Origin of the sequence: Maribellus luteus, from assembly GCF_003576475.1 — a bacterium.
Taxonomy (GTDB): domain Bacteria; phylum Bacteroidota; class Bacteroidia; order Bacteroidales; family Prolixibacteraceae; genus Draconibacterium; species Draconibacterium luteum.
The window spans coordinates 1-57671 of record NZ_QWGR01000011.1; the positions used below are offsets into that span (position 1 = coordinate 1).

Genomic DNA, 57671 nt, shown 5'->3' on the forward strand with positions numbered 1-57671 from the left:
AGATTCAGCACAAAGGCATTCTGAATGTTTCGTGCTTTTCCGAAATACTGTTCTGCAAGCCCCAAAACATGGGTATCATTATCAACATAAACCGGGAAGTCAAACTTGTCCGAAAAAAAATCGACCAAAGACCCATCAAGGAAGTTGAAATAGTTGTAGGAATAGCCGGTGCGCGCATTAACACGTCCTGTAATTCCGATGCCCATTCCAAGAATCCGTTTGGGTTCAATTTTTGAATTGTCGACTGCCTGCCGAATAATGCCAACCACATTTTCGAGACACGCAATCGAATTCTCCAACACGAAGTTCTCATCTGAGTTTGAGTAAACCTCGTTCATCTCCATGTTGTATATGGAAATGGATATTCCTTTTAACTGAATAACGAGGCCAATTGAATAGGCGTATTCGGGATTCACTTTGTACAAAACCGGTCGGCGCCCGTTGTCGGTTTCCTTCTTGCCTGAATCGATAATAATTTTATCGCAGATGAGCTCGTTGATGAGTTTGGTACCCGTAGGAACACTTAGTTTCACCTTCTTACAGATCCCGGGGATCGTAAGTTCCTTCTCAGACCGGTTCAGCAAGGCAACAATCTTACGTTTTTGCGCCAGCTGACGGTTTTGGTTATTGATGTCGTCAATATTTCTTGAGAACAGATCCACGGCTTGATTACAGTTTATTTTTATTTGATGCTGGCAAGTTTGTAAATATTATTATTAAATACAAATGAAAAAATCAATATTTTGATTTAATGTATCATCTTAGTAATTGTATTTAACGGAAGTGCCGGTGGAACAAGGTGTTCTGCGGCATTTTTAAAAAACGTGTGTTTTTTTGATTGAAGTATCCACTACATGGGAAGGAAGCTTTTGTTCAGAATTTGTGGGGTTGACCGCGTGATTTCTTTCATGCAACTGTTTTCTGATGTGTTGGAGGATCTGCTTCGTCGGAGGATTTTGTGTATTCTTTTCAAACAGATTGTAAAAATTATCTAATTTCAGACCTTATTTTTACCGGCATGGATATAGACAGCATTTCATTGGCAAACATTTATAAGAAGCGAAAAACGGATCGCGATATATTTCAGGAATTAATGCCCACCAAAGTGAAGGAGGTATTGTTGGTGGCCACGTTGTACGATTCGTACTCGATAGTACGCGAGGGACAGTTCAGCGATAAAATTTTTGGAGAGTACCTTCAGCTGAATTTATATGCGGCTCCACGTTTTACCAGTGTGCATACCATGGAAGATGCCCTGCTTACACTGGAGCATCGCGATTTCGATCTGATTATTGTCATGGCCGGGGTAGATAAGGATTCGCCGGTAGCAGCTGCCCGTGCGATCCGAAAAATAAGGCCCTTGATTCCTTTGTTGTTGCTGGTGAATAACAATGCCGATCTGCGCTATTTTCAGGAAGAAAGACGAAAGCTCGACTTTGTAGATCGCATTTTTGTGTGGAATGGAAACTCCAATGTTTTCATGGCCATGATTAAATACATTGAGGACATAAAGAACGTAGCACGCGACACGCAGAACGGGAATGTGAGGGTGATTTTGCTGGTGGAGGACAGCATTCAGTATTATTCGCGCTATTTGCCCATGTTGTACACCACGGTTATGACCCAAACGCAGGCCCTGCTAAAAGACGATGCGAGGGATGAGTTGCACAAAATTCTGCGCATGAGGGCACGACCCAAAGTGATACTGGTTGATAATTACGAAGAAGCCGTAAGGTTTATCAACAGTTACCGGCGTTATATTTTGTGTGTGATTTCGGATGTTCGGTTCGAAATGGGTGGGGTTGAAAACGAAGATGCCGGGATTGAGCTACTAAAATATGTGAAAAATACTTTCAGGTATCCGTTGCCATTGTTGCTTCAGTCGCATGATACAGGCAACGCACAACGCGCACGCGAGGTAGGGGCCGATTTCATTAATAAAAACTCGGAAAGTCTTTCGATGGACATCCTGAATTTTTTATACCGACGGCTTGGTTTTGGTCATTTCGTATTTAAAGATAGTAACGGTCTTCCTATTACCGAAGCCCGAAACCTGACCGAGTTTCAGGAGAAACTGAGAGATGTGCCGGCAGATGCTTTGCAATACCACGGAAGCCGGAACTCCTTTTCAACCTGGCTGATGGCGCGTGGGGAAATTAACATGGCTGAACGGTTGCGGCCGATGCAGATGACCGATTTTCAGTCGGCAGAAGAATTGAGACAGTTTTGTCTCGAAGTGTTTAAAACCGTTCGCTTTGAGCGCCTGCGGGGGACCATTGTTAATTTTGACCCGGAATTTCTGAATGCCAGCCATTTTATTGTACGAATGGCAAAAGGCTCGCTGGGTGGGAAGGGCAGAGGTATTGCTTTCATTTGCAACTTTATCGAAAACATTGATTTTCGTAAGATGATCCCTGATCTGAATATCCGGATTCCGTCAACTGCGGTGATCGGGGCATTGCAATTTGATAAGTTTGTGGAGATGAACAATCTCTACGACGACATTTATTCCCTGAATGACTATGAGGCCATCCGGCAGCATTTTCTTGATTCGGAGTTTGACGAGCGGATCCGTCACCGCCTGATGGATTACCTGAAGGAAGTAAAACGGCCCCTGGCTGTGCGTTCTTCCGGTTTGTTTGAAGATTCCCTTTTGCAGCCTTTCTCGGGAGTTTATGCCACCTACCTGATTCCGAACAACCACGAAGATCTGGCGGTGCGGTATCAGCAGCTCGAAACAGCGATCAAACTGGTTTATTCGAGTATTTTCACCGATGCTGCGCAGGCTTATTTTGAAGCGGTGAACTATAAAATTGAAGAAGAGAAAATGGCCGTGGTGATCCAGGAAGTGGTGGGCCACGAGTACAACGATAAGTTTTATCCAACTCTTTCGGGAGTGGCTCAGTCGTACAATTATTATCCTATTTCCTACATGCAGCCCGAAGATGGTTTTTCGGTGGCAGCGGTTGGCTTGGGAATGTACGTGGTGGGGGGCGAAAACTCGTTCCGTTTTTGTCCGAAATATCCGCAGCTGAATGCTTCGGCTTTAGGCGACCAGTTGCGTGATACTCAAAAAGAATTTTATGCCATTGATCTTACTAAAAAAGAGTTTAACCTGGTAACCAATGGCGAAGATGCAGCCATAAAAAAATACCGGATTCGGGAAGCCGAAATGGATGGAACCCTGGAACATTCGGCATCAACCTATTCGATGGAAAACGACGATCTGATTCCCGGTGTTTACGGGAACGGACCCAAAGTGATCGATTTTGCCAACATTCTAAAATACAGCCATCTGCCATTGTCAGAGGCTTTGCAGCTTTTGTTAAAGTTGTTCAAGGAAGCCATGGGATCGCCGGTGGAAATTGAATATGCCCTCGATATTGAACCGGCCGAAAACGGTTTGCCAACGCTTTACCTGTTGCAGATCAAGCCATTGATTCGTATTGAAGACCAGGTGGAAGTAGATATTAAGACCGTGGACGAAGACCGGATATTTATGTATGCCGAACGCGGTATGGGCAACGGTATCATCGAGGAAATTCGCGATGTGGTGTATGTTGATCCCGAGAAGTTTGACCGGATGAAAACCCGCGAAATGGCGCGGGAAATTAGTAAGTTAAACGAGTTTTTCGAAGAACAGAAACGGGAGTACATCCTTATCGGTCCGGGGCGATGGGGATCACGCGACCCCTACACCGGAATTCCGGTGCTTTGGGCAAATATTTCGAAGGCAAAGATTATCGTGGAAATGGGATTACCCGATTTTCCGCTCGATGCTTCGCTGGGTTCTCACTTCTTTCACAACGTAACTTCCATGAATGTGGGGTATTTTTCAGTGTCTCACAATTCCTGGAACTCGAAACTGAAAATGGAGGCCCTAAAACAACAAACCCTGGTGCACGAAACCGAGTTTGTTAGGCATGTTCATTTTGACAAACCGCTAACGATTTTAATGAACGGCCGGGAACGAAAAGCGTTGATTCATTGTTAGACGGGATAGCTTGTACCTTTTTAAGAACAGATTGCAGGAAGGTGTCGGAAAGCAGGGGCGTAGCTGGTTTTAACCGTAATTGGAAATATCGAGTAGTCGGGAAGAATCCAGAATTTTCACCTTTTTTCCTGTACTTTCCACAATGCCTTCGTTTCTGAAATGGGCCAGGTTTTTCAGTACACTCTCTTTTGAGAAGCCAATAACGCGTGCTATATCGCTTCGGTTAAGCGGCAGTTCAAAGCTGCTTTGTCCGTAGCTTTTTTCAAATTCACACAATAAAAAAGCAAGAGCCCCCGCCGAGTTCTTCTGTGAGAGTTTCATATGCCAGTCGAGAAAACGTTCGTTTACCAACGAAATGTAGCGGATAAAGGCCATCGAAAATTCTGTGTTCTGCTTCAGATAGGCAGAAAAAGTATGGTAGTTTATTATCAAAACTACGCAGTCGGTCAGTGCCCTGGCCGAAAAGCGGTAATTCATCGTGGAATAGGCACAGTTCACCCCGATAATTTCTCCCTGAAACAACAACATTAACGACTGCCTGGGGCGCTGCTCATCCATTAACAGTTCAACGGTGCCTTTTTGTAGCAAATAAAGATCATTAACCGAGGTGCCTTTTTTCACCACAAGTTCTCCGGCCTTAAAATTCAGGCTTCTGGCTGAAGCAAGCAGCTCTGTCCTTTCCTCGTCCCGAAGTGCTCTTATGCAGGTATTGTTGCTTGTATTGATTGAATTCATTCTGCTTCTCTCTGATTTCAGGGGTGTAAAATTACACCCTTTGAGGTTTTGCAATACACAGCCTTTTCTCGTTTTGGCGAAAGGCTTCGTATTAGCTTTGTAAAATTACAATTTTAAAACACTTTAAATGGAAACAAAGGACATTCAAAAAATAGAGTTTGGTGTTGAGTCGGCTACCAAATCGGCTTCGCAGGCAGAGATTTCAGTGCGTAATTTTAAAGTGCTGGTTGACGAGCCCGAACTTCTGGGCGGAACAGATCAAGCGCCTAATCCGGTTGAGTATATTTTATGCGGCCTTACCGGTTGCATGCATATTCTGGCTTTTAATACAGCCAGGGAACTCAACATGGAGCTTTCCGATATGAAAATTAAAGTAAGCGGTGAACTGGATCCTTCCAAAATGTTTGGAATGCCTACCGACGAGAGAGCCGGGTATCAGAAAATAGCCATTGAATTGCATCCCGAAACCACCGCCGACCAGGAAACGCTTAATAAATGGAAATCAATAATGGCAGAACGCAGCCCGGTGCTGGATAATCTTTTTAACCAAACTCCGGTTGAAATAAAACTGGGCTAAATACAAAGTTCCGGCTTGTTATATAGTCTCATAGCAACATTTATATACCGGGCCGGAACTACTGTTTTTGTGCGAGCTTAAAACCAATAACCCTCTTGCTGGGCATAAATGCTTTGGGCAATTTTGTATTTCGATTATTTCATTGGTTTCGGAAAATATAATAATCCAAAAGTTTGTACGGTGTTCCCCCACTGGTTGATAGATTCTGTTCATGTTGTCATCTTCTAAAGTTTTTATGGTCGGACACACCTGCTTCGGTGTGTTTAAATTCCTCGCAGTACCCGTTAGCCGGAAAGGAAATTTTGGTAAATTTAGAGTCCTCGTTAGAAGGAGATTGGGGGGGCGGTCGGTTAAAGCAAGGAATGTAGAAACTCAATCTCTCTTGAGCAATTAATGCCTGAAGCGTTGTTGAAGTGAATCCTAACTGAAGTCAACTTAATATTTACGACCATGAAAAAATTGCACCTTTTTGTTTGTCTGGTTTTATCCGTTGCTGTTTCTTTTCATTCTTATTCGCAACAGGCAAAGGTCTCGGAAGCAATGGTACTTTTTAAAACGTATCCTTATTCCGATCCCGATCCGGTAGCCAAAATCACGCATTTTTACCCGTATTACCGTTTCGACGGATTTACCAATACACCCTTTGAACAAGAGTGGAAAATTGTTACGCTTGAAAATCCTTACATAAAAGTGTTGGTTGCTCCCGAAATGGGCGGGAAAGTATTGGGTGCCATTGACAAAGCTTCGGGAGAAGAATTTATTTACTACAACAAGGTGGTAAAATTCAGGGATATTGCCATGCGAGGCGCCTGGACTTCAGGAGGCATCGAATTTAATTTTGGGTCGATCGGTCATGCGCCAACCACGGCTTCTCCGGTAAATTACCTGCTGCGGAATAATCCCGATGGAAGTGTAAGTTGCATTGTGGGGGCTCCGGACATTACCTCGCGCACCGAGTGGCGGGTGGAAATTCGCCTGCAACCCGACAAATCATATTTCGAAACCAGGGCGATCTGGTACAATCCTTCCGATTTGAACACTTCGCTTTATAACTGGTCAACCGCCTCGCTTGATGTGTCAGACGATTTGGAGTATTATTTCCCGGGCGATACCGAAATCGGGCATGTTGGCGAAACCGGGGCCTGGCCGGTAAACAATAATGGGGTTGATGTTTCGAAATATCCAAACAATAATTTTGGCGGGCCAAAATCGTATCATGTTTTGGGTGAATATGCCGATTATTTCCTGTGTTATTTTCGGGATAAAAAATTTGGTCTTGGCCATTGGGCGCCGTACGACGAAAAACCCGGAAAGAAAATCTGGATGTGGGCACTCTCGCGTGAAGGCGAAATCTGGAAAGATCTTTTAACCGATCCGGGGAACAAGCAATACACCGAAATACAAACCGGCTTGCTGTTTAATCAGGCTTCGCCTAACAGTACGTTAACGCCCTATAAACACCAGTTTTTTTACGCGGGCTCGGAGCACAAATTTACGGAGCTGTGGTTTCCGGTAAAAGACATTGGCGGAATGGTAAAGGCCAATCGTTTTGGTTCGCTGAATGTGGAGCAGAAAAACGGTCAACTAATGGTTGGATTTTGTGCCAATCAGCCGGTGAGCAAAAAACTTTCAATTCTTTCTGAGGGGAAAGTGATTGTGAGTAAGGATATTAATCTGCAACCCACCGAAACTTTTGTTGATTCTTTTGACATCGCTGATGAGAACGTGGAAGTTCGTATTGGAAACCTGATGTCCTATTCCACTTCAGAGAAAAAGGAGAGACTTAGTGAAAAGCCTCGCGAGTTAAGCTCTGAATACGATTGGACCAAACCCGATGCACTTTTTATTTCGGGTGTGGAAAAAGAGCGCCAGAGAGATTATGCCGGTGCTGCAGAGATTTATGCCCGGGTACTGGAAGAAAATCCTTTCTATGCGGATGCGCTGGTAAAAATGGGCGGACTTCGGTTACGGGCAATGGATGATGAGGAAGCCAAAACTTACCTGATGAAAGCGCTGTCAGTGAATACGTATCATCCGGAAGCCAATTATTTGCTTGGCTTGATTTATCAGCAGCAAAAGAAATATTTTAAAGCGTTGGAAGCTTACAGTCTGGCGGCACGTTCGGTAGTTTTTAAAACCCTGGCCTATACAAAAATGGCAGGCATTCATTTTCTTCAAAAAGAGTTTGACCAAAGTTTGAGGTATTCGAAACAGGCCCTTGATTACGATCGGAATAACATCAACGCCCTGAAACTGCAAGCACTGGCGTACGAACGATTGGGAGAGGCTCAACAGCGGGAATCGGCCCTTGATGCAATTTTAGCGATTGATCCGCTGAATACTTTTGCCCGTTTTGAAAAACAGGATGATTTCGCTTCTGTCTTAAACTATGAAATGCCGCAGCAGATTTGTCTGGAGCAAGCCATTGCCTATCACGATTTAGGCTGCGACGACAAGGCTGTAAAAATATTACAGGTTGTTGAACCGGGGCCTATCGGAAATTACTGGCTGGCCTTTCTTACCAACGATAATGCTTACCTCGACAAAGCGCTTTCCGGATCGCCTTGCCTTGTTTATCCTTCGCGAAACGAAACCTACGAGCTATTGAAAGGAGCAGAAGAAAAAGTGCCGTCGTGGAAAACAAAATATTACCTGGCCCTGCTTACCTGGTCGAAAGGAAATAAGGAGGAAGCCGGACTGTATTTAAAAGCATGCAACTCTGAGCCGGATTTCGATGCTTTTTATCTTACCCGCTATCACTTTATGAAAGGAAATAAAGCGTACGACGGGGAACCTGACTTACTAAAAGCCCTGGAGTTAAACGCTCACAATTGGCGGACATACGTGGCCTTGTCAGGTCATTTTCATGATAAGCAACAGTTTACGGAGGCCTTAAGCTGGGCTGCAAAAGGAGCTGAGTTATTCCCCGATAATTATGTGCTGGCCTATCAGAAAGCAAAAGAGTTATTGATAAACGGACAACACAGCGGAGCTTTCAACCTGTTAGAGAAAACACTTATTTTGCCCAACGAAGGGGCACGGGCCGGGCGAATTGTCTGGCGGCAGGCGGCGGTTATGTCGGCACTTGAGAATTTAAAGTCAGGCAAATCTTCGAAGGCATTCAAGCAAATTCAACGGGCCCGCGAATGGCCCGAAAACCTTGGTGTTGGGAAACCGTACATCACCGACGAGCGGATTGAAGATGCGCTGGAAAGTTTGTACTGGACTCAAAAAGGGAACATTCAAAAAGCAAACGAACTGAAACAACAGGTTATCGATTACCCGAATTATAACAAGCGGTTTTCGGCAGGCACGTTTCTGACGGCCTTGTTTATGAAACAGGCCGGTAACGTTGATGGAGCCAGGAATTTACTGAAAGACTGGCAATCAGATCAAAACAAAAACCTGCTTGCGGCGTGGTCGTACGAAACACTTTTGGGTTCGGAAACCGAAGCTGCTGCTTTGCAAAGCCGGATTGAAGCCGAAAGCGGAGGCAGCTTGTTAAATCCCGAATCAGGAAATGCCGATTTTGGTCTGGCGCTGGCAGTTTTTCAGGCATTAAATCAGTGAGACTCTGATTTCAGGAGCGATAGTGAACTGAAATTATGAAGTCGAACTGATCCCGATGCACAGCAATCGGGATCTAATGGGGTCTATTTTCCGCCCCTTGGGACGAAATAAGAAATATCATGCCTTTGATACCCCGTCTGCTCTGCGGCGGGGTAGTTCATTAAATGATCTGAAATTCATACTTGATTAAACTACCACCCCTTTTTGTGTGGATCTTGTTGGTGTGCCTGTGTGCCTTATTGCTCTATTTCAGGTTGCAAGGCCACAAAACTTTGCGTTAAGGTATCGGGAGTAACCTGCCAAAGCCTGAATCCGAAAGGCCTTTTGTCAAAATTTACGCTGGTTGTTTCACCGCTAAGCAATTGGATGTTTTCGTACTGATTAACAGTTAACTGGTGCGTGTGTCCCGAAAGGTAAGCACGAACGTTGTTTTGCTGAAACAAGTCAAGTAACTCCTGTCTTTTGGCCAATGGCAGATTAAAATAAGCCTCCTCTTCATCGGGAGTTTTGGAGTACAGCGGATAATGTCCGATAACAACCACGGGTTGCTTTTTAAGCCCCTGGTTTTTCAGCGTTTCTTTAAACCAGAGGTCGTGCTTTTCTGATTCATTTTCCACATTTGCTTTCCATAATTGCGAATTGGTCACAATAAATGAATAGCCCTTGTTTTCAAATTCAAAATAATCTTTTCCGATCGTTTCGCGGTAATAACTCAGACTTGTGCTGTTGGGTGTATTTTGAACGTCATGGTTTCCCGGGGCAACATAGCAGGGCATTGTGAGGCCCGCCATAACCTCTTTAAAGTCCGAAAACGAACTGTCGTTGGGTATATTCACAAGGTCGCCACATATCACCACAAAATCAGGATTGAGTTCATTGATTTGCTTCACCGCCTGTTTGAATTTTTCTACATCCTGTTCATAGCCTTCAGGGTAAAATCCCAGCTGGGTGTCGCTTAGCTGAACAAACGAAAAGGGCTGCTGCTTTTTTTCTGCACAGGAAACAACAACGACAAATAGGGCAAGTAGCAGATAGTTATAGAATCGTGAAATCATGGTGCTTCTTTTATGTTTATAACCAAGTGGCAAAGAACGCCTATTTTATGGTTTCATCCACTGTTTTCAATCAAAAAAGCAGACCATTCATGGTTATTTTTATTCGAAGAACCATTTAATCAGCTTCATTTTTTTCGCCGAGTAAGGAGCATATTTTATTCCGGGTTCAAGCCAGAATGGTTTATCCAGTATACTTTTGTAATGAGTAAATGTGTCAAATCCTGCTTTTCCGTGATAGCTTCCAATGCCGCTTAATCCAACTCCTCCGAATGGAAGCTTACTGTTGGTCAATTGCATTAAACTGTCGTTTATTGCACCACCGCCAAAAGAGATTTCTTTTAGTAACTTATTAATCGTTTTTCTGTTTTTTGAGTAGATGTAGCAAGCCAAAGGTTTGGGCCTTTCTTTTACCCGATTTATTGCTTCGTCAAGGTCTGTATAGGATATTACTGGAAGGATTGGCCCAAAAATTTCATCTTGCATTATTTCGTCCTTAAACGTGACGTTTTGCAAAATTGTGGGGCTGATAAATCTCTCTTGCCTGTTCGTTTTTCCACCGAAGAATACTTTATTATTGTCGATTAGCTTTGTAAGCCTGTCGAAATTGTTGGTATTGATTATCTGGGTATAATTCTCGGTTATTTCAGTTTCGTTGCTTTTATGGTATCGTTCAATTTCATTTTTCAATGCCTCCAGAAACTTTTGTTCTATCGATTTGTCAACTAAAATATAATCGGGTGCAACACAAGTTTGACCGGCGTTATAAAATTTTGCCCAGGCAATTCTTTGGGCTGTAATTTTAATATCTGTATCAGCAAGTACAAAAGTTGGACTCTTCCCCCCAAGTTCAAGTGTAACAGGAGTTAAATGTTTCGCTGCGGCCTGGTAAATTATTTTGCCAACAGGAATACTGCCGGTAAAGAATATTTTATCAAATCGGTATTCCAACAGCTCAGTTGTTTGTTTTACGCCTCCTTCAATTACACAGAAATAATCGCTTGAAAAATTATCATTGATGATTTTAGCCATTGCTTCTGATGTTTTGGAAGGAAGTTCGCTTGGTTTTAATAGTACTGTATTTCCTGCTGCAAGCGATGTTATTGCCGGCATTAACGAAAGTTGATACGGATAGTTCCAGGCACCGATAACCAATGTTGTTCCTAAAGGCTCCGGAATGATGTAACTTTTAGCAGGGAAATTGGCCAGCCCGGTTGATACTTTTTTCCGTTTGCTCCACTTTTTTATGTTTTTCACAAAAGTGTTTATTTCGTGATACAGCAATGACAGTTCAGAGCCATACGTTTCAAATTCTGACTTTCGGAAATCTTCGTAAATAGCGTTATAAAGTAGATCTTCGTTTTCTTTTAAAATGCTTTTAATCTTTTTTAATTGCTCAATTCTAAAATCTAAACGCTTTGTTTGGTTTGAATTAAAAAAATCGTTTTGTCTGGCAATTATTTCGTTTATTTCCATGTCTGGTTTTTGTCTTGGTTTATTAGCTGCAGCAGTTTTTATTTTTTAGGTGCGCGTTTGGTTGCAGTTTCCTTATCTGGCTTGAATTTCGTTTATTAATTCCAAATCCCATTCATTTTTGTCAAAATTATAGGTTTTTTATCTGTTACCACAATGGTATGTTCATGCTGCGCCATATATCCACCTCTGTCACCAACCATTGTCCAGCCGTCATTCAAGGTATCAGCATAAGTAGATGTTGTTGCAATAAATGTTTCTATCGCAATTACTGAGTTTTTCCTAAATCTTCTTTGGTCAAACCTGTTTCTGTAATTAAGCAATTCATCTGGTTGTTCGTGAAGACTTCTGCCAATTCCATGTCCTCCCAGGTTTTTAATCACTTTGTAACCTCTTTTTCTTGCTTCGCTTTCCATTAAGTGTCCGATGTCCGAAATTCGCACGCCACTTTTTATGTTGTCAATAGCCGCTTTTAAAATATGTTTGGACGCATTCACTAATCCCTGGTGTTGATTGATGTCTTCTCCCAAAACGAATGAACTTCCGTTGTCTGCCCAGAATCCATTTAACTCAGCAGAAACATCAATGTTTATTAAATCGCCTGTTTTCAAACTTCTCCTGTCAGATGGGATCCCGTGGCAAAACTCCTTATTAATGCTAATACAATTATACCCCGGAAAACCATAAGTAAGTTTAGGTGCTGATTTGGCTCCAAACCGGGAAAGTATCTTTGCCCCCTGTTCATCAAGTTCTTTCGTTGTCATGCCCGGTTCAGCAAATTTTATCATTTCTTTTAATGTGTAAGCAACCGCTTCGCTTGCTTTTTGCATTCCAGCCAATTCTTTTTTTGTTGTTATGGTCATATGTACTTATGTTTTTTAGCTAAACATTTTTACAGCGTGGGTGGTTCTTGCCCTGACGGTTTGATGTATGGAAAGTAACGGATTTTTTGACACTACCTGTCCGATTGATACTGGTCTTAAATTTATAAAATTCACTTTCGTTAAAACATGAAAGCACTACTTTTTATAACCGTAGTTGTGTTTTCGTACTTATTTCACGATGTAATTTGTGGGCGTTTTTCCAAAGTGTTTTTTAAAAGTAGCTATAAAGGAACTGACGTTTTCATAGCCTAACTCAAATGCAATTTCTTTAACACTCTTCTTTTCTCCTAATTGCTTAACGGCTTCCATTAATTTCAAACGCATCTTCCAATCTCCAAAACTCATCCCTAGTTCTTTATGAAATAACCTTGAAAGCGTTCTTGGACTTACGAATGCTTTACCTGCATAGTAATCAATCGTGTGTTTCCCCGACAAATCATTCATTAGGGCATCCAGTACGATCTTTATTCTTTTGTCTTGGCTGGTTGGGAGAAAAGTTTTGCTGGGTGTCAAAGTAGAGAGTTCATCCAGAAAGACCTCTATAATTCTACTATGTTGTTGAGTAAGAATGTTAGGATTGGAAAAGGATATTATTTTTTCTAAAAGGCTGGTTAAAAAGCCCGAAGGTTCAAAGGCGAAACTATTCTTTGGTAAGTTATGCAGTTTCGACTCATCTATAAATGCGGTAACTACTTTTACATTGTTGGGGAAATAAACCTGATGTTCTTCGTTGCTGGCAATCCAAACGCCTTGTAATGAATTAACTATCCAAATATTATTTTTTGTCACAACCTCCATAATACCGGAACTGCATGATATGATTTGAGCTCTCGGGTGTGCATGCGAATTTGCACATTTAGCATTCTGTATCTCTTCCGAATAGGTGGCAACTGGTCGTAATGCGTTTATCTCAAAACCATGGTCTATTTCAAGATCTGTCTTATAATCAGTATTCATTGTCCAAATATAGCAATTAGGACTTTGGCGGAAGTTCTGAAATTTGTTGAAAATTAAAATATTGGATTATGAACACTCAAAATCACCACAAAAACATTGTAGAGCAATTCACAAAACAAGCAAGCGGATACTCGTCGATACGCTCGCATAGCGATTCTTTAGAGAAGCTGATAGCACTATCTTCCGCATCCAGGAAAGATGATGTTTTGGATATTGCATGCGGGTCGGGCATTGTTTCTTGCGAGTTTGCGAAATACACCAGGCATGTAACAGGCATTGATATGACTCAGGGAATGCTTGATGAAGCAAAGAAATTACAGTTGAAACAGAATATTAAAAATATTACCTGGCAAATGGGGGATGTGGAAAACTTACCCTATGATGACGGGAGCTTTTCAATTGTTGTTTCAAGATTCGGCTTCCATCATTTTTTAAATCCTTTCAAAGTTTTGTCTGAAATGAAAAGGGTCTGTAAACCTGGCGGGATAGTTATAGTTGTTGATGTGTCTTTACCAGATTCCAAAATTAAAAAGTATAATGAAATGGAAAAGAACAGGGATTGTTCTCACGTAGCTGCCCTTTCGCTGACCGAATTTACTGTTCTTTTTGAAAAGGTGGGTTTCAAAAACCTGAATACCGATTTCTATTCTATGCGAATTGGACTCAAAGAACAACTTGAGGCTTCGTTTCCAAGTGACTCAGAGGCTTTGAAAGGCATGATTATCGCTGATGCTGGTGTAAATGACTTAGGGATAAATGTTACAAAGACAAACGATGAGTATAGTTTACATTATCCAATTCATATCTTCTCGGCAAACAATTGATACATCCTTAATGCCCTTTAAATTGAAGGGCATTTTTCGGCATGAAGCACGATGGTCGCTTGTATGTGGCGGGTGATAGTCCGCCATATTGCAAATTGTTGTGTGCAGTTTTGTTCTACCGGCAGGAAAAAGAGAGCTAGGAGTTTTTGATTTTTTGCCCTAACTTAATTGGAAACAATACATTGAAAGAAAATGCTCGATCTTCATTCATTTATCCGGAATAACAATTTCTACAAAAAGCTGATCATCGACGACCTCTTGTTTGTCGAGTACAAATGCATGGCCGAAGAAACGAAGGCGGGTATTTGGTCGGATACCAATTATTTTGTGTTTGTAACCAGTGGTAAAAAAATGTGGCGCAGCATTTACAACGATTATGTGGTGCAAACCGGCGATTCGTTGTTTGTGCGAAAAGGCGCCAACTTGGTGCATCAGTATTTCGAAGAGCAGTACTGCGCGTTAATGGTGTTTATCCCCGACGATTTCATCACAAAATTCACCAGCCGTTTTTCCAGTGCTATCCGAAGCTTACCGCAGCAGGTAGCTGAACCCGACTCGGTAATCCGTGTTCAGCTCGACGAATACCTGGAAGCCTACGTAAATTCGCTGGCCACTTTTTTGGGTGCCCAGTTGCTTCCCGATAAGAATCTGCTGATCCATAAATTCGAGGAATTGCTGTTGAATATTTTTACGCGTCCCTTGCACACCGAGGTGGCCCGTTACCTGAATTCACTCAATAAAGACCAAAGCACACAACTTCGGCAGGTAATGGAAGAGAATTTTGCCTACAACCTGAAACTGGAACAGTTTGCAACGCTTTGCAACATGAGCCTGAGTTCGTTTAAACGGGTGTTTAACTCGGTTTACGGCACATCGCCGGGGAAGTGGCTCACCCAAAAAAGGCTCGACTTTGCAGCGCATCTGCTGCTAACTTCGGACAAATCGGTTGGGCAAATTTCGTTCGACTGTGGATTTGAAGAGCCTTCAAGTTTTATCCGTGTATTCAAACAAAAATTTAACTGCACCCCGCTTCAGTACCGTTCGGTAAAAGCGTGATGACCATTTTTTTCTTCCGTTTTTTGCTAAAAAACAATCGTGAAATACGGTAAAAAGTACATTTGGACTTTTCTGCCGATTTTGTGAACCGCTGTGCCTACCTGCTGCCTGTTGTCGCAACCTATCTTTGCATTGTACTTAATTATTAACCATAAAAACAAATAAAAATGGAAACAGCAGTAAAAACAGTAAACGGATTCAGCACTGAAGGAATCATGAACACAGTAGCAGCCATTCAGGGGAATCCTGAAGTATCAAAATTTGAATTGCGTGCCACCAACACCTGGATTTCGGGCGGACACAACCGAAGTTTTGTGCAGGGATTTTACGGCGCCTGCCAGGAAGACACTTCGCGGGAAACTCCGTTTGTTTTCGACAACGACGAACCACCGGTTTTGCTGGGAGAGAACAAAGGTGCCAATCCCGGCGAAATATTACTACACGGTTTGCTTGCGTGCATGACCACGGCAATGGTTTTGCTGGCAGCAGGAAAAGGAATTGAAGTTGCAGCGGTTTCTTCCAGCATCGAAGGCGATGTGGATGTGCAGGGATTTTTGGGAATGAACCCCGAAATTCCAAAGGAATTCAGCCAAATTCGCGTGAAGTTCAACATTGAAGGTGCTTCCGAAGAAGAAAAAGAACAGCTACTCAGCTTTGCCAAACAGTCGCCGGTGTTTAACACGCTGATCAACCCAACCGATGTTCAGGTTGCAGTGAGCTAAAACTTCATGGTTATAAAGAATGATGCATTCTTGGATGGATGAAAAACCTCGCAGTAAAATGCGGGGTTTTTTGTTGCATTCAGGTCTTTTTTTTCGGAAGATAATGGTCCCGGAAAGTTGATTTATTAACGCTGCCAAAAACTGAATCTTGGAAGACCGTATTATTCGTTGTAAAAACACAGGCATTTGTTTCAAAAAACAGCAAACTTTCACTAACTTTTTTACAGAATAAAAGACCCGAAAGTATTGTTAATTTATACTGAATCAGGAAGAAACAGTAGGTGCAAAGCTTTAGCAATTCAATCTAAGATTTATCTTTGTCTTAGGAACCGGAGGAAAGAAACTGACCACTGCCCGTCGAAAAACAGGGTGGTTGCAATCATATAATATTACATTGAAATCTAAACCGTAACAGTGTTACACTAAAAATTTATCATCTTATGAACAGTATTTTTATTCTAGTACCCATCGCCTCCATTCTGGCGCTGGTGTTTGCCTGGATTTTCTTCAAATCGATGATGAAGAATTCGGAAGGTACCGACCGGATGAAAGAAATTGCCCAGTACGTTCGCGACGGTGCAATGGCTTACCTGAAGCGTCAGTACAAAGTAGTGGGAATCGTATTTGTGGTTCTGTTCATACTACTTTCCATTATGGCTTTTTTCAAAGTCCAAAACCCGTTTGTCCCGATTGCATTTATTACCGGGGGTTTCTTCTCGGGCCTTTGTGGTTTCCTGGGTATGAAAACCGCTACGTTTGCATCGGCACGTACTGCTCACGGAGCTTCGCAGTCGCTCAATAAAGGCTTGCAGGTAGCTTTCCGAAGTGGCGCCGTTATGGGACTTGTGGTAGTGGGTTTTGCGCTTCTCGATATTGCAGCCTGGTATTTATTTTTAAGTGAGATCGTTTTTACCCCGGAGCATATGACCAGTGGTCTGCACTTTTTGGGGCTTGAATTTGTTCATGCCGGAACTACCGAACATCAGAAACTGGTGGAGATTACAACTACCATGCTTACCTTCGGAATGGGTGCTTCTACCCAGGCCTTGTTTGCACGTGTAGGCGGTGGTATTTACACCAAAGCGGCTGATGTGGGCGCCGACCTCGTGGGGAAAGTGGAAGCCGGTATTCCGGAAGACGACCCGCGTAACCCTGCTACCATTGCCGATAACGTGGGTGATAACGTGGGTGATGTGGCCGGTATGGGGGCCGACCTTTACGAATCGTATGCCGGTTCTATCCTGGCAACTGCCGCATTGGGTGCCGCACTTCCTGCCATTGCGCTCGAGAAAACAGGCATAACCGCCATCCAGGCAGTTACTGCTCCAATGATTGTGGCTGCAATGGGTATCATCCTTTCCATTGTCGGAATTTACATGGTACGTACCAAAGAATCGGCTACCCAGAAAAACCTGTTGAACGCCTTGTTGCTGGGAACCGGTGGTAGTTCGGTGCTTATTTTGCTGGCCATGGTGGGCTTGGCTTACACAGGCTGGATTACCTGGGGTGTTTTTGGCGCGGTGGTAATTGGTTTGGCTGCCGGTGTTATCATTGGTCAGGCTACCGAATATTATACATCAGATGAATACGGCCCGACAAAGGGTATTGCTAAACAAGCGCAGCAGGGACCTGCCACTACCATTATTGATGGGATTGCTGTGGGAATGGGCTCTACCTGGATTCCGGTGGTAACCATCGTGCTTGGAATTATGGGGGCTTTCTGGGCTGCCGGAGGTGGCAGTGAGTTTGCAATGGGCGTTTACGGAATTGGTTTTGCCGCTGTAGGTATGCTTTCTACGCTGGGAATTACTTTGGCAACCGATGCTTTTGGCCCGATTGCTGACAACGCTGGAGGTAATGCCGAAATGTCTGAACTGCCGAAAGAAGTTCGTGAACGCACCGACGCTCTCGATATGCTGGGTAACACAACCGCTGCAACCGGTAAAGGTTTTGCCATTGGTTCGGCTGCATTGACTGCCATGGCGCTGATTTCTGCTTACATGGAAGAAGTGCGTTTGTGGTTTGGAAAAATTGCCAAAGCAGGTGAAGGCTTTATTACAAAAGGTGAATACATTTTCTACAACGATGTGGCACCGGCCGTTCACGACGGAATGAAAGCGGTGAAAATATCGGCTGCCTCGGTAAAAGATTTCTCGGCAGCTTACGACATCACGCTGTTTAACCCCTTGTTTCTGGGCGGGCTTTTTCTTGGATCGATGATGGCCTTCCTGTTTAGTGCCATGACCATGAAAGCCGTTGGCCGGGCTGCCGGTGCAATGGTGGAAGAAGTACGTCGCCAGTTCCGTGAGATCAAAGGTATCCTGGATGGAACAGGAACTCCGGAATATGCAAAGTGTGTGGAAATTTCGACCAAAGGTGCACAGCGCGAAATGTTGGTGCCTTCGCTGGTGGCCATAATCGTGCCGGTAATTGTAGGTGCTGCCATGGGCGTAGCCGGTGTTATTGGTTTGCTGGCCGGTGGTCTTACAGCTGGTTTCACACTGGCCGTATTTATGAACAATGCCGGTGGTGCGTGGGATAATGCCAAGAAATTCATCGAAAAAGGAAACTACGGCGGTAAAGGCAGCGAAGCACACAAAGCGGGTGTTGTAGGTGATACTGTTGGTGATCCTTTTAAAGATACTTCAGGTCCTTCATTGAACATCCTGATCAAATTAATGACAATGGTTTCAGTAGTAATGGCCGGGTTAACGGTAACATTAAGTTTGCTGTAAAAGCATTTTAAATAACGATAGCAGGAGCCGCTGGTCAAACGATTAGCGGCTCTTTGTTTTTATGGCTGATTGTGAATGTGTTTCAGCACAGTGATTGCGAAGAAAGGGGGCCTTTGGACGGGATGGATTGCTTATTTTTCAAAACGGGAGTTAATTTTCGTGTAATTCATGAACAAAATATTTGTAATTTAAGTTCCTCTATCAAAAAAGAGTTAAATCAATAAAAACGATACATTATGGCAGATCTATCAACAACCTACATGGGTATTCAGTTAAAAAACCCACTTATTCTCGGAGCATGTAACCTGGTAACAAAACCTGAAGTGATCAAGCAGATTGAAGAAGCCGGAATTGGAGCCATTGTTTACCGCTCGCTTTTTGAAGAGCAGATTCAGCTGGAAGGCCTTCAGATGGACGAGTTGCTTTCGGAATATGAAAACCGCAATGCCGAAATGACAAGTCTTTTCCCGGGGCTCGAACATGCCGGACCCAAAGAACACCTCTACAATTTGGAGAAACTGGTAAAAAGCGTGAACGTTCCGGTTTTTGCCAGCTTAAATGCCATTTACGAACCCACCTGGGTAGAATATGCCAAAGAGCTGGAGAAAACAGGCGTGGCCGGGTTGGAACTTAACCTGTATGCCGTTCCCGGTTATTTTGAAGTTACCGGCGAATCGATCGAAGACAAACAGGTGCAAATTGTAAAGGCCGTAAAAGAAGCGGTGAGCATCCCGGTAAGTGTGAAAATGAGTATGTTCTACACCAATCCGTTGAACTTTATCAAAAAAGTGGATGAGGCGGGCGCCGATGCTTATGTTTTATTCAACCGCTTTTTCCAGCCGGAAGTGGATATCGACAAAGAAGAATATTTCTATCCGTGGGAACTGAGCAACCCAAAAGACCACATGGTGGGGCTGCGTTTTGCCGGTTTGCTGCATGGTAACCTGGAAGGCAGTATTTGTATCAACCGGGGGATTTACGACGCGAACGATGTGATAAAAATGATTCTGGCCGGTGCCGATGTGGTACAAATGGTAAGCACCATCTACCGGAATTCGCCTTCAGTGGTGTCTGACATTCTGATGGACATCAACCGCTGGATGGATGACAAAGGCTATAAATCGCTGGCTGATTTCCGCGGAAAACTGGCCCGCAAGAATATGAAAGATCCATTTACCTATCAACGTGCGCAATATGTGGATATCCTGATGCGCTCAGAAGCGATCTTCAAAAAATACCCAATGGTATAACAGAACTTACACTATAAAAAAAAGCTGCCGCAACATCGTTGTTGGCAGCTTTTTTTTGCCCCCTTATCCGGAATGTTAGGAAAAGGGGGCATTGCAAACTTGTCATAAACAGTGTGTTGTGTTTTAAGTTGGAAACTCCTGCCCGGGTATTCTCTTTTTATCAAAATAATATTATAGTTTTGTCCCAACATTGGTGCCATCGTTTGTATGGCTAAGAGGGAATCAGGTGAAAATCCTGAACAGGCCCGCTGCTGTAAGCTCAGTAAAGGTCTTGTACTGGAAAAACCACTGTTCGTCGCTTGACGAATGGGAAGGTGTACAAGATGAGCAAGTCAGAAAACCTGCCAGTGAAAACATAATTTTTAAACTTTCGGGGACTAAAGTTTAGAGAAAGAAAGGTTCTTCTTCGGAACTGCTTTTCTGTTCTGTATTGGTCATTTCCTGGAAGTAGTAATATTCAGGAATTAGACAATGAACAGAAAATTCTCTTTAATATTGCTGCTTTATTTATTCTTGCCTTTTTGTCTGATTGCGCAAAGCAAATTGGATAGTGTGCAGCACATTGACGAGGTGAGGATAACAGCCGCAAAAACTTCTGCCAAAGCCATTATCCCGGCGCAGCAGCTCGAAGGGGCGCAACTTAAAGCACTTAACAGTTTCTCGGTGGCCGACGCCATCCGCTATTTTGCCGGTGTGCAGCTGAAAGACTACGGCGGCGTAGGAGGTTTGAAAACGGTGGATATTCGTAGCATGGGAACCAACCACATGGGGGTTTTCTACGACGGGATTCAATTGGGGAATGCGCAAAACGGGCAAATCGACCTGGGGAAATTTTCGTTGGATAACATCGAAAGTATTTCGCTCTACAACGGGCAAAAAAGCGACATCTTTCAACCGGCCAGGGACTACGGATCTTCCGGTTCTGTTTACTTAAGGTTCCGTCGTCCGCATTTTAGCCAACAGGAAAAGCAGCATCTGAAAGCCACGTTTCGCACCGGTTCATTTGATTTGGTCAATCCTTCTTTTTTATACGAACGCAAGCTCAGTGAGACAGTAAGCGCTTCGGTGAATACCGAGTATATTTATTCTTCGGGGAAATACAAATTTCGCTACAAACGGGTATTGCCCGGCAGCAACGAGGTGGCTTACGACACAACTGCCATCCGGAAAAACGGGGACATTTACGCCTTTCGGGCCGAAGCTGGTTTATATGGCAGGATAAACGAAGGAAACTGGGAGCTGAAAGCCTATTTCTACGATTCGGAACGGGGAATTCCCGGAGCCATTGTCAATAACCGCTGGATGAACGCCCAGCGCCAGTGGGACACCAACTTTTTTGTTCAGGGAGGAGCGCGGAAAGTGCTTACCGATAAATACGATGTGATGCTGAAGTTTAAGTTTGCCAGCGACCGCATGCGTTACCTGAACCCCGACACCACATTGATGTACATTGACAACACCTTCCGGCAAGGCGAGGCCTATGTTTCGCTGGCACAAAAGTACGCTATAACCGGGTTTTGGGATGTTTCACTTTCTACCGACTTTCAGCTAAACTTGCTGGAATCCGATCTGGATGACATGGTCTACCCAACACGTAACTCTACATTAATAGCACTTGCAACTGCCATCGATCTTGGAAAAATAAAAGCGCAGGCCAGTATCTTGGCGACCCTGATCAACGAAAAAATTACCTCCGGCAAAAACACTGCAAATCAGGCCGGTTCTGCTCCCAATAAAGAAGAGTTTACTCCGGCGGTGTTCTTTTCGTATGCGCCTTTTGCGGCTCAAAACCTAAGCTTCCGGGCTTTTTACAAGCATATTTTTCGGATGCCGACTTTTAACGACTTGTATTACACCGATATCGGAAACATTCAGTTGCAACCCGAATTCACCCATCAGTACAACCTTGGTCTAAAGTATTCAAAAAGCTATGAGCAGCAAACGTTGGCTCACTGGGAGTTACAGCTCGACGGATATTACAACGAGGTCAGAAATAAAATTGTGGCTGTTCCGAAGGGAAGTGGAATGTATCGCTGGATGATGATGAACCTTGGCAAGGTTGAAATTCGCGGTCTCGATGTTTCTTCAAAAGCTGTTTTTCATTTGCCCCGCAACGTGCTGTTTCATGTAAAAGGCACTTATACTTATCAAAAGGCACAGGACTTTACGCGCCGCAAAAACCCGGAACTGGAAAAGATTACGTGGGGCGGGCAAATACCCTACATTCCCTGGCACAGCGGTTCGCTCATTGTATCGGGAAGCTACCAAAACTGGCAACTTAATTACAGCTTTATTTATGTGGGCGAGCGTTACCACAATTCTGCCAATATCCGCGAAAATTATGAGCAACCCTGGTACACGAATGATATGTCGCTTCTGAAAAATTTCAGTCTAAAGGAATCCAACCTGAAAGTAGCCCTCGAAGTGAGTAACCTGCTAAGCCAGGATTACGAGGTGGTGCTAAACTACCCCATGCCCAAACGCAATTACAAAATCACTCTCACATTTGAATTATGAGCAAATTATTTCTACGAATGATCGGTTTGTTGTCGGTCTTGATCCTGTTTTCGTGCCGCGACGATGTGGAACTTTTTACTGCAGACAACATCGATGTTGATACGGGAGAAACAGGTGAATACCGCGGATTTTACCTGTTGAACGAAGGGAATATGGGAAGCAATAAATCGACCCTCGATTTTTACGACTTCGAAACGGGTACCTACAAACGTAACATTTATGCAGAGGTGAATCCCAATGTCCCAAAAGAACTGGGTGATGTGGGCAACGACCTCCAGGTGTACGGCTCGAAACTCTATGCGGTCATCAACGTGTCGAACAAGGTAGAGGTGCTGGATGCACAAACTGCGGTTCGCATCGGACAAATTGAAATTCCCAACTGCCGTTACATCCGTTTTCACGGAAAATATGCGTATGTAACTTCCTATGCCGGTCCGGTGGAGATCAATCCCGATTATACCCAGCTTGGCTTTGTGGCTAAAGTTGATACAGCTACGTTGCAGGTGGTCGGTAAATGCCTGGTAGGGTTTCAGCCCGACGAGCTCGCGATTGCAAACGGGAAAATTTACGTGGCCAATTCGGGCGGATACATGGGATCCGGCAGTACGGAGAATTACGAACGTACGGTTTCGGTTATCGATCTCGAAAGCTTTACGGAAGAAAAGCGCATTGATGTTGACTACAACCTGCATCGCATAAGGGCTGATAAACGGGGAAATCTGTGGGTAAGTTCACGTGGCGACTACAAAGAACTGCCGTCGCGTTTGTTCTTTATCGATGCAGAAAAACAGGTAGTGACCGATACCATTGATGTGCCGGTTAGCAGCTGGTGGCAGCACGGTGATTCGCTGTACGTATGCAGTGTTTCCTGGAGTTACATTACTTTTTCGAACGAGATCACTTACGCCGTTGTAAACACCCAAACCCGAGAAGTTGTCACCCGGAATTTCATAAGCGATGGCTCTGAACAGCAAATTGAGATTCCCTACGGAGTGATGGTTCACCCTGAAAAAGGCGATATTTTTCTTGCCGATGCCGGAAACTATGTAACTCCGGGTATGCTGTACTGTTTCGACCGGGACGGAACCCGGAAATGGAGTGTTCGTACGGGCGACATCCCCGCCCATTTTGCCTTGATAAAAACAAATGATTAACATAAATACATAAAAAATGAGAAAGACCAATCGATTTCTGAGCTGGCTTTTTGCCGCAGTTGCTGCCTCGGGTATGGTAGCTTGTTCCGATGAGGTTGAAGTGAATGAAATTTCGTTAAGCGAAAGGCACACCATTACCCGTTCAACGGTGTTGAACATTAAACCCGAAATAACCGGTTTTGACAATGCAAGTTTTGAATGGCGCCTGATCGAAACGCCGGATGGTGCGAAAGATTCGGTAATACATGATGAGGCAGAACTTGAGTTTATTGTGATCCCAACCGGGGAGTACGGGCTAAGACTTCTGGTTAGCGATAAAACGGGGAAGGATACTTTGGATACCCGCGTTAGGGTTGAGCCGGAAGCAGAGCCGTTTAGTCCTTACCTGTCGCAGGTTCATGATTATTTGCCGGGTATCGGGCAATTTGTAAACAAGCTTCCCAAATACGACGAAGGGGATACAAAGGAAACTATGATTGCGAAAGTCAACGAGCTTTTGGCGGGTGAAGACGCAAGCATGATTACGCTCGGTGGTTTTGGGGGCTACGTGGTTTTTGGCTTCGACCACACCGTGGTCAATATTCCGGGGAAGCGCGATTTCCGCGTAAAAGGCAATGCCTTTGGGGCAGCATCCAATCCGCGCCCCGATGCTCCGTTTGGCGGAAGTTGCGAACCGGGAGTAATTATGGTGGCTTATGACAGGAATAAGAATAATGAGCCCGATGCGGATGAATGGTATGAAATAGCCGGTAGCGCACACAACCCGGAAACTAGCGAACCTTGGTATCCGATGGCCGAAGAAGCTGGCAATAACATCGAATTGATCCGCGAATACAAGATCACGTATTTCAGGCCTGAAGAAGAGACCGAAGGGGCGATCGCGGAATACATCCGCTGGGAAGATAACCGCGGAAATTCGGGCTACAAAGTAAAAAATGCCTTTCACCGGCAGCCTTATTTTCCAGGGTGGATTGATGGCGATTCTTATACGCTGGAAGGTACACTCTTACCTCAAAATGGTATTGACGAAAGCGGTCAGGGGAACTACTTTGTTTTGTACGCTTTTGACTTTGGTTATGCCGACAACTATCCAAACGGCCATGAAAAATCAGGCATCGACATCGACTGGGCAATTGACAAGGACGGCAACAAAGTACACCTGCCCGGGATCGATTTTGTAAGGGTGCACTGCGGTGTTAACCAGGAAAATGGCTGGCTGGGAGAATGCTCCACCGAAGTGGCCGGGGCCGAAGATTTGCATTTACTGGAAGCAGATAATAACGAATAAAATAATTCAAAAATTAAAACAGATATGAAAACTAATTTGAAATTACTGGCGGCACTTTTTATTGGAATCACTTTGTTTTCCTGTTCCGATGATGATCCCATTTTACCGAACCCTCCTAGTGCGAATATCAAGAGCCTCGGAGGAGGAGAGGAAATAGCCCAAAACGATACCCTGTATCTGATTGCCGAAATCAACAGCAGTGAGGAAGCTACTCATTCGTGGCTGATCGATAACGAAGCAGTGGAAGCAGGCGATACCCTGGCTTTTGTTTCCGGCGAGATAGGAGACCATGAAATTATACTGAAAGCTTCGAATGCTGGAGGAGAATACTCAACGACATTTTCAGTAAGTGTTTTTGGAAAATACCGCGATGGTGTTTGGGTTTTGAACGAAGGAAACATGACTTCGGAGAATGGCACGCTTATTTTTATCAGCTCAAAAGGAGTTGCAACCGATAGTGTTTACCAAAAAGTGAATGGATCGGAGTTGGGAAATTCAGCACAAGATCTTTTTATTGCCGATGGTAAAATGTACATCATGGCTCAGAATGGTGATCGCGATGGTGGAGATGGAATGTTGGTGGTGGCGAATGCCGAAACACTCGAAAAAGAAGTGGCCTATTCCAATGCAGAATTGGAGGGGCTAAGTTGGCCGACCCATGTGGCTGTTGTTGGCAACAGTGCTTACATCCGGGATAATGCCGGGGTATATTTATTGAACCTTGGAAGCAAAGAGCTGACTTTTGTTGACGGCACATCGGGAGCCATGAAAAACCGGATGGCGGTGGTAAACGGGAAAGTTTTTGTACCTGCCGGAAAGAAAGTATTTGTTTTGCAGGATGGCCAGCTAAATGGGGAAATCGAGTTGCCGGGGACACTTTCCGGAATCGTTCGTTCGGCCGATGATAAGCTGCTGGTTTCGTGCAACGGAACTCCTTCGTTCGTGCTAAAAATCGACCCGGCAGATTACAGTACCATCCAACAAAATGAAGTGGCGGATGTACGAATCAGCGCAGGGTGGGGAGCGTCTCCGGCCATTGGAGCCAAAGGCGATACGGTTTATTTCAGTTCATCCACCAAAATTTACCGGCACATTCTGGAAACCGGGGAAACAAAAGAAATGACGGACGTGAAAGATCACATCGAAAATGCCGGAATTGTGTACAACAATCTGGGAGTGCACCCCGTAACCGGAGAAGTGTATTTTAACACCATTAAAGGTTATGGCCTGGATTTTTTAATCAACGATATTACCGTGTTTAATTTTAGCGGCGAAACACCAGTGCTGGTGAACGATTTTAAAGATTATACAAACTTCCCTGCCGGGATTTTCTTTACAGATAATTTCCGCTAAGCGCAATATTGATCCATTATTCAACGAGAGGAATGACCTGTTTTTTGGTTGTTCCTCTTTTTCTTTTAGCAAGGGTTTCTTTGAGTGAGAGAAAGATCACTTCTTTTCATCTTGCAAGGCTGCAGGCGTTGTGTTTTCAGCGTAAAAATGAAAGGCCGTCAACCGGATTACTCCGGGACGGCCTCTCTTGATGGGTAATGGTTGTTATTGTCGCTTGTCGTAAATAAGCCGGTCGGTAAACACCGATTTGCCAAGTTGCAACCGGTAAATAATAACTCCAGTAGCAACATTCGACGGAATATATTCCACTGTTACTTTTTCGTTTTCGTCTACATGCCTTCTTAGCAAAGTATTGATTTTTGCTCCCGATGCGTTGTAAAGTTCGAGTAACGCAGGTCCGGCTTCTGCTGCGGTAAAATCAAATACGACCCTTTCATTGAATGGGTTGGGCCATACCTTGATTTCGATGCTCTGCGTGTCGGTGAGTTCCGGAGACGCTATGCTGGCCGATTTATTTCCTTTGGGTTTATGGATGATGACCGAACCGCCGCTAACCACCGTTGCCGGTTCTGCTGTTTCGTCGGTCTGTTCAATGTTGTTATCATACACAATTGCTCCATTGTTATTAAGATCCCAGATTTTTATTCTGAATTTATCAAGGTCACTGCTACCGCTCAGGGCGCCGTCAATAACTGATATCATAAACCCGTAATTGCCACTGCCATTAATGATTCCTACTCCTTTAAACTGAGCTTTGGCTCCTGAAATAATAAGTCGCATGGCATCGAAAGTCGAACTGTTGAATTTCAGGTTTCCGGCCTGGAATTGAAACTCGGTGTGTCCTTCGGGAACATTGCTGCCTTTTTTGTATTTGGCCACAAAACCAAAGTTGGCTTTGCCTGTAAGTGTCATGTCCTCTTTGTAGGCACCTGCCGGAGACCAGATCCAGCCACCGCCGGTTACAAATCCACCATCGGGGTCATAAACCGGAATATAGTCGGAAAGCATCGTGTCTAAATTGCCACATGTATCGCTAACGATCAACTCAATGCGGTAAACTCCCGGCTCGTTGTAGGTATGAGAAGCGGTAGATGTTTGTGCAGAAGAGCTTTGATGAGTGAAATGGCCGTCACCCCAGTTCCATTCCAGCTCTGCAATTGCTCCGGAACATACGGCACTGGCAACAATCTCAGTTCCCACCGGGTTCGGATCAATAGGAGTAGTGAGTGAGACTATTTCGATTGAAACCGGACAGCCTCCTTCGCAAGCTCCCATGTTACAGAGCCTGTACTCAATGGTGTCTCCGCAGAGAGTGCCTCCGTTCGAGGGATGTTGCAGTACTGTTCTTGTTCTGAATTGTGTTCCATCGCCGCACTCAGCGCTGCAGTTACTCCATTCGCTCCACTCACTCAATACGCAGTGTATGATATAAGGAGTATCGTCACACACATCGCCAATATTGTCTTCATCGGAATCCAACTGATCAGGATTATAGGTGTTTGGGCAGTTATCATCTGCGTAGGCAACAAAGCCCTCCGGCTGCCGGCATGAGACTGAATCAACAGCTGCATTTCCAAATCCATCCTTGTCAACATCGGCGTACCAGGTAAAACTCTGGACGTCTTCGTCGACTTCTCCGTCACAATCATTGTCGATTCCATCGCAAACTTCAGTTACATTTGGATGAATATTGGCATCGTTATCATCACAGTCGAATGCATTATCTACGAACCCGACAGGCTGAGCGCAAGAGATTGAATCAACAGCTGCATTTCCAAATCCATCCTTGTCAACATCGGCATACCAGGTGAAAATCAGGACGTCTTCGTCGATTTCGCCATCACAATCGTTGTCGATTCCATCACAAACTTCAGTCGCATTTGGATGAATATTGGCGTTGTTATCATCACAGTCGAATGCATTATCTACGAACCCGACAGGCTGAGCACAAGAGATTGAATCAACAGCTGCATTTCCAAATCCATCCTTGTCAACATCGGCATACCAGGTGAAAATCAGGACGTCTTCGTCGATTTCGCCGTCGCAATCATTGTCAATTTCATCACAAACTTCAGTTGCATTTGGATGAATATTGGCATCGTTATCATCACAGTCGAATGCATTATCTACGAACCCGACAGGCTGAGCGCAAGAGATTGAATCAACAGCTGCATTTCCAAATCCATCCTTGTCAACATCGGCATACCAGGTGAAAATCAGGACGTCTTCGTCGATTTCGCCGTCGCAATCATTGTCGATTCCATCGCAAAGTTCGGGTGCTCCGGGATAAACGGTTATATCAGAATCGTCGCAATCGAGGTTGTTGGAAACAAAGCCATCGGGTGCGGAACAAGCCGTAGAATCAACATTCGCATCGCCAAAACCATCACCATCAGCATCAGCATACCAAACGGAGCCAACTCCTTCGTCTATCAGATTATCTCCATCATTGTCCTTTCCGTCACAGATTTCCGGTGCATTGGGGAAAACGGTCGGATCAGTGTCATCCAAATCACCCTGACAGGCTGAAAATCCATCGTTGTCTGCATCGAGTTCATCGGCGGGTACGTTTCCGTTGCAATCATTATCAATACCGTCGCATACTTCCGGATTTCCCGGGAACATGTTCGGATTGGTATCATCGCAATCGCCATCGCAGCTGCTCACTCCATCGCCGTCCAGATCATTGGGATTGACAGAGGAATCGTTATCGTCGCAGTCCAGGTTGTTGGAGACAAAGCCATCGGGTGCGGAACAGGCCGTAGAATTAATATTCGCATCGCCAAAACCATCACCATCAGCATCAGCATACCAAACGGAGCCAATTTCTTCGTCAATCAGGCCATCACCATCATTGTCCTTTCCGTCACAAATTTCCGTTGCATTTGGGAAAACGCTTGGGTCAGTGTCATCCAAATCACCCTGACAGGAAGAAAAACCATCGTTGTCTGCATCTAATTCATTGGCGGGTACGTTTCCGTCACAATCATTGTCAATTCCGTCGCAAAGTTCGGGTGCTCCCGGATAAACGGTTATATCGGAGTCGTCGCAATCGAGGTTGTTGGAAACAAAGTCATCGGGTGCGGAACAAGCCGTAGAATCAACATTCGGATCACCAAATCCGTCACCGTCGGCATCAGCATACCAAACGGAGCCAACTCCTTCGTCTATCAGATTATCTCCATCATTGTCCTTGCCATCGCAGATTTCCGGTGCATTGGGGAAAACGGTCGGATCAGTGTCGTCGAGGTCGCCGTTGCAGGCCGAAAATCCATCGTTGTCTGCATCCAGTTCATCGGCGGGTACATTTCCGTCGCAATCATTATCAATTCCGTCGCATACTTCCGGATTTCCCGGGAACATGTTCGGGTTGGTATCATCGCAGTCGCCGTCGCAGCTGCTCACGCCATCGCCGTCCAGATCATTGGGATTGACAGAGGAATCGTTATCGTCACAATCCTGGCTATTTTCAACAAAGCCATCAGGCGCGGAACAAGCCGTAGAATCAACATTCGGATCACCAAAACCATCACCGTCGGCATCAGCATACCAAACGGAGCCAACTCCTTCGTCTATCAGATTATCTCCATCATTGTCCTTGCCATCGCAGATTTCTGGTGCATTGGGGAAAACGGTCGGATCAGTGTCGTCGAGGTCGCCGTTGCAGGCTGAAAATCCATCGTTGTCTGCATCGAGTTCATCGGCGGGTACATTTCCGTCGCAATCATTATCAATACCGTCGCATACTTCCGGATTTCCCGGGAACATGTTCGGGTTGGTGTCATCGCAGTCGCCGTCGCAGCTGCTCACTCCATCGCCGTCCAGATCATTGGGATTGACAGAGGAATTGTTATCGTCACAATCGAGGTTGTTGGAAACATATCCGTCAGGCGTTTCGCACGACAATGAATCTGTTCCGAAAGCACCGTAGCCATCACCGTCGCTGTCCGCATACCATGTGCTAATGCCAAGAATTATATGAATTTCCTGTGTTTGATACGATCGGTTCTCATTGGCGTCAGTAAAAGTCCAGGTAAGCGTGGTGTCGTAATCGATGGGTAAAGTTAAATCCGGGACTCCCGTAATTTGCCCACCGCAGTTATCAGTCGCAGTGGGAGCAGTCCAGGCAGTAATTCTGCAATCGGCAGAAAGCAATGGTAATACAGGACTATCGGGAACAGGTTGCTCCGTGTCGTCAACCGTTACTTTGAACGAATCAACCCGGATGTTTCCATGAATATCTTCGGCAGTGGAAATTATGCTTGTTGTTCCAACAGGGAAAACAGCGCCCGAAGAAAAGTTGCTTTCCAGGCTCGCCATTCCGCAGTTGTCCGTGGCTTGCACTTCTGCCCAGGTTACAAGGGCAGAACATAAACCGGCATCGTTTGAGACTGAAATATCAGCCGGTAGATTTACAAGCACAGGTGGAGTGGTATCAATAACCGTAACTTTTTGGGTGACAGTATCCGCTTTGTTTCCGGAATTATCTTCAGCAGTCCAAAAGATGAGGGTTTCACCCACTGGAAATTCTGAGTTGAAGGCTAAACCATCGTTTCGTGTTCCGGTGGCTGTGACTTCATCCCGGTTGTCGGCGACCGACGGGGCAATGATTTCTACCAAAGCGCCGCACTGGCCGGGATCATTGTTAACTGTCAGATTGCTTACAGCACTAATTACCGGAGCAAGTGTATCTGCCAAAACTGCAATACTGAAATACACCGTGTCGGATAAATCGGAGGGGTTGAGTCCATTGTCTGAGACTGTTAGTTCGACGTCGTAAGTCAGTCCGCTTTGTGCTGCAACCGGAGTAAAACTAAATTCTCCGGTAGATGAATCCAATGTCATTCCTGCATCCAAAGCCGCTTGGTTTATGGAATACGAAAGTAACTGAATCGGAGTATCGGGATCCGTTGCCGTGAAATTTAAGGTCAGCGTCGAGTCAAAATCGATAGACTGATCATCCACCAGATCAAGTGTTGGGCGTGAGTTGGTTTCAATAACGGAAATGGTGAATGTCGCGGAGTCAGCCAATGTATCCGGATTATTCCCATTGTCGGTTACAGTAACCGTTGCCGGATAATCTGTTCCTCCGTGTTCTTCCAGCGGAGTCCATGAAAATGCCCCCGAATTGGGATCAATGGCCATTCCCAGGGCCAGTGAGGCATTGTCCAACGTGTAGGTCAACTGCTGAACGGGAAAGTCGTCGTCGCTTGCCGTTACATTGAATGCCAGTTCTTCAGATTCAGGAATGGTTTTGTTTTCGATGGAATCCAACACCGGTGGAATATTGTCGGGAAGGGTTGTGACAAAGCCGTTTGCAGTTGTTGGGATAAGATAGCTAACAATCGTTCCTCCGTTAAATGCATTGTATTCATAAATCGAGAAATAATAGGTTCGGTTGGCGGTAAGGCCTGTTACAATAATGTTGTCGTCTTCGCCATCGTATACCACGTAATTGCCCGAGCCAATTGAATCGCCGGCGCCCAGGTAAGTGTTTTCGATGTAATTTACATTGTCAACGGGATCTGAATCAACCGAAGAGCCTTCGCGCATCACGATAATCCTTCTCTGACCGCTTCCAGGAATGAAATTGATCTGGAATGAATTTTTTGTAATCAGGGTGGCATCCAGTACCTGCGCATTTTCCTGCGGGGGGCCGAGTGTGGTGAATTTTCCGGTTAACGGCGGCCTTAAAAGCACAGGGCCAACATTTCCGTTGTATTCATAAGCTGCCAGATGGTAGGTTGTTCCACCTTCGAGGTCGAGCATGGTGAAATTATTGGCCGTTCCTTTGTAAACCACATAGTTCTGATCGCCCAAATGACCGCTTCTGCCAAAATACTGGTTCCACGAATAGCTGGTTGTATCTTTGGGCTCAATGCTAACCGGACTTCCTTTTTTGGCAACCACCATCCGGCGTTGCCCATCCCCGTTTGTCCACGATACATTGCCTGATTCGGGCGTAATTCCGCTAACTGCCAGGTTGGAAGCTTGAATGGTGGGAGGGCCGTAAGTCCAGCCATCTGTTGAATCATGAGCTGAAGTGAGGTAGTCGATGTTAGTTCCTGTGCCTCCGTATTCAAAAATCTTAAAGTAATACTGCGTATTGGGACCCAATCCTTTGGCATAGGCAAAATAGCTGGCGCCGTCGTAAATTACTTTTTGTCCCGGACTTATTTCGGGAGCTAGCCTGAAATCTTCGTTGGCCGCATAATCTACTCCATCTTGTGGCACCGCATCAACAGGCTGTCCTTCGCGGGCAATAATGATTCGGTTATCTCCAGCCCCTTTTGTCCACATTAATCCCAACTGATTGCCATCGGCGGTATTTATCCTGAAATCGGTGGCAGGCGCCGGAGGTTCAAAAGTTACGGTGAAGGAGCCGATCTCGGGATCAATCTGTTTGTAAACCGGGGCCTGTATTCCGTTGTACTCAAAAATGGCAAAGTGGTAGGTATTTCCGGGGTCGATGCTTGTGATTTCGGTATAAACGGTATCCAGATCATTGCCATCCGTTCCGGAATATGTATAACTGAATATGGTACTGTTGTCGCCGATTTTTGCCCCCCCACCGAAATAGGTGGAGGCATAATAGGTTTTCAAATTTTCCGGAATCCCGTCAACCGGTGCATTGGCCCGGGCCAGAATCAGCCTTCGTCCACCGCTACCTCGTGTCCAGTAGATCCGGAGTTTGTCGAGTGTGATAAGTTTAAAGTGCATGTTTCGGGCGGAAGCTTCCGGAGCGGCGGCTGTTGATCTTACCCCTTTAAGCGTTTCGCTTAGCAGATAATTACTGATATCTCCGCTTCCGTTGTACTCAATTACTTCAAAATAATACCTTGTGCCTATTTCAAGGCTATCGATATCAGCATAATAACCGGTGCCATCGTAAACAACTTTTTGGCCGGGAGCCAATTCCGGAGCTAAATTAAAGGCCCGGTTGGCAGTATACTGCACTCCATTGGCCGGAACAGCTGTAATGGCAGAATCTTTTCGTGCAATAATTATTCTTCTGTCGCCGTCACCGCTTGTCCACATCAGGCGCATGGAATTTCCTTCAATGGAGGAAAAGTTTAGGGTCCGGGATGGCTCGGTTGGTGGTGGAGGTAATTTTGTAGTAAAAGAAAAAGTATCAACGTTTGTAGTGTTGTACACCGGGTAATTGGTTCCGTTAAATTCAAATGCCGCTACATGGTAGGTTTTGTTTGGACTTAATGCGGCATAACATGTAGTGTCAGTTCCTTTATAAACCACATAATTTCCGTTTCCAACATGTCCGTATGAACCAAATGTACTGTTCCAGGAAGAAATCCGAACAAATTGTGTCGGGACATAATCAACGGGAGCCCCTTCTTTCATGACAATTATTCTTCCCATTCCGTTACCGGGAGTGTAGTTTAGTTGTGCCAGGTAGGCACTGACGGAAACGGTATCAATATTACTGACATTTACCGAAGGGACTGCTTGTGTGGACTCACTGTGTGTCGGGAATTCACTGGTTAAATAGCCGATCTTGTTGCCGGATCCGCTGTATTCAAAAACTGCGAAATGGTAAGTAGTTCCCGCTTTTAGGTTGCGTATATAGCAGTTGTTGTAGGCATTGTCGTACACCACTTTTTGCCCGGGAGCAATCGAATCTGCCAGATTGAAATCTGCTGATTCTGCGTAATCCGTATTGTTTTGCGGAAGTGCATCAACCGGAGCTCCTTCACGGGCAACAACAATACGTCGTGTGCCGTTTCCCGGCGTCCAGCTTAATTGTAACTGATTGCCTTCAATTAACCCGGAAGTTTGCAAGTTGGTGGAAGCAACGGTGGGGGTACTTAAAGTTGTAGTATTCGCACGTGCCGGATTTGTTGTTAGATACACGGGTCCGGAGCTGCCGTTGTATTCAAAGGCCGCGAAGTGATAAGTTGAATCAGGATAAAGATTTGTGACAGTGAAAGAACCGCTGGTTCCTTTATACACTACAAAATTTCCGTTTCCGATGATCGATGCTTCGTTTATGCCGCGGTAGTGCATTGCCGCGTTGGATCTGTAAGAAATCAGCTCAACGGGATTGGCATCGACCGGAGAACCTGCCTTGCACAATACAATTGTTGCATTACCGTCGCCGCGGGTCCAGTTCAGATCCATTGAGTTTCCGTTAATGTTCGAGATCTGGAACGATGTAGCCTGAACTTGCGGGGCGAAGAGGGTGCTAACCGTATCCGCCAGGTAGCTGGAAGTGAGGTACTCGGTGTTGTAACTGGTGCCGTTAAACTCATAAATGGCTAAATGATATTCGGTTTCAGCCACTAATCCGTTAATGGTAAATCCTGTTGAAGAGCCTGAATAGACCACAAATTCATCGCTTGCGATTTGCTGCCCGCTCCCGAAGGTGCTGTTGGCATTGTAAGTCAGGCCGTTTTGAGGGACTGCGGTAACCGGCGATCCCAATTTTATAATGGCCATTCGGTAAGCGCCGTTACCTTTTGTAAAGTTCACATACAACGAGTTCCCCTGAATATTACTGGGAACCAGATTGCTCGAAGGAGTAGTTGGCTCAGCGGCAAAGCCAATGCCGCACAGCAACATTAAAAATGTAAGCAAGTAAAATAATTTCATAACCCATCAATTTTTTGAACACCTTATCTTTTATCTGTCCAATGTTGAAGAAATGGAGCGGAGTGATTAAGATGGCGTTGTTGTTAGTCTTTTGATGCGTCAAATTAGGGCTCTCCCGTTTTTTATGAAAGTGCGTATGTGTGAATGGTAACTACCGGCTTGTCAGTGGTTGTTTTGGATGAGTTTGATAACTTGTTCCCGCCGGTTTCGGGCAATCGGGAGCACCTGATTGTTGCTCATTAGCACTTCTCCGCCATCGCGTTTAAAATATTTGGTGATAAAGCCGGGGTTAGCCAGGTAAGATTTGTGAATGCGGATAAAAACACTGTCGGGAAGCATTTCCTCAAAATGTTTAAGCGTTTTGCTGGCAATAATTTTTCTGTTTTCGGTGCAGTAAATCTCCGAATAATTTCCGTCCGATTTTATGTAAATGATGGAGTTATAGTTGATAAACTCGATTCCGTCAAAAACCGGAACGGCAATTTTGTCATTCCGGTTGGGGTCCTGTGTTTTTTGCCGGTTTCGGATGGCCAGGTGAACAACCTTTTCCAGTTCGTCGGGTAACACCGGTTTTAGCAGGTAAGCGATGGCTTTTGTGCCAACTGTTTGAATAGCGAATTCTTCGTGTGCCGTGGTAATAATAACATCCGCATTCAGGTCTTCCAGAAGCTCCAGGATGTCGATCCCCGAAAGGCCCGGCATTTCGATGTCGAGAAATACCAGGTCAGGTTTTTCGGCTCTTATTTTCTTTAGCCCTTCTACGGGATTGTTGCTGGTAAACAGAATTTCAACTTGTTCGTCGAAACGCTCGCGCAGGTCGTAAGAGAGGGTTTCGGTTGCATGCTTTTCGTCGTCAACAATACAGGTTCTGAGTTTCATAACGAAGGTTGTTTTTTTATTTTGGGTGATTTGCCTGAATGCTTTCTCACAGGTTGAAGTTCGACCAGCGGGAGTTTTAGCGTGACCTCTGTTCCCGCAGCCTGGTTGTTAGCGTATAAATCGTTGATAATAATGTTTTCTTCGCGGGTGTGCAGGCGTTCGATTAAATCGATTCTCTTTTTGGTAAGGTCCATTGCCATCGACTGATGTCCCTTGGGTTTTGAAGTATGATTTTGTGAAAACCGGCGGCCCACTCCGTTGTCTTTTACCCGGATGATAATTTTACTGTTTTCGGTGGCCACAAACAATTCCAGTTTTTTATCCCGGGTACTGGGGGCTAAACCATGCCGGATAGCATTTTCAATATAGGGTTGAATAATAAGCGGCGGAACCAGCACATTTGTGGTATCGATACCTGGAGCAATGTTGATTTCAAAACCAAAATCTTCCCTGAACCTGAGCTCTTCCAGTTGTACATATAACGCAAGGGTATCGGCTTCTTCGCGGAGTGTTATGTTCTCTTTAGCCGAATAGTAAAGTATCAGACGGATTAATTTCGAAAATTTGGTGATGTACTCCGAGGCTTTGTTTATTTCGTTGGAGATCACATAGGCGCGGATGGAATTCAGTGAGTTAAAAATAAAGTGGGGGTTCATCTGGGCTTTTAGGGCGCTTAGTTCGGTTTTGGCAATTTCACTCTCGATCGATTTTTTTTCCAATTCAATCTGGCGGGTTCGGTAGCCCATCCCGAGCGAAAAAATAAAAACCTCGATAGCGGCGCCGTACATCATAAATTGTATGTCTTTTAGTAAAAGAGCCGTTACTCCGCCAAGCAAAAAAGTGAAACTACCTGCGAGAAAAAACAGAACGATCCTTTTTTTATACTTCCGGAGAATGTATACATAGGCCCCCAGGCTAAACACAATCATGTAATACCTTTCCACATTCAAAATGGTTTCTTCCCAGCCCGTGAAAGGCGACACCGCGTATATCGACAGTTGCAGAATTACCACAAACACCAGCAGGTAGATGGAGACTTTTATGAATTGGTAGAGTTTCGGAAAATCATATTGGGCGTTCAGAAAGGCAATGGAAAACACCAAGTAGCAGATATTGACGATCACTTGTATTACAGTATTGTACAAGGGGTGAATAAAGGGGGCACTGCTCATTAAAAATTCCAGGATGATACTTGTTCTGGTTCCGAGGTAGAGCAGCAGCGAAAGGAGGTAAGCCGAGTAAATGATAAAAAGCCTGTCGCGGTACAGGAAGAATATCCCCAGAAAATAGACGATCATCAGGGAAATCCCACCGATAAACAGGAAATAGGGAAGGTTTCTTTTAAACGAAGAAACAGTAATAAAATGATGGTAAAAAGCCAGTGTTTCCTGGTTGACCAAGGATGGTTTGTTGAGAAAATACCTGTTTTTGTAATCTTTTACTCGGGCAATAAAATACTTGCCCCTTATCAATTGATCTTTTTGGATTGGGATATTGGTCAGGTCATCAACAGCCGGGTCGTTTTCTTTGTTGCGCAGCCCGGCCTGGCACGAAAGAATGGCGGAGGTATCCTGGTAGAACATTTCAATCTTGTCCCAATAATCAAAGCTGATGTACCATTGCGTATCAGGTGTTAGTTTGGCACTGTCGAGCGTCATAAGTATCCAGTATGTTTCGGCAGATTTCATAAGGTACTTCTCAGGAAAGGACTGAAATTTCTCGATCAAACCGGAAGAAAGCAATGCAGGGATATCAAAGTGCTCATCGTTGCTGATAAACAGGCGGGTCTCCATTATTTCGTTTCCATCGGCAAACACAACGGGTGGTTGAGGCTTTGCAATATAAGGAACTAGCAACAATAGATATAGCAAGGCAAAGTATCGTAGCTGCATAATAGGTTGTAGTCAGGTTTACTATTTACATAATTTACTGAATGTAAGAGTATAACAACTGTGAGGGAGGGATTGTTGAAAATTAGCATGTTTCCTCTTGATGGTAGGCCGCAAAAGTGTTTGATATTTTCTTCATTATCTGCCTTATTTTTTAACATATGGTAAATAATGACCGGTTTTTAATACTTATTTTCGGTATGTGCATTAAATCTTTAAACCCGTGGCGCTTATTGTTGATATTCAGGAGTTAGAATCAATTTGTTTTAATGTGTGATCTCCCTTTTTTCCTTTCATGCAGGGGAGAGGTATTTTTGTGAATTTTACCCATCCAATGTTTTTTGAGTGGGGACAAATCCGAAAAAGGAGATCCGAATAAAAAAGAACTGATCCGATTAGAGTTTTGGCAGGAGAGGAAAAGAGACTTTTCTGATTGTTGGGTCGGTAAGAGGTAGGTGGTTTATTCAGAGCCTTTAACATGTTTGTGACTCTTTGTCTTTGCGTATGATTTTCTTACTCCCGATCAACAGCCATCAATACAGAGGAGTAATGTCGTTTAATCGTAAGCTGCTATAAGCGTAGAAGATAAGGTTGGGGAAGGTGTATAGTTAGCTAAATAGAAATTGACACTTATTAGTAAACCAAATTCAATAATAAAAACAAAATGATGATTATGAGGAAAATTTACTTGTTGCTTATGTTAATGCCAGGTGCTTGGGATGAATTTCCTGTCGAAAGATTTCCGAATGATACTGTTTTGGGCAACTATGGATTAAACTGAAATAAAAAACATTATAATATCAATTAACAAACCAAAGAATGAAAAAAAAATCCTTACTCCTATTGATCATATTCATTATAGGTTTTTCTGACATATTTAGTCAAACAGCGCAAATTCTTGATATTGGGATCGTTAATCATCCTGTCACTCCGGATATGGCAGAGGTCTTAGATCAAAAAAATCTCAAATCAGCAAGTGTAAGTTCCTGTGAAAATGAAAAAGGATATTCTGATTTCCCATTCACAATAGACGGTTTAACCGTTACTGGTTCAGGAACGGGAACATACACAAGGTACTATGGCTCTTATACAGATTGTGGTGTTTCCACTAAAGCAAATAGTGTATACATCGGTAGTAGTGGACCTGCCACTTTCACAAATACATTCTCAACTCCTGTGAATGATATGGTTTACAATATTACAGCTGCAGACAACGGAGAAATAGTTACAATAACAGTAGATAATGGAACTCCTGAGATAATAATTGATGAATGTTCTTGTCCTGAGAACATACAGATATCTGGAAATGTAATAACCTTGGGAATCCCTTCAGCTGTTGTTGGTGTTAGAATTATTGTACGTTCAACTTCGGACTATAGCTCGATCTCATTTTCACACAATGGGGGAAATGCAGGACTTTTAATGACCATGTGTTTTGATGCCGTAATTGAATCCATTCAATCTGATGTAAGTACAAGTAGCGTATCGTCAATTACTAATAGCTCAGCAGTATGCGGAGGAAATATTATTTCAGATGGAGGTTCATACATCACGGCAAAAGGTGTTTGCTGGAGCACTTCTACCAACCCAAGCATATTAGATAGTAAAACCGAGGATGGTAGCGGAATAGAAACATTCGTAAGCACAATCACCGGATTATCAAGAAACACTACTTATTATGTAAAAGCCTATGCAACAAATTCGGTTGGTACAGGGTATGGTGATGAAGTAAGTTTTACTACTTTATTGAATTACTCCGGAGGTTCCGGAACGATAGCAAATCCATATCAAATAGCAAGGTTAGAGGATTTAAAATACTTATCAGAACATCCGGAGGACTGGGATGCATATTTTATTCAAGTGGCTGATATTGATGCATCAGCCACTTCTTCGTGGAACGGAGGTAAAGGATTTGATCCAATCGGATGGATTGTTTCTTTTCCTTCGAATAATGATCCCTTTACCGGTTTCTATGATGGCAACGAGAAAACGATCAACAACCTCTATATTAACAGACCCGGTGAAGGCAGCGTTGGTCTGTTTGGCTACATAAATGGCGCTACTGTTCGAAATCTTGGAATGAATAATGCCAATATTACCGGGAGTGGTAATACAGGAACGTTGTTTGGTACAGTCTATACTGGGAGCCATGTAGAAGGCTGTTGGGTAACGGGAACGGTTAAAGGAAATAATACAGCAGGAGGATTTGCCGGGAATAATTATAAAGGTACGATCTTGGATTGTTATGCGAGGGTGAATGTTATCAACGATTTCGGTACTTCTTATGTGGGGGGATTTATCGCATTTCTGAATGGAACACTAACCAATGTTTATGCTGCCGGTCAGGTAAGTGGGGCTAATGCCAATGGGCTTGTTGGAAATTTTGCCGGAGGACCAATTACTTCTTCATACTGGGATACGCAAGCGTCAGGAGTATCAATCAGTACTGCGGGAACAGGAAGAACGACTGAGGAAATGCAAATACAGGACACCTATTCCGGATGGAATTTCAGCAGTACATGGAGTATTGATCCCCTGAAAAACGATGGTTATCCTTACCTTTCCTGGCAATCGTTCGTAATGTTAACTACGTCTTCGGTTACCGCTATTGAAAGTAACAGTGCAACTGGAGGAGGCGAAATTACCGATGATGATGGCAATACTTTTTCTGCAATCGGTTTATGTTGGAACACTTCAGGAATGCCGACTATTCTGGATAATAAAACAACCAATGGCTCAGTTTCAGCTCCGTTTAGTGGTTCAATAACCGGACTGGAAGCGAAAAAGAAGTATTTTGTAAGAGCTTATGCAACTACGAGCGGGGGTGTTACCTATTACGGGAATGAAGAAAGTTTTACGACTGCTAATGGCGTGCCTGTTGCCAATGATTTTACAGCGTCTCCTGGCCCTTACCAGAATGTCGTTTATTCCTTCTATACTTCAGATTTTGGTTATGCTGACGGCGAAAGTGATCCTTTAAATCACATTCGAATAGTGGCAATCCCTTCGAGTGGAAGATTATATGTTGATGGTGCTGTTACAGAGAATGATGCCTTTGATGTAGGTGAAGAACTGGCAAATGGGGCAATGATTAGCAAGGCTGATTTAGACGCGGGAAACCTTCAGTATTATACTACAGTAGCCACCAATACTTCGTTTAAATTTGCCGTAAACGATGGTATTGACTACAGTGCGTCAACTTATGACGCAACTTTAAATACAATACCAGCTGTAAAAGTTTCAATAACCACACAAACAAACGTTTCATGTAATGGCGAAAATGACGGTTCTTTAACAGCAACAGTTACCCCGGGAGCTCCAAATTACAGTTATGTTTGGTCAAATGGTTCGAGTACCTTCAACAGTTCTGCCACAACAAATACCATATCTTCGTTGAATGCAGGAGCATATTCTGTTATCGTAACTGACCTGGGTGGCAACAAAGATACCGCGTCAGCAATTATTACTCAGCCAGCAAAACTGGTTGCTTCTGTTGTAGCCGATTCAATGGCTTCCTGTTACGGAGAATCCGACGGTGGCATGACAGCTTCTGTTATTGGTGGCACATCTCCTTATAGTTATTTATGGTCGAATGGCGCAAAAACGACTTCAGTCTCCGGGGTGGCAGCCGGTACTTACAACGTTACGGTCACCGATTTCCAGGGATGTGAAAGCACTGCCAGTATTGAGATTGTTGTGATCGATACCTTTGCTCCTGTAGCAGGTTGTAAGGATATTAATGTTTTTCTTGATACCGATGGCAGTGTTGCTCTAAATTCGTTGGCAATTGAAAATGGCTCAACTGACAACTGTGGAATTTTCTCTCATACTCTGGATATAAACAGCTTTAATTGCGGTGATATTGGAGAAAATATCGTAACTATGACTGTAAGTGATTTTCACTCCAATTCTGCCAGTTGCCAGTCAGTTGTAACTGTTTTAGATACCATTTCTCCTGCCGTACAAACAAAAGATATTACCGTTTATCTCGACGAATCAGGCTTTGCCTCCATCGATTCTTCTGATGTTGATGCTGGTTCTACCGATAATTGTGGCATTAAAACCATTTCTATTTCTCAGAATACTTTTGATTGCAGCGATATTGATGCTACTTCGGTTCCCACATCGGTTGGGTTAAAAAGTTCAATGCTCGATGCCGGATCGAATGGTGTACTTGTCCAGTTAACAGTGGAAGATAACAATAACAATGTTGGTAGTGAATGGTTTGTTGTTACAGTTCTGGATACAATCTCACCTGTGACCGAACACGATAACATAACTGTGGAAGCAGATGCCGATAGATGTGGCACGAATGTTTATTATGATGTCATACGGTTTTCGGCAGATTTTGCTCAACGTGAAGTATCTACAAGTTGTGAAGACTGGGAGGCTTTTAGAGCTGATTTGTCGTCTTCTTATACTTATAAGAGTGTAACGATTAAGGGATCAATGGATTCCATCGGAGTTTCAATTACCGATCCCGATAAAGTAGCGCAAATCGCCGATGCTCTCAGAACAGGTTCATACATATCTGTCGATTTTGAAGGCAGACAGTGGAGAGTCGGTTTATGTGGTAACGGAATAGAGCTTAGCGCGGCAGGAAGTACATGTATGTGTGAAGATGATGAGTACATAATTCGTCCCTGTATTGGAAATTCCAATTGGGGAGGTGCGGGGACCGCTACCTGCAACGGACCATCTCAAACAATTATTGTCGAATTTGAGATTGCTCAAGGTTTTTCTGATCAGGATAACTGTGATGTTGAAGTAAATTACATTCCTGAAAGCGGATCTTTTTTACCGGTAGGTGAGACAACTGTTGTTAAAACCGTAACAGATAAATCAGGAAATTCATCAACTACTGAATTTACTGTATTGGTTGAGGATAAAACGCTACCAATCGTTCTTGCTCGCGATACTACGCTGTATCTTGATGCAAATGGTATTGCAAGCCTGATGGCATCCTCTGTTGGTAAAGGTTCGTTTGACGAATGTGGAATTGATACCATGTACCTTAGTAAAAACAGCTTTGATTGTGGTGACCTGGGAACACAAAATGTAACCTTAACCGTTGTTGATATTGACGGAAATCAGGCATTAAGCTTAGCCCAGGTTACAGTTCTTGACACCATTTCTCCTGTAGTAGCATGCCAGCCAATAACGGTTTACCTCGATGAGACAGGATTTGCCTCCATTGCCGAAGATTCGGTAGACAATGGTTCTGCTGATGCCTGTGTCTTTACATTTGACACCGATACGACCGCATTTGGTTGTTCAGATGTTTTTGAAACCAATATAGTAACGCTGACGGTAACAGATGCAAGTGGGAATTGGTCCAGTTGTACGTCTGCAGTTACCGTTCTTGATACCATTTCTCCAATAGCTATTTGCCAACCAATAACGGTTTACCTGGATGCCGCAGGATTTGCGTCCATTGCCGAAGATTCGGTAGACAATGGTTCGGCAGATGCTTGTGCATATACGTTTGACACCGATATCACCGAATTCGGTTGCTCGGATGTTTTGGAAACCAACATCGTAACGATGAAGGTAACTGATGCAAGTGGAAACTGGTCCAGTTGTACCTCCGAAGTTACAGTTCTGGATACCATTCAACCAACCGTTATTTGCAGAGATACTACATTACATGTAGGAGAAACAGGAATTGCCATTATCGATTTTTCATCTCTAGATAATGGATCGAGCGACGCATGCGGAATAGCAAGTATGAGTTTAAGTAAGACTGAGTTTACTGGCGAAGATGTGGGTGCCAACCTTGTTGAATTAAGTGCAACGGATGTCTACGGGAATGTGTCTTCGTGTGTTTCTACCGTAACGGTGATGGATACCATTGCGCCGGTAGTGTCGTGTAAAGACATTGGTCTTAATTTAGGCGAAAATGGGAGTTCTCGTCTTTACGCTTTGTATATTTTGGATAGCGCATTCGATGCCGGAGGGATTGTTTCTCACGACCTGAGCAAATCTAAATTTAATTGCAGCAATGTTGGCAATAATATCGTAGAACTAACAGTAACCGATGTGGGTGGAAATACTGCCACGTGTAGCGCAAATGTGGAAGTATATGACAATTTCGCACCGGTAGTTTTTTGTAACGACCTGGAGGTATACTTAGATGAAAATGGAATTGCAGAAGTGGAAGTTCCGATGCTGGAAGAAAGTTCTGATGATGCTTGCGGAATCGCACAGAAAGAAATCTCACAAAGTATTTTTACCGATGCCAACCTTGGCGACAATACCGTGAACTTGTATGTTATTGATGTGAATGGAAACGTTGGGACCTGCGAATCGAAAGTGACGGTTAACGATACGATTGCACCGGTAGTTGCCTGTAATCCAATCAGCATTTGGTTGTCTGCGGGAAAAACATATCAACTTACAGTGGATGATATAACAGCTCTGGCAGCAGGAAGCTTTGATAATGCTACCACTTTTGAAAACTTGATCGTTGATGTTGTGCCGGGTATTTTCGAATGCAAAAACATCGGTGATTCAATACCTGTAACAGTCAGTGTTACCGATAAAGCCGGTAACCAAAGCAGCTGCGAAACAAAAGTGTTTGTTTCCTATTCTGCCGACAAAAATCTGGAAGATATTCACGTTGAATTACCTGCCGGAGTTTGTGAAACCACAGTGGATTATCCTGCAATATTTACAGGCGAGTCATGTGCAACACTCACACTGCTTGACGGATTGGGTGCCGGTGGTGTATTCCCGGTCGGAACAACGGTAGAAACCTGGGAAGTTGCATTGGAAGGTGCAAAAGATACCGTTTCATTCTCGGTAACGGTAAACAGCGCAAATGCGGTGCCGACCCTCGATCCTGTGGCCGGTGTTACCGCGTCCGAAGACCAGCAAGTGGTGATCAGCCTGACCGGCATTTCCGACGGCGGCGATTGCATCGCGCAGGAACTAAGCATTAGTGCTGCCACTGACAATACGGATCTTATCGAAAACATGGCGGTGGCTTATACTTCAAACGAATCAACCGCTGAGTTGGAGCTATCTCTGGCAACAAACAAAACCGGGGAGGCGCAGGTGGTTGTTCGGGTAACCGATGAGGAAGGAGCCTTTGTGACAGATACGTTTATGGTGTTTGTTCAAGCGGGGAACCATGCTCCGGTATTGATTATCCCGGTTGCTGACCAGGAAGTGGAAGAAGGCGCTGTATTGAACCTGGCGCTGAGTAAAGTGCCCGGCGAAATGTTCACCGACCCGGACGGAGACGAACTGGTATGGTCGTTTACGGTAGAAAATGATACTGTTCCGGCCTGGATGAAAGTAACGGAAACGGCCGGCGAATTTGTTTTTGATTTTACGCCGCAGACGGCCGACACGGGTTGTTACAACATTATTGTTGCAGTTGAGGACCCGGCAGGTGCCACCGCCACAGATACTTTTGAACTGTGTGTTTTGAGAACGATAACCGGAATTGGCGACATAAACGAAGGGTTGTTTGCCATCACGATGTATCCGAATCCAACCACCGGAAAGGTGTATGTCGGGAATGAGTCGCAAAGCAATGAAAACATTGCAATTATCGTTTTCAGTGCGTCGGGCAGCGAAGTTCTTCGCAAAGAGTTCCGTGCCAGCGATCGTATTCAATTTGACCTGTCTGACCAGGTTGCAGGCTTCTATCTTGTAAGCATTAAACAGGGAGAGCAGCAGGTTGTTAAAAAGCTGATATTCGACCGAAAATAACGGGTTAAGCCACTACGGAAAAGCCGTCTCAGTTCTGTCTGGGACGGCTTTTTTGTGGTAATACTTTTCTGTACACAAATTCGCAGATCCGTTAAGGTTGCAGGAGAAGCAATATCAGATGTTTCAGGAAGTGAAGGGAAATTAAAATCTTCCCGTCAATTGAGGATCGTTTTGCACCGGGCTGAAATGTACGGGCTTTTCAGTCCACTTCCATTTATCAGTTCATGACACCCAAACTTCATCATGAACTTTCGAAAAGACACATAAGAAGTGCAAAAGCGGCAGAGTACTCACCATTCGTTTTTGTGTTCTGTTTGGCAAAGCCGGATGTCCTTTCCGTGAAACTTTACTTTTGGGGCAGCCTTGTTTTTGAAAAAAGTGATAGCCTCACGGGGAATGAGGCTATCAGGGCATTAGGGGTGAGGACGCCAAACGTAGGTGTTGTAATTGGCTCATAGACAGGCTCGCTGCAGCCGTGTAATTCGCCGGAAAATATTTTTGCTGGCTTCCTGCAGCGCTGCGGCAAGCAAAAAAATATTGTGGATTGCCCGCCGCAGCTTTGCAACAAGCAAGAAATTTTTGTGGCTTCGTTCCTGCAACTTTGCAGCATGCCCGAAATTTTTGTGGCTCGCTTGCCGCAGCGCTGCAACACGCAAAAAAATGTTGTAGTTTGCTTGTCGCAGCAGTGCAACAGGCAAGAAATTTTTGTGATTCCCTTCCTGCAGCCGTGCGGCAAGCAATCCGGAAGCCGGGAAAGCTTGCTGCACGGTTGTTTCGGGCAAACATAGGTTGGTGTTTGTTTGGTTTCATGGAAGTATATCGTGATGACTTCTTTGCTTTCATACAAAAGGAAAATAAAAACTCAAACGGTTACTGGTTTGCCCGCAATTTTTTACTGGTTCATTTCAAGTATCAGGGCTTTAAGCTGTTCGATCTCCTGCTTTAAGCGATTGATTTCGGCCTGGTGCTGTTCCTTTATTTCAGTGATTTCGGCCTGCTGTTCCTGGATGGCTTTGGTTAATACCGGTACAATGCCGCTGTAATTAACCGACTTAAGCGCATCTTCGGTATTCGCAGTTCGTACCACTTCCGGCAAAATCTCTTCCACTTCCTGGGCAATAAATCCGATTTCGGTAGTTCCGTAGTCGGTACTGGTCAGCGAAGGCTTTTTACGATAAGTTACCGGGCGCAGCGCCTTAACCAGTTCCAGTGCTGCCGTAAAATCGGCGATGTCGGTTTTCAGACGTTTGTCTGAATTGGTTGTCAGGTTTCCGGCAATGGTCATTTCACCATTTTTTAGAAGTGTAAGGGCATTGCTCGGAGTTGTACTATTTCCATTTCCGATCACAAATAAACGGTCGGTTGCTATCGGCGAACTTGCACTTCCTGTACCTACCGTAGCATAAAATCCTAAAACGGTTTCGCCATACGATTGTGCTGTATTTTTGCGGCCAGTAACAAAACTATACGAACCACTGGCGGTATTGGTGTCTCCACCGCCAACTGCAGAATAAGTGTTGCTGGCGGTATTTTTATTTCCACCAGCGATTGTAGCTCCATTTCCACTGGCGGTATTGGCATTTCCGCCACCTACTGTAGTCATCCAGTTACTGGCTGCATTTCCGTACCCACCTCCAATCGTGGAAACATATTCACTCGCCTTGTTGATATAGCCGCCACCAACCGTTGCACTGGGACCAGTTGCCTGATTTTGCTGTCCTCCGCTAACCGTTGAATTTTCGGCACTTGCCAGGTTCGCGTAACCTCCACTGATGGAGGAATACAGTCCACTTGCTGTATTTCGGATTCCTCCGCCAATTGAAGAATAATCTGCACTGGCAACTTCCGTAGCAAAAGTTCTTTCTTGCTGCAAATCGACAGCTTTTGCTCCGCGTTTGTTTCCACCGTATCGGTTACCATCCGGCTGGATGGCAATAATGGCACCTGTTCCTTTGGGTTGCAAAACGATATCCACATTTGTTTGTACACTCTTTGGCGTTAATTTTACGCCATATTTTGAATCGAAAGTAAACGTACTTTCTGTCCAATTGGTAAGACCTCCTATTGTTGTCCAGCTTGTGCCTCCTGAACCATTTGCAGCCAGAACTTTGCCTGCATCACTAGTTATTTGTGCCGGTAATTCAATTTCGTTGGTAGAACTGATATCACCGTCTTCGGAGGCCAGCTGAAAGCCACTAACATCGGGAATAGCTGTGCGTATCTGGGATGCTGTGTCTTTAATGGCTTGCGTGTTGATGGCAATGCCGCTGATATTCTGGTCTCCGGTATTTTTCCCCGACAAGTTTGCCAAGTTGCTGATATCCGTTGCGTTAATGTGAGCAGCCTGACTACTGCTGAAACCAGGATCGGTTTCGCTGCTCAGAAAGCCACTAACATCGGGAATAGCTGCGCGTATCTGGGATGCTGTGTCTTTAATGGCCTGTAAATTAGTTAGAGTGGCTGCAATTCTTGCAGCTTCTTCGGTATCTACATCCGCAGTGCGGTCTGCAATTTCCTGTTCGATTGAGTTCTTCAGTAAAGTACTATCGGCCTTTGCTTTTATCTGGAGGGCGTTATCTGCTGCAATCCGGCTGGCTGCTTCTGCATCAATTGCATCCCGAAAATAGGTGCTGTCGCTTTTTGTTTTTGCTTGCAGTGCTGCATCGGCGGCAATTCTGGCTGCTTCTTCTGTATCTACATCTGCTGTACGGTCGGCAATTTCCTGGTCGATTCGGTTCTTCAGTAAAGTACTATCTGCCTTTGCTTTTATCTGGAGGGCGTTATCTGCTGCAATCCGGCTGGTTGCTTCTGCATCAATTGCATCCTGAAAATAGGTGCTGTCGCTTTTTGTTTTTGCTTGCAGTGCTGCATCGGCTGCGATTCTGGCGGCTTCTTCTGTATCTACATCCGCAGTGCGGTCGGTAATTTCCTGTTCGATTAAGTTCTTCAGCAAAGTACTATCGGCCTTTGCTTTTGTTTGAAGTACGTTTTCTGCTGAAAGGCGGCTTGCCGCTTCTGCTTCAATTGTAGTCTGAAAATAGGTGCTGTCGCTTTTTGTTTTTGCTGCCAGTGCTGCAACGGCGGCAATTCTGGCTGCTTCTTCTGTATCTACATCCGCAGTGCGGTCGGTAATTTCCTGTTCGATTAAGTTCTTCAGCAAAGTACTATCGGCCTTTGCTTTTGTTTGAAGTACGTTTTCTGCTGAAAGGCGGCTTGCCGCTTCTGCTTCAATTGTAGTCTGAAAATAGGTGCTGTCGCTTTTTGTTTTTGCTTGCAGTGCTGCATCGGCGGCAATTCTGGCAGCTTCTTCTGTATCTACATCCGCAGTGCGTTCTGCAATTTCCTGTTCGATTCGGTTTCTGAGTAAAGTACTATCGGCCTTTGCTTTTGACTGAAGTGCGTTTTCTGCTGAAAGGCGGCTGGTTACTTCAGCATCGATGGCATTTTGAAAATAGGTACTGTCGCTTTTTGCTTTTGCTGCCATTGCTGCATCGGCGGCAATTCTGGCCGCTTCTTCTGTATCTACATCCGCAGTGCGGTCGGTAATTTCCTGGTCGATTCGGTTCTTCAGTAAAGTACTATCGGCCTTTGCTTTTGTTTGAAGTGCGTTTTCTGCTGAAAGGCGGCTTGCCGCTTCTGTTTCAATTGTAGTCTGAAAATAGGTGCTGTCGCTTTTGTTTTTTGCTTGCAGTGCTGCATCGGCGGCAATTCTGGCAGCTTCTTCGGTATCTACATCCGCAGTGCGGTCTGCAATTTCCTGTTCGATTAAGTTCTTCAGCAAAGTACTATCGGCCTTTGCTTTTGACTGAAGTACGTTTTCTGCTGAAAGGCGGCTGGTTATTTCAGCATCGATGGTATTCTGAAAATAGGTGCTGTCGCTTTTGTTTTTTGCTTGCAGTGCTGCATCGGCGGCAATTCTGGCAGCTTCTTCGGTATCTACATCCGCAGTGCGGTCTGCAATTTCCTGTTCGATTAAGTTCTTCAGCAAAGTACTATCGGCCTTTGCTTTTGACTGAAGTGCGTTTTCCGCTGAAAGGCGGCTGGCAGTTTCCGTATCAATTATATTCTGAAAATAGGTGCTGTCGCTTTTTGTTTTTGCTTCCAGTACTGCATCGGCTGCGATTCTTGCAGCTTCTTCTGTATCTACATCCGCAGTGCGGTCGGTAATTTCCTTTTCTATCAGGTCTTTGAGTAAAGTACTGTCTGCTTTTGCTTTTGTTAGGAGTGCATTGTCTGCTGAAATCCGGTTGGCAACTTCTGCATCGATTGCAGTTTGAACTTGTGTACTATCACTTTTTGCTTTTGCTGCCATTGCCGCATCGGCGGCAATTCTTGCAGCTTCTTCGGTATCTACATCCGCAATACGGTCGGTAATTTCCTGGTCGATTAAGTTCTTCAGCAAAGTGCTATCGGCCTTTGCTTTTGTCTGGAGGGCATTGTCTGCTGAAAGGCGGCTGGTTACTTCAGCATCGATGGCATTCTGAAAATAGGTACTGTCGCTTTGGTTTTTTGCTGCCAGTGCTGCATCGGCGGCAATTCTGGCTGCTTCTTCTGTATCTACATCCGCAGTGCGGTCTGCAATTTCCTGTTCGATTAAGTTCTTTAGTAAAGTACTGTCTGCTTTGGCTTTTGACTGAAGTGCGTTTTCTGCTGAAAGGCGGCTTGCCGCTTCTGCTTCAATTGTAGTCTGAAAATAGGTGCTGTCGCTTTGGTTTTTTGCTGCCAGTGCTGCATCGGCGGCAATTCTTGCAGCTTCTTCTGTATCTACATCCGCAGTGCGGTCTGCAATTTCCTGTTCGATTCGGTTCTTCAGTAAAGTACTATCGGCCTTTGCTTTTATCTGGAGGGCATTGTCTGCTGAAAGGCGACTGGCAGTTTCCGTATCAATTATATTCTGAAAATAGGTGCTGTCGCTTTGGTTTTTTGCTGCCATTGCTGCATCGGCTGCGATTCTGGCAGCTTCTTCTGTATCTACATCCGCAATACGGTCGGTGATTTCCTGTTCGATTCGGTTTCTGAGAAAAGTACTATCTGCCTTTGCTTTTGACTGAAGTGCGTTTTCTGCTGAAAGGCGGCTGGTTACTTCAGCATCGATGGCATTCTGAAAATAGGTACTGTCGCTTTGGTTTTTTGCTGCCAGTGCTGCATCGGCTGCGATTCTTGCAGCTTCTTCTGTATCTACATCGGCAATTCGGTTGTTAGCTTCCTGCTCTATCAGGGTTTTGAAGTAAGTGCTATCGGCGCTTGCTTTCAACCGGAGAATATTTATTAATGCAGTGTGTGCTTCAATGGCATTGGCCTGAGCCGAAGTGATGGTCTTGGGTTTATTCTTTAAATCGTAATAGTAGCCGCTAAAGTCGTCGCTTGCGTCGGTATCAAGATTGGCCGGAACATCGGTGAGATGGATAAAACTGATACCCGTCCAGAAAGGTTGTGTTCCGTCGCTGCTTAGAAACTTCCCTGCGTTGCCGCTTTGTGCCGGTAGTTCGATTTCGTTGAAGGGGTCGGCGTCGGCATCGTCGGCGCCGCCTTCTACAACGCGCTGTGCCAACTGGGCAAAAGGCACACTCAGTAAGGGACTGGTTCCTAAAAATTCGCCGTTCACCGTTAGCGACAAATGATAGGGGCCATTCATCCAGCGAATAGCCTGAAAAGTTTCCGGGTCTTTTGAGCCAATTTCGAGGTTTATCAATCCAAACGTATTGGTTTGCAAATTCCAGTCTTCAGTATAAATGGGGGAGCTGTTTTCACCTTCCAGAACAGAGACGGTGATGGTTACTTCCTGGTTGGAGAGAACACTGCCTGAGGCATCGCGAATGACTGCCTGGTAGTTAAATGTTCCCGGGGTTTGCGCAACAGCACTTAAGGTAAGAAAAAGTGCAATAATGAGGCTTGTGAAATTTTTCATGAGTATCTGCTTGTTTTGATCTTGTGACAATTTTAACGCGTTGTGTGATTTTGTCCGTTCGTCCGACCTTTGGAGCTCTTCCTGTTGTCTGCTTTCGGACCGGGATTGGCTTCCCCGCCTATTTCTTTATGATTTTAAAGGTTTTTAAAGCAGTAGCTTCCTTGCTCACTCTCAGGATGTAAACCCCCGGAGCCAGGTTCTGAAAAGAGATTCTGGTGTTTAGGGCATCCAGCTTTTTGCGGATAATCAGCCTCCCAAAACTGTTGTAAAGTTCATACGATGTTTCAGTCGGCAATATTTCGCTTATAGCCAAGTTCAAGTTGTCGTTCACAGGGTTGGGATAGGCTTCAATCTTAATTGTCAGTTTCTCCAATTCGTCGATGGCAGTTACCAGTAAATTTGTTTGATGAAATCCCTGTGTTATTTTCAAGTCCGGTTTTTCAAGTGTGGTGATGATTGTTTCACCCAAAGTGTAGGAAACCGTAACATTTTGTCCCTGCAGATAAGCTCCGGAGGAGGCTGTTACGGATTGAATCTGGGCGGATGAATAAGTTGCAAAAATGGAAATGCATAACGCGAGAAGCAGGCATTTTGCTGCCAGTAAATTGTTCTTCATTGATGTTGGTTTTGTTATCCGGAATGTCCCCCTTTAGGGCGGGAAACTTACTACTCCTGTAATGGGCTTAAAAGTAAATCCACGTTAAAACAGGTGCAATAAACAAGGTGTCTCAATAAGCACAATCTTGTCTCAATAAGTGCAAAAAGGGTGGTTTGTCAGTGTTGGAGGCTTTATAATGAGCAGGAATTGTTCGTTGGGAAAATAACCGCACAACATGCTGTTTGTATCAAAAAAATAGGCAATCGCACTTTTTATTTGATGGATAAACGAGGCATTTTGATATTTTCGCGCTCTAAATAAACCTGACATCAATGAACTTGTCTGTGCTCATCCTTTTCATCGTCTTTATTATCTTTTTTGCCTTTGCTCTTATTCTTTTTTATGTGGCTCAGTCGATGAATAAAAAAGGACTTTCCTATTTGTACATTGCATTTTTTCTGAAAGCCATTCACGTTCTTCCGCCGGTGCTGGCCAGCTTCGATCTGAACATAAATTACTCGGTTTACATTAACACGGCCATCAAAGTAAGTTTATTGCCACTTTATTACCTCTACCTGGTAAAACTTGGGCAGCAAAACAAAAGTATCCGTCTCATCGAGTTGTGGCATTTTGCGCCGATGGCAATTGAGTTAATTCTCGGCCTGGCCATTGCTCCGAATCATGCACATGAAGTAATTGGCAGGATTAATTTCAACGACAATAGTTACATGAAATTAAGCATCGAGAACAACTTTTACTTTAACGTACTTTCGATTAGCGGAAAGTCGTTTGCGTTGGTACAGTGTGTTGTCTACTCGTACCTGATTTATTACAATTTATACCGGAAATATCGCTTTAAACTGAAGCAGCAAATCACCAACATCGGTTCGAATAACCTGCACTGGATAAAAGTTGCTGCGTTTTTGTTCATGGCCGAATGCCTGCTGGTTGGGCTCCACTTGTTTGGAATTTATGTAAATCAGTACTTGTATGCCCTCACCTACATGTATTTGTTGTTTTTCGGGTTTTACTTTTTTATTCATTCCATTTTGCAGCCCGATCTTTCGTTTATTGATGACGAAATTGACGCGAAAAATACACCGAAACCATCGAAAGAGCCGGATTACCCGCATAGAAACCGAGAAGCGCTGGAGAAGTTTATTCATCAGTTTGTGCAGGAGAAACTTTACCTGCAACCTGAATTAACCCTGGCTGGTGTGGCTGAGGCTTTTAATATTCCCCGTTATAAAATCACGGAGATGATTAAGATGTCGGAGTATACAAACTTTTATGATTTGGTAAATCAGCACCGTGTTGAACACAGTATTCGTTTGCTGGAGACACTGCCAGCCAATCATTCGCTGGACTCAGTCGGAATAGCATCCGGCTTTAAATCGCGGTCTTCGTTCTACCGGGTATTTAAAAACCAGGTAGGGAAAACGCCGAGTTCTTATATTTCTGTTCCTAACAGTCATTTGAAGAATTGAGAAATACTGAACAGTGGTTGAAGAAGTGTATCGTTACCAGATTCCCGGAAGTACATTCTAAATTAAATGATGATTGCAATCGTTGTCCGATATTCACACTAAACAACAACGGATATCATTTCTCTGAAGTCATCAGCTCTTTTAGTCTCGTGATCTGTTCCTGGTTGGCAAGCACAAAAAGCTGGTCGTTTCGCGACAGGATCATGTTGGGATCGGGATTGAAAACATAACGTGCCCCGCTGATTTTGATCCCGACAATATTGGCCCCCGTTTTTTCCCGTACTTTTAATTCGCCGATCGATTTCCCGACAAACTGTTGCGCCAGGTTTCGGCACGATATTTCTTCCAAAGCCACATCCCGGGTTCTTTGAAGCAGGATGTATTCGATAAATTCCACCACATCGGGTTGGTGAACCAGTTTTGCCATGCGCTGTCCGCCAATACGCTCGGGCATAATAACGTTGGTGGCACCGGCACGTTTCAGTTTCATCTGGCTTTCAATTTCCGAAGCACGGCTAATCACCGTTAATCCCGGGTTCATGCTTCGGGCGGTAAGCACCACAAATACATTGTCGGCATCGTTGGGGGTGGTGGCAATCAGGGCCCGCGCGTTATGAACGCCGGCTTGTTCCAAAACATCCTCGTGCGTGGCATCGCCTTTTATGTAGAGCAACTCCGGATTTTCACGTATGCGCGAGATCACGTTGTCGCGCTTGTCGAGAATAACAAACTCAACTCCGTTTTCAGAAAGTTCCATGGCCGCCTGTTCGCCGTTTCTCCCGTAACCCACAATGATTACATGGTCTTTCAGTTTTGCAATTTTTTTGTCCACCCTGTACGTTTTTATATAATTAGCCAATTCTCCGTCAAAAATAAAGCGGGCAAGGTTGGAGCCTACGTAAGCCAAACTTCCCAAGCTCAGAATAATAAGTATGATGGTAAACACTTTCCCCATCTCGGTTGGCTCGTGCCCCACATATCTGAAGCCCACCGTGGAGATGGTAATCACGGTCATAAAGATACTGTCGAGCAGGCTCAAGCCCTCGATAAAATAATAACCCACGGTGCCAAATGTCAGGATAGAGGCCAGCAGCCCAATCCCGATTTTGATGGTGCGGTTTGATAATACCTGGAACTTGTTGTATTGATGCGTTGTAGATCCCATTTAGAATGATTATTCGCGCTCTGAAACCAGCTTAACTCCTACCTGGCAATTTAAACATTTTTTTGTTTCGCAGTAGTTGTTTTTTAGCTGAAGTAATGCCTGAGTTTCAAAGGCCGACCGTGCTTTTATTCCAAGTTCAGCCCATTTGGCTACAATGGAATTAACTTCGGGAGGTAGCTGTTCCAGAAACTCCAGCGCCCGGTTTTTCAGGTGGTTTTTGTTTTGCTTTTCACCGTAAACAAACAGAAAGGGAATAACCACGTTTATGATCAGAACCTGAATCGACGTTTCGCCTAATTCTTTTGCTTGCTGGCTTTTAGATGCTTTATTGAAGTTGTAATGCGTATCCCAGTATTCAGAAGCTTTTACCCTAAAAAGCGTATAGAGTTCCGAAAGACTTTCCATTTCTATAATGTTGGAAAACAAGGATTCTGACCGGTGAAAAAGCGCCGCCAGTTGCGAAATACGAACCGGCGGAAAGTTGACAGGGCGCAAGCGAAGAAATTTCCAGAGATGGCTTTCGATGGCTTTTAACTCATATTTTTTGTACAGAAACGAGTATTCTTTCCGCAGTTTCAGGTAGTAATCATCGCCCAGCAATTGGTTGTTCAATAATCCTGAATTGCCAAAAAGAAGGGCTTCCAGCTGGAAGAGGTTGTTTTTATGCTTGGCAAGCAGCGATGCTGGCAGCGACCGGGCAAGCAGTTCAAACGGAACTGCATTAACTTTGAACCCGAATGACCGCGCCAGCACCTGGTAAAAAGTTTCGTTCCAGTCGTTGTTGTTGAGTTGGAGTCGCGCCAGAATCGCTTCGGTTTTGCTTTCGAGGCGTCCGATCATCAGTCGGTTAAAACCCAGCTGAAGCAGGATCGGATCAATGCGGTGAAAACGGTTTTCGCAGGCAATCCAGGTTTTGGCATCCAGCAGGCTTTGATAGTTGTTTCGCAGGTATTCCGGATACGTCAGTACCAGCGTTGGAATGGTTTCTCCATTGGTTCGTGCAATTTCAGTATCATAGGTTTCCACAACGTGCAGCACCACATTGTCGTATGCTTTGTCGTTTTGATGAAGGTGTTTGTTCCAGTCCGAGGCTTTTACGTGTATTTCAATATTTCCGGCCCAAACCGTATCGCCGAGTTTTATCCGGGCGTTGAAAAAATCAGGACCCGAGTCGGTGTTTCTTTTCCCTTGATGAATAATTTCAAGGGCTTCTCCCGAACAGGTTTCTATATTTTCAGACTCGAAAAGACGGTTTTCCCAGATGTACTGCAAAAACTCTTCGGGCATGTTGAACGGGGTATTCATTTCATTCAATTTTCTTTAAAAGTAAAGAATTTTCAGAAATGTTGCCCAACGTAATTTTATTTAAAATGCTCAATTATACATTGATAAATAGCCGCTCGTTGAATAGATTATTCGAATTTGTAAGGTTTTCTTACTTATACTTATTTGAGGCTTATCAGCCGGATTTTACTATTTGTCATGACACAAATAGTAAACATAAAAGTCTAGGCTGCGTCCGCTTCGCTCGAAAAAGCTACGTGTTGTCGGCTAAGAGTTCGGAACTCGTCGTACCTCCTTAAACAGCCGAACTCTTTTGACGCCGACTTCACTTGTTTTTCGGCTCACCGCCCGAGGCCAAAGTGCGCGATCTGTTACGGCATTTGAAACGAGGATGGCCTATTTTTATCGATCCCCGAATCGAAACCCAGGGTTAGTGAGGGCGGGAAGCTCTGAGGAATCGAAGAGATCACCCGTCCGAACTTAGCCGGGGTGAAGATGACGGGTGAAGATAAAAAGCAGCCTTGACTTTTCTGCTTCGTCTTTGCGTCAAGGCAAAGATGAAGGCCTCCGGCAGGAAAAAAATGGTTAAATATTTATGGGGTAGATTAAAAAATGAGGCTGGTACTATTTTTATAATCCAGTGAAATTTAAAAAAAAACGTGATGGAAAACTTTTTACGTTAGGGTTTCGCAAAGAATAATTTCCATGTTAAGCTTACTAACTTATTGAAGGTACAATTTATCCCCGCATTTTCTGGAAAATATCCCAAAGCACAATTCCGGCGCTAACCGAGATATTGAAGGAATGCTTGGTGCCGTATTGCGGAATTTCAATGCTGCCGTCGCAAAGGTTTACCACCGATTGTTTAACTCCCTTTACTTCGTTGCCAAAAACAAGCGCAATCTTTTCATTCTCACCGGGCCGGAAATCGGGCAGCATAATGCTGTTTTCCACCTGTTCGATGGCGTAAACCGTAAAGCCGTCTTCTTTTAAGCTTTTGACCACTTCTTCGGTATGTTCGTGGTATTCCCAGGCAACCGACCGTTCGGCATCGAGCGCCGTTTTGCGAATTTCGTTGTTGGGCGGTGTGGCGGTAATTCCGCAGAGGTATATTTTACGAACCAGCAAAGCATCCGACGTACGAAATACCGAGCCAATGTTGTGACAACTCCTGATGTTGTCGAGTACCACAACCATCGGCGATTTTTCTGATTCCCTGTATTCTTCCACCGTCAGCCGGTTAAGCTCGCTGTTTCTTAGTTTTCGCATTATTTGTAAGCTGTGAGCCTCGAGCCATAAGCTTCGAGTATGTTTCTAAAAGATAAATTCTTTTTTATGTTGTCAATATTTTTTTGAGGCTGTGATTGTCAACCGAGACTCTAAAGATTACCAATTCACTTTTGCTCTCCTGATCGGTTGCGTCATACAGCGGGCGCCGCCACCACCTCTTGCCAGTTCCGATCCGGCAATGGTTACCACACACTTTTTGTAATCATCGATCGAGATCTTTCCATCTATTACATCGGTAGCGGCAAGTATTTCGTAGCCCTTGCTGTTAAGTTCGTCCAGCGTATGGTTGTTGCGCTGGTAGCCGATGATTTTTCCCGGTTCAAACGCAAAAAAGTTGGCTCCGCTGTGCCATTGTTCGCGTTCCTGCATCCAGGCATCTACGTGGCCTCCGCAGGAGATGGGCTCGAGGTCCATTCCCAGTTTCTGAAGCGCAGCCGGAATGTTGGGGTGCTCTTCTATTTTGTTCACTCTTCCGTTTTCGATTTCAAGATGAATGGTCCGGTAACGGCTCATGCCAAAAATAACCGGCGGGTAAACCATGCATTCATGCGTATTCAGAAAAGTAAAAACCATATCGAGGTGAATAAAGGATTCGGGCGACGAAGGCAGCTCCTGTACAATGATGTGGTGTTTTTCTTTCTTTGTTCGTTTGATGCTTTCGATGATAAAGTCGATCCCCTGGGTGCTGGTTCTGATTCCTGTTC

30 protein-coding genes and 1 riboswitch (1 of these 31 running past the window's edge) are annotated in these 57671 nt (G+C 44.5%); of the genes, 14 read left to right on the forward strand and 16 right to left on the reverse strand.

The window, feature by feature from the left end:
* Nucleotides 1-662 (reverse strand): ROK family protein (locus D1614_RS16745; protein ID WP_147384288.1); only part of this gene is annotated, 662 nt, incomplete at its 3' end.
* Between the two features lie 356 nt (nucleotides 663-1018).
* Between D1614_RS16745 and D1614_RS16750 the strand changes: the two genes are divergently transcribed.
* Nucleotides 1019-3994, forward strand: coding sequence for a PEP/pyruvate-binding domain-containing protein (locus D1614_RS16750; protein WP_119439126.1), 2976 nt, complete (start codon nucleotides 1019-1021; stop codon nucleotides 3992-3994).
* Nucleotides 3995-4063: 69 nt separating this feature from the next.
* Here D1614_RS16750 and D1614_RS16755 read toward each other — a convergent pair whose 3' ends face one another.
* Complete coding sequence (locus D1614_RS16755) at nucleotides 4064-4729, reverse strand: Crp/Fnr family transcriptional regulator (protein ID WP_119439127.1); 666 nt, start codon at nucleotides 4727-4729, stop codon at nucleotides 4064-4066.
* A gap of 127 nt (nucleotides 4730-4856) precedes the next feature.
* On the opposite strand from D1614_RS16755, the gene D1614_RS16760 reads away from it, so the two are divergent.
* Both D1614_RS16760 and D1614_RS16765 read left to right on the forward strand, forming a co-directional pair.
* Nucleotides 4857-5306, forward strand: a complete 450-nt coding sequence (locus D1614_RS16760; RefSeq protein WP_119439128.1) for an OsmC family protein — start codon at nucleotides 4857-4859, stop codon at nucleotides 5304-5306.
* A gap of 450 nt (nucleotides 5307-5756) precedes the next feature.
* Complete coding sequence (locus tag D1614_RS16765) at nucleotides 5757-8876, forward strand: DUF5107 domain-containing protein (protein ID WP_119439129.1); 3120 nt, start codon at nucleotides 5757-5759, stop codon at nucleotides 8874-8876.
* Between the two features lie 236 nt (nucleotides 8877-9112).
* On the opposite strand, the gene D1614_RS16770 is transcribed toward D1614_RS16765, so the two are convergent.
* From D1614_RS16770 to D1614_RS16785, 4 genes are all read right to left on the reverse strand, one after another.
* Nucleotides 9113-9931, reverse strand: coding sequence for a metallophosphoesterase (locus tag D1614_RS16770; protein WP_119439130.1), 819 nt, complete (start codon nucleotides 9929-9931; stop codon nucleotides 9113-9115).
* Between the two features lie 99 nt (nucleotides 9932-10030).
* Entirely contained in the window at nucleotides 10031-11404 is a 1374-nt protein-coding gene (locus tag D1614_RS16775) for an aldehyde dehydrogenase (RefSeq protein WP_119439131.1), read from the reverse strand.
* Between the two features lie 95 nt (nucleotides 11405-11499).
* Nucleotides 11500-12264, reverse strand: coding sequence for a type I methionyl aminopeptidase (gene map, locus D1614_RS16780; RefSeq protein WP_119439132.1), 765 nt, complete (start codon nucleotides 12262-12264; stop codon nucleotides 11500-11502).
* Nucleotides 12265-12453: 189 nt separating this feature from the next.
* Nucleotides 12454-13242: an AraC family transcriptional regulator gene (locus tag D1614_RS16785; protein ID WP_119439133.1), complete on the reverse strand. Its 789-nt coding sequence runs from the start codon at nucleotides 13240-13242 to the stop codon at nucleotides 12454-12456.
* 68 nt (nucleotides 13243-13310) lie between these two features.
* Here D1614_RS16785 and D1614_RS16790 point away from each other — a divergent pair, with 68 nt between their 5' ends.
* From D1614_RS16790 to D1614_RS16830, 9 genes are all read left to right on the forward strand, one after another.
* Nucleotides 13311-14066: a class I SAM-dependent methyltransferase gene (locus D1614_RS16790; RefSeq protein WP_119439134.1), complete on the forward strand. Its 756-nt coding sequence runs from the start codon at nucleotides 13311-13313 to the stop codon at nucleotides 14064-14066.
* Between the two features lie 192 nt (nucleotides 14067-14258).
* A complete protein-coding gene (locus tag D1614_RS16795; protein ID WP_119439135.1) occupies nucleotides 14259-15122 on the forward strand; it encodes a helix-turn-helix domain-containing protein in 864 nt (287 codons plus the stop codon).
* Nucleotides 15123-15289: 167 nt separating this feature from the next.
* Entirely contained in the window at nucleotides 15290-15844 is a 555-nt protein-coding gene (locus tag D1614_RS16800; protein WP_119439136.1) for an OsmC family protein, read from the forward strand.
* Nucleotides 15845-16284: 440 nt separating this feature from the next.
* Nucleotides 16285-18579, forward strand: a complete 2295-nt coding sequence (locus D1614_RS16805; protein ID WP_119439137.1) for a sodium-translocating pyrophosphatase — start codon at nucleotides 16285-16287, stop codon at nucleotides 18577-18579.
* A gap of 236 nt (nucleotides 18580-18815) precedes the next feature.
* Complete coding sequence (locus D1614_RS16810; protein ID WP_119439138.1) at nucleotides 18816-19829, forward strand: dihydroorotate dehydrogenase-like protein; 1014 nt, start codon at nucleotides 18816-18818, stop codon at nucleotides 19827-19829.
* Nucleotides 19830-20003: 174 nt separating this feature from the next.
* A riboswitch (cobalamin riboswitch) is annotated at nucleotides 20004-20192 on the forward strand.
* Nucleotides 20193-20300: 108 nt separating this feature from the next.
* Nucleotides 20301-22346 (forward strand): TonB-dependent receptor, encoded by a 2046-nt coding sequence (locus D1614_RS16815; protein WP_119439139.1) that lies wholly within the window; start codon nucleotides 20301-20303, stop codon nucleotides 22344-22346.
* A complete protein-coding gene (locus D1614_RS16820) occupies nucleotides 22343-23500 on the forward strand; it encodes a YncE family protein (RefSeq protein ID WP_119439140.1) in 1158 nt (385 codons plus the stop codon). The genes D1614_RS16815 and D1614_RS16820 overlap by 4 nt, the downstream gene beginning before the upstream one ends.
* A gap of 16 nt (nucleotides 23501-23516) precedes the next feature.
* A complete protein-coding gene (locus tag D1614_RS16825) occupies nucleotides 23517-24788 on the forward strand; it encodes a hypothetical protein (protein ID WP_206610060.1) in 1272 nt (423 codons plus the stop codon).
* Between the two features lie 24 nt (nucleotides 24789-24812).
* Nucleotides 24813-26141: a DUF5074 domain-containing protein gene (locus D1614_RS16830; RefSeq protein ID WP_119439141.1), complete on the forward strand. Its 1329-nt coding sequence runs from the start codon at nucleotides 24813-24815 to the stop codon at nucleotides 26139-26141.
* 204 nt (nucleotides 26142-26345) lie between these two features.
* On the opposite strand, the gene D1614_RS16835 is transcribed toward D1614_RS16830, so the two are convergent.
* The 3 genes from D1614_RS16835 to D1614_RS16845 all read right to left on the reverse strand — a co-directional run bounded on the left by D1614_RS16835 (nucleotide 26346) and on the right by D1614_RS16845 (nucleotide 37519).
* On the reverse strand, nucleotides 26346-34748 hold the full coding sequence (locus D1614_RS16835; RefSeq protein WP_119439142.1) for a MopE-related protein: 8403 nt from the start codon (nucleotides 34746-34748) through the stop codon (nucleotides 26346-26348).
* Between the two features lie 162 nt (nucleotides 34749-34910).
* Nucleotides 34911-35627, reverse strand: coding sequence for a LytR/AlgR family response regulator transcription factor (locus D1614_RS16840; RefSeq protein WP_119439143.1), 717 nt, complete (start codon nucleotides 35625-35627; stop codon nucleotides 34911-34913).
* Complete coding sequence (locus D1614_RS16845; RefSeq protein ID WP_119439144.1) at nucleotides 35624-37519, reverse strand: sensor histidine kinase; 1896 nt, start codon at nucleotides 37517-37519, stop codon at nucleotides 35624-35626. Before D1614_RS16845 ends, D1614_RS16840 begins: the two co-directional genes overlap by 4 nt.
* A gap of 816 nt (nucleotides 37520-38335) precedes the next feature.
* Here D1614_RS16845 and D1614_RS16850 point away from each other — a divergent pair.
* Nucleotides 38336-45235 carry an HYR domain-containing protein gene (locus D1614_RS16850; RefSeq protein ID WP_119439145.1) on the forward strand — a complete coding sequence of 2300 codons (6900 nt, stop codon included), beginning with the start codon at nucleotides 38336-38338 and terminating at the stop codon, nucleotides 45233-45235.
* Nucleotides 45236-45687: 452 nt separating this feature from the next.
* Here the strand turns inward: D1614_RS16850 and D1614_RS16860 are convergent, their stop codons facing one another.
* From D1614_RS16860 to D1614_RS16870, 3 genes are all read right to left on the reverse strand, one after another.
* Nucleotides 45688-46017 carry a hypothetical protein gene (locus tag D1614_RS16860; protein ID WP_119439147.1) on the reverse strand — a complete coding sequence of 110 codons (330 nt, stop codon included), beginning with the start codon at nucleotides 46015-46017 and terminating at the stop codon, nucleotides 45688-45690.
* 110 nt (nucleotides 46018-46127) lie between these two features.
* A complete protein-coding gene (locus tag D1614_RS16865; RefSeq protein WP_119439148.1) occupies nucleotides 46128-51143 on the reverse strand; it encodes a tail fiber domain-containing protein in 5016 nt (1671 codons plus the stop codon).
* A 118-nt stretch (nucleotides 51144-51261) separates the two neighbouring features.
* The gene (locus D1614_RS16870; protein ID WP_119439149.1) at nucleotides 51262-51759 is read right to left on the reverse strand and encodes a T9SS type A sorting domain-containing protein; all 498 of its coding nucleotides are present in this window, start codon (nucleotides 51757-51759) and stop codon (nucleotides 51262-51264) included.
* 314 nt (nucleotides 51760-52073) lie between these two features.
* Between D1614_RS16870 and D1614_RS16875 the strand changes: the two genes are divergently transcribed.
* Nucleotides 52074-53228, forward strand: a complete 1155-nt coding sequence (locus D1614_RS16875; protein WP_119439150.1) for an AraC family transcriptional regulator — start codon at nucleotides 52074-52076, stop codon at nucleotides 53226-53228.
* Nucleotides 53229-53343: 115 nt separating this feature from the next.
* Here D1614_RS16875 and D1614_RS16880 read toward each other — a convergent pair whose 3' ends face one another.
* From D1614_RS16880 to D1614_RS16895, 4 genes are all read right to left on the reverse strand, one after another.
* On the reverse strand, nucleotides 53344-54393 hold the full coding sequence (locus D1614_RS16880; protein ID WP_119439151.1) for a potassium channel family protein: 1050 nt from the start codon (nucleotides 54391-54393) through the stop codon (nucleotides 53344-53346).
* A gap of 9 nt (nucleotides 54394-54402) precedes the next feature.
* Nucleotides 54403-55698, reverse strand: a complete 1296-nt coding sequence (locus tag D1614_RS16885; protein WP_119439152.1) for a DUF2851 family protein — start codon at nucleotides 55696-55698, stop codon at nucleotides 54403-54405.
* A gap of 717 nt (nucleotides 55699-56415) precedes the next feature.
* A complete protein-coding gene (locus tag D1614_RS16890) occupies nucleotides 56416-56946 on the reverse strand; it encodes an RNA methyltransferase (RefSeq protein WP_119439153.1) in 531 nt (176 codons plus the stop codon).
* Nucleotides 56947-57063: 117 nt separating this feature from the next.
* On the reverse strand, nucleotides 57064-57671 hold the 3' portion of the coding sequence (locus tag D1614_RS16895) for an arginine deiminase (protein ID WP_119439154.1). The gene runs 652 nt beyond the window's last position; the window shows 608 of its 1260 coding nt (coding positions 653-1260); the start codon falls outside the window, past its right edge; it ends in the stop codon at nucleotides 57064-57066.

What these genes read in the sequence shown, in the direction of transcription:
- D1614_RS16750 (WP_119439126.1), top strand. Translation starts at nt 1,019, where the DNA reads ATGGATATAGACAGCATTTCATTGGCAAACATTTATAAGAAGCGAAAA.
- D1614_RS16755 (WP_119439127.1), bottom strand. Translation starts at nt 4,729, where the DNA reads ATGAATTCAATCAATACAAGCAACAATACCTGCATAAGAGCACTTCGG.
- D1614_RS16760 (WP_119439128.1), top strand. Translation starts at nt 4,857, where the DNA reads ATGGAAACAAAGGACATTCAAAAAATAGAGTTTGGTGTTGAGTCGGCT.
- D1614_RS16765 (WP_119439129.1), top strand. Translation starts at nt 5,757, where the DNA reads ATGAAAAAATTGCACCTTTTTGTTTGTCTGGTTTTATCCGTTGCTGTT.
- D1614_RS16770 (WP_119439130.1), bottom strand. Translation starts at nt 9,931, where the DNA reads ATGATTTCACGATTCTATAACTATCTGCTACTTGCCCTATTTGTCGTT.
- D1614_RS16775 (WP_119439131.1), bottom strand. Translation starts at nt 11,404, where the DNA reads ATGGAAATAAACGAAATAATTGCCAGACAAAACGATTTTTTTAATTCA.
- map (WP_119439132.1), bottom strand. Translation starts at nt 12,264, where the DNA reads ATGACCATAACAACAAAAAAAGAATTGGCTGGAATGCAAAAAGCAAGC.
- D1614_RS16785 (WP_119439133.1), bottom strand. Translation starts at nt 13,242, where the DNA reads ATGAATACTGATTATAAGACAGATCTTGAAATAGACCATGGTTTTGAG.
- D1614_RS16790 (WP_119439134.1), top strand. Translation starts at nt 13,311, where the DNA reads ATGAACACTCAAAATCACCACAAAAACATTGTAGAGCAATTCACAAAA.
- D1614_RS16795 (WP_119439135.1), top strand. Translation starts at nt 14,259, where the DNA reads ATGCTCGATCTTCATTCATTTATCCGGAATAACAATTTCTACAAAAAG.
- D1614_RS16800 (WP_119439136.1), top strand. Translation starts at nt 15,290, where the DNA reads ATGGAAACAGCAGTAAAAACAGTAAACGGATTCAGCACTGAAGGAATC.
- D1614_RS16805 (WP_119439137.1), top strand. Translation starts at nt 16,285, where the DNA reads ATGAACAGTATTTTTATTCTAGTACCCATCGCCTCCATTCTGGCGCTG.
- D1614_RS16810 (WP_119439138.1), top strand. Translation starts at nt 18,816, where the DNA reads ATGGCAGATCTATCAACAACCTACATGGGTATTCAGTTAAAAAACCCA.
- D1614_RS16815 (WP_119439139.1), top strand. Translation starts at nt 20,301, where the DNA reads ATGAACAGAAAATTCTCTTTAATATTGCTGCTTTATTTATTCTTGCCT.
- D1614_RS16820 (WP_119439140.1), top strand. Translation starts at nt 22,343, where the DNA reads ATGAGCAAATTATTTCTACGAATGATCGGTTTGTTGTCGGTCTTGATC.
- D1614_RS16825 (WP_206610060.1), top strand. Translation starts at nt 23,517, where the DNA reads ATGAGAAAGACCAATCGATTTCTGAGCTGGCTTTTTGCCGCAGTTGCT.
- D1614_RS16830 (WP_119439141.1), top strand. Translation starts at nt 24,813, where the DNA reads ATGAAAACTAATTTGAAATTACTGGCGGCACTTTTTATTGGAATCACT.
- D1614_RS16835 (WP_119439142.1), bottom strand. Translation starts at nt 34,748, where the DNA reads ATGAAATTATTTTACTTGCTTACATTTTTAATGTTGCTGTGCGGCATT.
- D1614_RS16840 (WP_119439143.1), bottom strand. Translation starts at nt 35,627, where the DNA reads ATGAAACTCAGAACCTGTATTGTTGACGACGAAAAGCATGCAACCGAA.
- D1614_RS16845 (WP_119439144.1), bottom strand. Translation starts at nt 37,519, where the DNA reads ATGCAGCTACGATACTTTGCCTTGCTATATCTATTGTTGCTAGTTCCT.
- D1614_RS16850 (WP_119439145.1), top strand. Translation starts at nt 38,336, where the DNA reads ATGAAAAAAAAATCCTTACTCCTATTGATCATATTCATTATAGGTTTT.
- D1614_RS16865 (WP_119439148.1), bottom strand. Translation starts at nt 51,143, where the DNA reads ATGAAAAATTTCACAAGCCTCATTATTGCACTTTTTCTTACCTTAAGT.
- D1614_RS16870 (WP_119439149.1), bottom strand. Translation starts at nt 51,759, where the DNA reads ATGAAGAACAATTTACTGGCAGCAAAATGCCTGCTTCTCGCGTTATGC.
- D1614_RS16875 (WP_119439150.1), top strand. Translation starts at nt 52,074, where the DNA reads ATGAACTTGTCTGTGCTCATCCTTTTCATCGTCTTTATTATCTTTTTT.
- D1614_RS16880 (WP_119439151.1), bottom strand. Translation starts at nt 54,393, where the DNA reads ATGGGATCTACAACGCATCAATACAACAAGTTCCAGGTATTATCAAAC.
- D1614_RS16885 (WP_119439152.1), bottom strand. Translation starts at nt 55,698, where the DNA reads ATGAATACCCCGTTCAACATGCCCGAAGAGTTTTTGCAGTACATCTGG.
- D1614_RS16890 (WP_119439153.1), bottom strand. Translation starts at nt 56,946, where the DNA reads ATGCGAAAACTAAGAAACAGCGAGCTTAACCGGCTGACGGTGGAAGAA.